Source organism: uncultured Microscilla sp., assembly GCF_947493425.1.
Classification (GTDB): Bacteria; Bacteroidota; Bacteroidia; order Cytophagales; family Microscillaceae; genus Microscilla.
The window spans coordinates 1-57671 of sequence record NZ_CANLRP010000022.1 but is presented as its reverse complement, the minus strand read 5'-3'; the positions used below and the strand labels follow the sequence as shown (position 1 = coordinate 57671).

Sequence of the window (57671 nt, the reverse complement as noted above, 5' to 3'; positions counted from 1 at the left end):
GCTTGCCTATACTGACAGGTACACAATGAAACTTATTACCACTTAGATTGAGTGATTTTAGAGTGGCCAGTTGGGTAATTGCCAAAGGAAACTCTGTCAGTTGGTTATTGTTTAGGTTGAGCTCCTGTAGGTGGGTTAATTGGTTTATTTCAGTAGGTATTTCAGTCAAACGGTTGCTTTGCAAGTACAAAGCTTTGATTTTAGGGATTTGAAATACCAGTGCAGGTAGCTTTTCCAATCCAAACTCTAATAAGTTGAGCGTAAAAGAGGACAAGACTGGATGCTTAAGGTTTTGTACATCAATGAGATTATGCTCCAACCCAAACCTATAGCCTCGGTTAATGTGTGCTATGGCAATAGACACAATCTCTTTGGCATTTACTAAAGGCGATTTACAAAACTGAGCTAAAAAGTCAGATACAGCACGTTCACCCGAATAATGTTGGTAATGCAATGTTTTAGTAAAGCGCATAAACCCTAAAGAAGCATGTTGAGCAAACACTATTTTCATTATTTCCTTTACTGTTTCGTTTCGATGAAATAGCGATAAAGCATAGATATAGCCCAACATAGACAAAGGTACCCCACTGCCAGCCATAATTTGAACTGCCAGTTCTATGTTTGTCAGATCATTACTATTAATCAATTGCTTGAGCTTTTTTGTATATATGCTTTTGTCCAAAGTTCCATCCATTATAGTATTATTTAAAAGTATGCTTGCTCAATAAGTGCAGTAATTCTGTTGTATCTTTAAATTATATAATAAAATGGCTAAAAATAAAGCGAAACAGGCAGGTTATCGATTCGGGATAAACCATCATTGATCCTAAGGGTAATTTTTTTACTTTTTGGCAAAACAAATTCACAATTTAATTGTTGTTTTTGTTACCGCACTTCATTTTCATAATAATTATTCCACTTTTTACTTACATAAAACCCTGAAAAGATATGAATTTTACTATTTTTGTAAAACTCAATACTTACTATTTAAAATTATCTTCATTGATAAGAGAGTTTTAAAGATTCAACGCATTATATGGCAAAAAAACACAAACATGTTCTACACAAAGAAAACTATCTAGGAAATTTACAATTTGATTTACCTGCTGGCTTAGTAGTTTTTCTGGTAGCTATTCCTCTTTGTTTGGGCATAGCATTAGGTTCGCAACCCAAAGATGCAGGCTTAAGTTTCCCTATTTTCGCTGGTATTATTTCAGGTATTATTGGTGGCATCATTGTTCCCATTCTTAGTCAATCACAACTGAGTGTAAGTGGACCAGCTGCTGGGCTTACTGCGGTTGTGGCTGCTGGTGTATTTACTATTGGCTCATTTAATGGCTTTTTAGTAGCAGTATTTCTTGCCGGGCTTATTCAAATATTACTAGGTGTTTTACGTGCAGGTTTCATTGCTTATTATATTCCCTCCTCTGTCATTAAAGGAATGTTAGCAGCTATTGGCATCACACTTATTCTCAAAGAACTCCCCCACGCCATAGGTTACGACCCCAAACAATTTTCTCTTGCCTTTTATGACAACAGCCACGAAAACACATTTACTGCCATTTTACACGCTACTGAGCATGTAGAATGGGGAGCATTGATTATTACAGTTATTTCGCTCATTATTATGATTACCTGGGACTACAGTCGCTTAAAAGACTTTAGATGGTTGCCTAGTGCGCTTATTGTAGTAGTATTAGGAATCGTATTAAACGAAGTAGTATTAAATAGTGCCTTACCTGCATTGAAACTTAACAATACACATAGAGTAAGTTTGCCTACCGAAGGCATTCTGAGTGGCTTATCGTTTCCTAATTGGGATTATTTATTTAAAAAAGAAGTATGGATTATAGCAGTAACCATTGGGCTTATTGCCAGTGTTGAAACCCTTCTTACTGTAGAGGCGGTAGATAAATTAGACCCTTACAAAAGAAAATCGCCCTTAGATAGAGAGCTGATTGCACAGGGGTTGGGTAATACAATTGCTGGGTTGATTGGTGGTTTGCCTATTACATCTGTAATTGTACGGAGTTCAGCAAGCATCAATGCTGGAGGGCGTACCAAAATGGCTGCTTTTTTCCATGGTGTACTTTTGCTTATATCAGTGTTGTTTATCGCCCGTTACCTAAACCTGGTTCCATTGGCAAGTTTGGCAGCTATTTTATTAGTAGTAGGCTACAAGTTGGCAAAACCTTCGGTGTTTAAACTTATTTATAAAAAAGGGTGGGAACAATTTATCCCTTTCCTTATTACGATTGTGTCTATACTTCTGACCGATCTACTGGTAGGAGTCACCATTGGTATTGTGGTAGGACTGTTTTTTGTAATCCGCTCTAATTTTCACTCTTCTATTTCGGTTACCAAAGACGGCGATCATGTGTTGGTGCGTTTCAACAAAGATGCTTCTTTCCTGAACAAACCTTTGTTGTTAGATGCCCTCGAAAGTATAGAAGAAAATAGTCATGTAGTGATAGATGGTACCCGTGCCCAATATATGGATAGCGATATATCTGAACTACTGGATGAGTTTCAGCAAGAAGCCAAACTTAAAAACATTAAGGTTGAACTACGTAACGTCAACAAATTGATCCCTGTGTAGTCTTCATCAGTAAAACGTAAAAACCAAGCGACAGTCTTTGGGCAACCTGCCTGATATTGTCGCTTTTTTTATAGCATTTCTTTTAGTTTTTCTGTAAAAATATAGTCAAGAATTTGTTGAGTTTGGTTGGGGTAATCTTTATGTACTATAGGGGTGTGGGCTAACCAATCTTTGAGTGTTTCGCTAAAGTCCTTGTTTATTTTTCGTACTACTTTTATTCCTAAACGTCGCATTGCTTCAGCATTACACCATTGTTCATACTGCCCCAAAATAGGCAAAACCAATAGTTTTTTACCTAAGGTAATGGCCTCAGCGGGACCCTCAAAACCAGCTCCAGTAATCATTCCTGATCCACTGGCAAGGCTCTGCATGAATGCCTGCCCATCTATAGGCTGCAAAGTTACATTTTTGTGTATTTCTTTGTGAGTACAATGTTTAGAGAATAAGTCAAAGCGTGTATCGGTAACTTTGAGTAGGTGAGGGACTACTTGCTGGTGGTGGTAGTGCGACAAATAAATAGTATAATGGTTTTGTTGGTCAAAAGGAAGCGCGTATAATTCTTTACGCAAGATAGGCAGGAAAATATTCTGGTCGTACTTATCAAAGTGCAAGCCTACATAATGGCTTGCTGGGGCATAACGTTTCAATACTGCTTCACCTATCAGGTCAAAATGTTTAGGGCGTGGTACAGCCTTAGATTGAAACGATGCTTGATGCCCAAAACCCAGACAAGGCTTTTTTTTGAGACGGCAAGCCCAGGCAGTAATAGGTTCAAAGTCATTGAGTACTACATCATACTGTTCTATTGGAAACTGTCTCATTTCTTTGTATGCCCTGCTAAACTGTAACTCACGCAAGGTAGTCCAATAAGCAAGCCCTCCTTTTTTGGTATAGCTAAAAGTAATGCCTTTGCTTTTATACTTAATGTCATAAGGTATTTTTACCTGTGACTTGTTGCCGCTCAAAAACACATCAACTTCCCCATACTGTTGTAATAAAGGGATAAGTTCTATGGCTCGGCTTACATGCCCATTGCCTGTGCCCTGTACTGCGTACAAAATTTTCATTGGTTTTTGGCTTGCTTAATAACCATCAAACCTACAAAGCGTTTGCCTGAAACCCAAATATCACTTCTTTAAACCAGGTCTTATACAGTGTTATTACAGCAATTCCTTGGTTTGTACACAGTTAAAACTATTTAAACAAACACCGTTTCGTGAATTACTTTTTCTATGTGAAAATTTTCTTCTTTAGATTTTTTCTTTGTTTGCTTCTTATCCTTTTTGATTTGTGTTTCATCGTATTGATACAACTTCCAGGCACCATTGTTATATTCCAACGACGTCAGGTTTTCTATCCAGTCTCCACTATTCAAATACAATACCTCCCCTTGTTTTTGGGTGTTTTGCATTACTTTTATCTGTGGTTGATGAATGTGCCCACATATCAAATAGTCAAAGTTATTCTCAATGGCAAGGTCAGAAGCCACCTGCTCAAAGTCTTGAATATATTTGATGGCACTTTTTACGCTATTTTTGATCCGTTTGGAAAGCGACATCTTCTCTCTGCCCATTTTGGCAAGCACAAAATTAACTAAGCTATTGAGCATAATAAGTAAGTCGTAGCCAATGCCCCCTAAACGGGCTAACCATTTGGCATTTTTCATTGTCGCATCAAACACATCTCCGTGAAAAATCCAAGCTTTTTTATCATCTATAGTCAGCGACATTTTGTCTAACAAATGAAAGTTGCCAATGCTGGCATTAGAAAAACGGCGTAGCATTTCGTCGTGGTTTCCTGTGAGGTAATATACTTCGGTGCCATCCAACAACATATTGATGACTTGTTTGATTACGGCAAAGTGTGTTTTAGGCCAAAACCGTTTGTTAAACTGCCAAATGTCTATAATATCACCGTTGAGAATAAGCTTTTTAGGCTTGATGCTTTTTAGGTAGCGGGTAAGTTCTTTTGATTGGCAGCCATAGGTGCCTAGGTGTACATCAGAAATCACTACAATTTCTACATCTCTTTTGTTCATAATGTATGGAGTATGGAGTGTAGGTCAAATGTAGGATTTTTTTAAGACGAATTGGTTAGCGCAAGGTCAAGCTTATTTTATCGAAAAAGCAAGGATAGGAGCAAATACAATCTCACGGCAACTTTGCCTTAGCACTGACTTAATACTGGGGTAACTTTTTTAAAACTTCACCTTCCTATAAATGTCTTTGACTGTCAGATGGAGGTTTAATTGTGCAAGTGCAATAACATCTTCAGGTTGTTGATAGGTAGTATATTTCCAGAAGCCTTCTTGTCGCTCGTATGCCTCTACAAAGTACTTGTACTGGTCAATAAGTACATAATAACGCAAAGAAGGTATACGCATATAAGTGTTTTGTTTTTGGTCTTTGTCATACTGTCGGGTAGACTTAGACAAAACTTCTACCACCAAAGAAGGAGACGTAATCTTGTGATCTTGCCCATCGTCTAAGTCTTCTGAGGCACAAGTATATACCACATCTGGATATACATAGTGTGCATTAGGTAATATTTCTACTTTTATATCACCTATGAATGCCCTACAATCATCAGGCATGACATCATCTATTGCTCTTTGAGTATTAATAGAAATTTGATTATGATTGATTGTACCACCTGACATGGCAAATACTTCTCCATGATAATACTCATAACGTATACCATCGGTTTGTTCCAAATCAAGGTATTCTGAATAAGAATAATGTGTTTGTTGAGGTTTTGCTTGTCCCATAATATTTGCTTTTGTCAAATATACATAAAATTCTTCATAACATTTTACCCCCACGGCTAGTTTAGCAGACATTGTAAAATTGTATTTTTACCTAAAATTTATTCATTATTATGTTAGGAATATTTAAGAAAAAAACTGCCAAACAAAAACTGGAAGCCAAGTACCAAAAGTTGCTCAAAGAAGCTTATGACCTATCAACGACCAATCGTATGGCAAGCGATCAAAAACAGGCTGAAGCAGCAGAAGTACTTAAGCAGATAGAGGCAATGGAGTAGTAGGTGAGTGCAAGCTTTTTTGAAGAAAAAATAAAAATTGCTGTAACCTTCTGTATTTGCTGAAGTTACCCCTATCAAACGACTTAATAAAACAGGAGGTGCACTTGGATGCTATTTCAGACAATGGATTGATGCTTAAAGTAAAGGAGGGCGATGTAGACAAGTTAGGGTTGCTTTTTGAACGCTACAACAAAGCTTTATTTGGGTTTTTTTATAGAATGACCCAAAATACCAAAACCAGCGAAGACTTGGTACAAAATGTATTTTTACGCATACTCAAATATAAACACACTTTTACGGGTGAGGGCAAGTTTATTACTTGGATGTATCATTTGGCGCGTAATATCAATATAGATCATCATAAAAAACAAAGTCGTATGGGCTACAAAGATGATCTCAGCCAATGGGAAAACCAGCTACCTGAAGAAGTGAGCACTGAAGATAAATTGCACCAACAAGAAGATATTCGCATGCTAAATACTGCATTAGGGCGGCTTTCGCCTGAAAAACGTGAAATATTGATTTTGAGCCGTTACCAAGGACTTAAATACAAAGACATAGGTGTATTGATGGATTGCAGTGAAGGGGCAGTAAAAGTGCGGATTCATCGGGCTTTGAGCGACTTAAAGGACATTTATAAAAAGCTTGAAAAGAACCAACAACTATGAACAAAGAACACTATAAAATATTAATGACTGAGTACCTCAATGGTGATATTCAACCTGAGCAAGAAGCAGCACTTAAGGCATACCTGGAGCAAAATGAAACGGGTAAAAGCGAACTGTTTGAGCTAAAAGTACTCAATGATCAACTTGGGCAAGTACAAGTGCCTGAACCTAGTGAGCAAATGTCGGCAAACTTCTATACTATGCTAGAGACTCATAAACAGGAAGAAAAAAACAAGCATAGCTTGGGGGCAATGCTCAAAAACTGGTGGACAAATCTAAACTATCATCGTTTTGCTTATAACCTAAGTTATGGTATTGTAGGCATACTTGTAGGGGCATTGGGTATGTATTATTTCAGTCAGTCACCTAACAACTCTCAGAGCAAGGCCAATAAAAATATAGGGTCGCTTGCTGTGATTCAAAAGAAATTGAACAAGATGGAAGAAGATCAAAAAAGGTTGATTTCGTCTTTACTGGAAAAGAAATCTGCCAGCGAAAGGTTAAGAGCAGTAAACCTTACCAGTAACATTTCTGTGGTAGACAGTAAAATTACCAAGGCATTGCTCAAAACCCTCAATAGCGACCCTAATGTAAATGTGCGCTTGACTACTGTAGAGGTTTTGGGTCAATTTGCTGCTCGTCCAGAAGTACGCACTGGTTTGATCAAGTCTATTGCTAAGCAAGAGTCTCCTCTGGTACAAATAGCGTTAATTGATGTAATGGTTGAACTACAGGAAAAAAACTCTGTAAAGGCACTCAAAGACCTTCTTAAAAAACAAGACCTCAACGAGGCTGTGAAAGGCAAAGCAGAACAAGGCATTCAGATATTGCTCTAAACAAGATTTAGTCACTCAGGTAGTAAGTTTATCAGAGTGACTCACACCCCCTCAGTTTTTCTTCGATTCAGCTCTTTCTTTATCAATTCAAGCTCCCGATTGCTCTGTCCAGTAATGGCTGTATTCTCTTGTGCCCGCCTAAATAAATAGGGCATCACTTCTTTTACGTTACCGTAAGGCACATATTTAACTGCATTGAAACCTGCTTTTGCCAAATTGTAAGTAATGTGATCACTCATTCCATAAAGTTGCCCAAAAAAAACTCTAGGGTTACTAGGGGCTATGTTCATTTGCCGACAAAGCCGAACGATATGGTAACCACTGGATTCGTTATGAGTACCAGCAAACAGCGCAAGGTGCTCTATGTTTTCGAGACAAAAAGTGGCTGCATCATCAAACATTTGATCAGTAGTTGCTTTATCTGGGTTCAACAAGTTGGTATGCCCAGGTTTTTCTGCTTGTTGTTGTTCTTTTACTACATAAGCTCCCCGCACCAGTTTTACTCCTAACAAATAGTTGCCTTGTTTTGCCAATGCCAAAGAGTTTTTTAAAAAAGTAAACCCTCGCTGAAGGTACATTTGGTAAGTGTTATAAACCACCACCCTTCCTTGGTTGTATTGTGCCATCATTGCTTGAGCAAGCTCATCAATAGGGTCTTGTATCCAAGACTCTTCAGCATCAATGAGTATTTTTATATCATATTCGTACCCAGCAGCACAAATTGAGTCTACCCTGTCTTTGACCTTATGCCAGGCATATTGGTCAGTATCTGAAAGTTTTTCACCGTTATGAATTTTTGCTAGTAAATGAACTGAAGCAAGAGCACTTAGTTTAAATGCCGCAAAAGGCAGCGCATCTTGTGGAGCAGCAAATTTGATGTATCGAATTATTTCAGTAGTGGTTTTGTCATATTCATTGTCGTTGGCTTTACTTTCTACCGAATAGCCCAGCATAGTGTGTACCTTAGAGGCATAGAGTTTTTCGATAAATCTTTGACAATCCTGCAAAGTTTCTCCTCCACAAAAAACTTTATAAAGGCTACGTTTCACCATACCTCTCACTAACTTCAGGTGGAGGGTACGGTTAATAAAACGAGTGCCATTACGTACTAACCAAGGAGATTGCATGAGGACAAAGGCACGTTTCATTAGTTGGAGTTCTTGGGTGCTTTTAGAGGCAAAGGCAATGGCTGTATTATCAAATGAAAGGTGGTTAGTATACGCCTCATTTGTATTAGGATAAGTTGTCATAAGCTCGTGTGCTAGGTTTACAACAAAAATAATATTTTGAATGGGATTACCTATTTTAAAGAATGAAATCATTGTCTGGCAGCAACTTAAAAAATGCTTGAGTGTATATATAAGTTTATTGTCACAAGAGCAAAAAAGGAAATTTATGGACTATTATAAAGCATTGAGTATTAGCCCCAATGCTACACTAAAAGAAGTTGAGCAACAATACGATCGTTTGCTTGCAAGGCATGCAAACGAAGCCGAACGATTACAAGAAGTGAAAAAAGCCTATCAACTATGGCAAAAAGCTCAAGGTAAACCACCACAAAAACCAAAAAAAGACTACACAGCTTTCAAAGCCATATCATTTGCCTTGGGGGTGTTCGTTGCATTGGTTATACCAGTAGTATTAATGATGTATTTCGAGGATAGCAAATTTGCGGGAATGTATATAGGATATGCCATTATGATGGTGATGGGGGCAATATTGCAAGTAATAGTAGGTGCAATCAAATTTGGGTTAGAGCGTGACCCTAGCTCTAAACAAGCTGCTAGTCTACAAGATAAACTTAACCACCGTCGTAATATTTTGAGTGGTGTACTGACCCTGTTGTTGTTTGTGATTATATTTTTGTTAGCCCACTTTTTTGATGAAGACAAAGTAGCATTGGGTATTTTGATTGCTTCGGTTGTGCTACCGTTTATTCGTGCAATTTACCACATGTATAAAAATATCAAAGTATAGTTGTCAGGTAACAAAACTTGCTTTTGAGCAAACCCTGTAAAAAATAAACTATTTATAATCTACTGATTTTCAGTATAATGCTAGTATTTTGTGTTTAGCCAATAGCTGCCAACTATTGGCTAAACACTGTAGACTGTTGATAAGAGTAAACCCTCAATAAACTTGCTTTATTTCATTCAAATATCAAATGGTTATACAAATCCCAAAGGTTTGCTAACTTTGCAGCCAACATTACGCAAAACATAATCAGGTGGCTGACATCAAGGTATCACCCTTAACTAACACATAGAATACCAATGGCGAAGAAGTTTCCTTCCTACATACAATTAGACATGATGGATTGTGGTCCTTCATGTGTAAAAATCATTTCAGAACATTACGGCAAACGTTATTCGCTGCAATACCTCCGCGAACAAAGCTATATTACCCGTGAGGGAGTTTCTCTTTTGGGGATAAGCGATGCTGCTGAAGCAGTAGGCTTTCGTACTATTGGGGTAAAAACTACTTTTGAACAATTGGCTAATGAGGCTCCATTACCTTTTATTGCCCACTGGAACCAGCAACACTTTATAGTAGTACATAAAATTACCAAAAAAAAGGTACACGTGTCTGACCCCGCAGTAGGTTTGGTTACTTACGACCGTGAGCAGTTTATGAAACACTGGGCGAGTACCCGTGAGCAAGGCGAAGACAAAGGAGTAGCATTGTTGATGGAGCCAACCCCTGAGTTTTTTCAGCGGGAAAGTGACGAAAAGCTGAAAAAAACAAGTTGGAAGTTTTTGCTGGGCTATGTATTGCGTTATAAAAAATTTTTAGTACAACTATTTTTGGGGTTGTTGCTAGGGAGTTTACTTAGTATGATTTTCCCCTTCCTTACCCAATCGGTAGTAGATATTGGAATCAACACTCGTGACCTCAACTTTATTTATATTGTATTGCTGGGGCAGTTTATGCTCTTTTTCAGCCAAACTGCTGTAGACTTTATAAGGCGGTGGATTTTACTCCACCTCAGTACGCGTATCAACATCTCGCTCATTTCTGATTTTCTGATCAAACTCATGAAATTGCCCATTGGTTTTTTTGATACCAAAATGATTGGCGACCTTTTGCAGCGGATAAATGACCACCACCGGATTGAACGATTTTTAAGTACCTCTACCCTTACTATATTATTTTCTTTTTTTAACCTGATCGTTTTCGGGTTTGTGCTTGCATACTACAATCTTTATATTTTTCTAATCTTTTTAATAGGTAGTATTTTATATATTGGTTGGGTGTTGGCATTTTTGAATATACGTAAAAAGCTTGACTATAAGCGTTTTCAGGAAATGTCACGCAACCAAAGTAGTTTGATCCACCTTATCAATGGTATGCAAGAGATTAAACTAAACAATTGCGAAAAGCAAAAGAGGTGGGAATGGGAACGTATCCAGGCAAAAATGTTTAAGATCAATGTAAAGAGTGTAACTCTGGAGCAAACCCAGCAAGCAGGTAGCTTATTTATTAACCAAAGTAAAAACATCTTGATTACTTTTTTTGCAGCTTATGCGGTGGTCAATGGAACAATGACCCTGGGAATGATGCTTGCTGTGCAGTCAATTATTGGTCAACTAGATGGCCCCATTACCCAAATGATAAGCTTTGTGTATGAGATGCAAGATGCCAAAATAAGCTTGGAACGCTTGGGAGAAATACATGAAAAAGAAGAGGAAGAAAGCAGCGAGGGAGATCAGGTAACTATATTGCCTGAGGGTAAAAATCTTCATTTAGATAATATTACTTTTCAGTATGAAGGTCCCCACTCACCTAAAGTAATAGATGGTGTAACTTTGACTATTCCTGAGGGTAAAATTACGGCAATTGTAGGTACCAGTGGCAGTGGTAAAACTACCTTGCTTAAGTTATTGCTTAAGTTTTATCCTGTGACTGAAGGTGAAATAAAACTGGAAGGCATTCAACTCAATAACCTGAGCGGGCGTTTATGGCGCGAACGCTGTGGAACAGTTATGCAGGATGGGTTTATTTTTTCTGATACTATTGCCCGCAATATTGCGGTAAGCGACGAAATCATAGATCAACAAAGGTTGCGGCACGCGGTGCAAGTAGCCAATATCCAAGAGTTTGTAGAAGATTTGCCACTGGGGTATAATACCAAGATAGGGCAAGATGGCATAGGGGTAAGCGGAGGACAAAAACAACGGGTTTTGATTGCCCGTGCGGTTTACAAAAACCCTGAGTTTTTATTCTTTGACGAAGCTACCTCAGCATTGGATGCCAACAATGAACGCATTATTATGGAAAACCTGGACGAGTTTTTTAAAGGTAAAACTGCCGTAGTGATTGCCCACCGTTTGAGCACTGTAAAAAATGCAGACCAAATCATTGTACTCGAAAAAGGAAAACTGGTAGAGCAAGGCACGCACAAAGAGCTGACCGCTAAAAAAGGTATCTACTATAACCTGGTGAAGAACCAGTTGGAACTGGGTGGGTAATCTTTATAACATCTTATAAACAAAACTAAAAACCCCTCTCGGTTGAGCAATGAATAGAGAAGGGTTTTTAGCGAATTAAGTACAACAGTGAGTTGCTTGATGTAGCCTTAAAACTTATCAAACAACTTTGCAAACTGATTAAAAATGCGTTCAATCAGACGGAGGTCTTTGGTGATAATATCGGCTTGTCCTTGCATTTCTGCCTTGAACTCCAGGTCTTTTTTATAACTCGTTTTCAATCCGTTGGGCAGGCTTACATTGATAGTATACATAGACCCTTTTTGTGGATCAGCGCTTGCTTGCGCTATCAACGATATACGTTCTATCTTACCCTCTACCATACCAAACTCATCGGCAGGGTAGTTGGCAAAGCGAATGTTTACCACTTGTCCTACTTTCACTTTACCCGACCCGTTTACTGGCATATTAATCTTGCCAATCAAGTTCTTATTTTGTGGAATTACTGCCATCACCGTTTGTTCAGGCTTTACAAACTGATTATCGCTCCAGTAAGACAAAAAGGAGACTTTGCCTTCTACAGGAGTAGTAAGCATGTAACGTTGTAGCCAAATATTTACTTGGCTACGTAAGGTTTGAAAAGCGTTGTTAGTAGCCAATAAATAAGTCCTTTCCTGCTCGCGAAAAGTAAGCGTAAGCTCTCCAATGTTGTTTTGTAATTCATTAATCCTAATTCGATTATTAATGATACTGGCTTCACCATTTTTCAAGGCTCTACGTTGTTGCAACAAGCTGGCTTTAGTTTTGTCAAACTCAAGCCTTGCCATTAATTTTTCTTCGGCAAGGGTGGAGTCTGCCTTGTATTGGTTATTGAATATTTTGAATTCTTTGCCTAAAATCCTTTGTTGAGAAAGCAGGTTTTGGTTGAGTTTCTTATATTGTACAATTTGTGATTGTAGGTTTTGGATTTGGTTTTCAGGTTTCGACAACTCATAAAAAAGTAATAACTCTCTAAAAGTTTTAGCAAACGATTCATAGGCTCCTTGCAACTCTCCCAATTTAAGGTTTTGTTGGCTTATTACCTTGTCAAAAGCCAGTAAGTCTTGGGTGCTTCTTTGGCGGTTGTTTAATATTTTTTGAAACCTGGTAATTTGTTTTTTCAATACTTGATAGTCTTCAAAAACTGTGGGGTTTTGAATATACCCCAATACCTCTTGAGGCTTTACATTTTGCCCATCTTTTACCATCAACTTTAATGCGCCTGAACTACGCGCCAGAATGCGTTGGGGAGGGGTTTTGGTAGTAACCATAATGCTGGACTGGATAATATCGGGATATTTCATAAACCACGATACTGCCAGCAATACCATAAAAGTGAAAAATACTATAGTAATGCCCCAGCGAATGATCCAATGAGGAATATAGCTAAGGATCTCTTGTACTTCATCGCTCCTTAACTCTAAGTCGGGAATCTCTTCTTCTTTTTGGGTAGGTGTATGAGTAGAAACTATAGTGCCTTTAGGTGTACTATGAGTATTGTTTGATGTCTCTTGTGCTTCTGGCATTGTGAGTAGTTAATGTTTTGACGAGCAAAAATACAAAAAAATGGGAGGATTATTTGGTTATTATCAGCTGTTATTTTGTGGGTTTGCCCAAACCAAAGATCATTGCCGTGTTGAAACACTCAAATCCTGTTTTAAATTACTAACTTGCACGTTTGATAATTGCTTGATTAAAAACAGATAAAATAATGCTGAGAAAACCTGCGCCTACAACGTCTACTGCAAGAGTAGCCTTACGCTTTGGCGTAATTACAGGGCTACTCCTGAATTTGTATAACACACTCTTACTTTTTTTGTGGTTCAACGCTCCCTGGGACGTAAAAATGATGGGATACGTTATTTTAGCTGGGGGTATTGTATATGCTATGCGTGAGTTTAGGGCTTACAACAAAAAGGGCATGAACCTGATTCAAGGCTTAGGACTGGGTACTATGCTATCGGCTGTAGCAAGCTTGGTGTATGGGTTGGTCAATATGGTCATTATAGCGTTGTTTGCTCCAGCAAGCGCCCAATCAGGGGCAGTGTCTATCTTATTTATAAACACCATTGTTGTTACAGTAATTATAGGAGTGATTATATCATTGGTGGCGTCACTTTTTTATAAGACAGATAATACTGTCAGCTAATACCACAGCGCATGTTTATAGTCAAAAGTAAGCCTGAGCAATATTAAAGCGAATACTTATTCTGAAAACGTTGCTTAAATTTATAACTTTGTTTGTCAAACAAAACAAAAGCCAATAGTAGTGTCTAAAACAAACCTGGATATTTCGGTAGTAGTACCTCTGTTAGATGAAGAAGAATCTTTACCAGAGTTGTGTGCCTGGATTGAGCGAGTGATGCACGCTAACAAGTTTAGTTATGAAGTGATCATGGTAGACGATGGTAGTCGTGATAAGTCGTGGCAGATTATAGAAAAACTTGCTGCCCAAAACCATTGTCTGAAGGGCATTCGTTTAAACCGCAATTATGGTAAATCGGCAGCTTTGAATACTGGCTTCAAAGAGGTACAAGGGCAAGTCGTAATTACTATGGATGCCGATTTGCAGGATAGTCCCGATGAGATTCCTGGGTTGTACAAGATGATTGTTGAAGATAAATATGATATGGTGTCAGGTTGGAAGAAAAAACGTTATGATCCCATGACCAAAACAATTCCTACCAAGGTGTACAATGCGTTTACCCGTTGGTTTTCGGGCATTAAGCTGCATGACTTTAACTGTGGCTTGAAAGCTTATGACTATCAGGTAGTAAAAAGCATAGAAGTATACGGTGAAATGCATCGTTACATTCCTGTAATAGCTAAATCGGCAGGGTTCAAAGAGATTGGGGAAAAAGTAGTACAGCATCAGGCACGTAAATATGGTAATACTAAATTTGGAGGCATCAAGCGTTTTATTCGTGGACCACTCGACTTACTGTCTATTACTTTTGTTACTCGTTTTCGAAAGCGCCCTATGCACTTTTTTGGAGCCTTTGGCATTATCTTTTTTTTAGTAGGTTTTGCCAGTGCTGCCTGGCTTATTTTAGACCAATTTATTGCCACCTACTTTGGCACCAAAATGGGCTCACTGGTTACCAACCGCCCATTGTTTTACTTATCATTAGTAACCATTATTATTGGAGTACAATTGTTTTTGGCGGGTTTTCTGGGCGAAATGATGGTAGTTAACTCTCCTCAAACCCACGAATATATAGTAGCCGAAAAGTTGGGGATTAATCATAGCAAAACGATAGCCTCTGATATAACAAAAACCGACTCCAACACTTAAGAACCTATGAAATATTCAATCATTGTTCCGGTATACAATCGCCCTGATGAGGTACAAGAGTTGCTGAATAGTCTCACTCACCAAACCTACAAAAACTTTGAAGTGATTATTGTAGAAGATGGTTCTACCAATAAATGTGATGAAGCGGTAGCACAGTTTGTTGGCATTCTGGATATACATTATCATTTCAAACAAAATGAAGGGCAAGGCTTTGCCCGTAATTATGGTTATGAGTACGCCACGGGCGATTACTTTATTGTGTTTGATTCTGATTGTCTGATCCCAGAGAAATACCTGGAAATAGTCCATCACCGTCTTTCTGAAAGTTTTCTCGATGCCTTTGGAGGCCCTGATAAAGCAGCCGACTCGTTCACCAATGTGCAAAAAGCTATTAGTTACTCTATGACCTCGCCCATGAGCACAGGAGGTATACGTGGCAGTAAAAAACGCTTAGGGGGAACCTTTCATCCACGAAGTTTTAATATGGGCATATCGCGCGAGGTATACGAAAAAACCAAAGGCTACATTTTACCCCGGATGGGTGAAGACATAGAGTTTAGCATTCGTATCATTAAAAATGGGTTTACTACAGGGCTTATTCCTGAAGCCCATGTATACCACAAAAGACGCACTAACTTTAAACAGTTTTATAAACAGCTTCATTTTTTTGGGCGTGCCCGTATCAATATTAACCGCTATCATAAAGGGCAAATCAAACTGGTACACCTATTTCCAGCAATGTTTACATTGGCAGCACTGTTATTACCGGTTATGCCATTTATTAACTCCAACTTATCGCTTCTTCAGGCGTCAGGGTTTGCATTGTATTCACTTATTGTGTTTTCAGATGCAGCTACCAAAGAACAAAATACAGTAGTAGCTGCCTTGAGCGTAGTGGCAGTATGGACTCAACTGTTGGCGTATGGTATAGGCTTTATTACAGAAGCTTTTATGGTTCGCCCCAAAATAAAGCCTAAGCAATAACCCAAAGGTGTAAGTTGATGGGCTGATTGAGTGATGAATCCTTACAATTTAAGAGAGAGTTTCATACATCTTCCCAAAATTCTGCTATTTTTGTAAACAGTCAGCATAAAACTGAACACCAAAAACACCACCATGATACGTAGCTTTACATCTATTATCTTTTTTTTGCTTGGTGCCGTGGCAGGCATCATTTTCTGGGGATTTTATACTACCGGAACATTTGCCTTTTTGCCCGCCGATAAACCTGTAACTACCCACAATACAGTACTCGAAAAAATAGAAGCTTTGGGTAACCTGGAGTTGATTCGTTATAAATACAAAGACATGGTAGAGCACGAAGTAATAAAGGCTTATTTGCCCGATCCTAAAGTAGTGCTTATGGTGACAGGAGAAGTGGTAGGCTGTATCAACCTAAAAAAGGTGAAAACCGATGATGTCATAGAAAAAAGAGATACTTTATACATTCGCTTGCCTCGCCCCGAAATTTGTTACTCTAAGGTAAATCACAATGAATCTAAGGTATTTGACACCCGTAATACTACCTTGTTTGCCGACCGTAGCAAGTTAATTGACCAAGCATATAAAATAGCTGAAAATCATTTGCCACAAGCTGCCAAGCAAGCCAATATCATAGAAAGAACCAGGGTTAGTGGAGAAAACCTTTTACGTCCTTTGTTTGAAAATTTGTCTAAGAAGAAAGTAGTGTTTACGTATGATGTAGGAGGAGAGAAAAAAATCAAACTAAAATAATATTGAAGCAACCAAGTGTTTCATAAAAAAAGAGCCTTTTGCCAAACAATGCTTGTTTGCCAAAAGGCTTTATTAGTTGTATTAGGTTCATTTTTGTTAAACAGGAAATTCAATTTTGTGAATTAAAATGATTCAAAATACTCAAATGCCTGGTAATCAAAGCTAAACCCTAAATATTAACCAATCTCTACCATTTCAATATCGAATATCAGGTCTTTGCCAGCCAATGGGTGGTTGGCATCTACCAAGATAGTAGTATCTTTGATCTCTTTTACGACTACCATGATTTGATTACCATTGGCAAGTTGAGCAGGCAATTCTGTACCTACTTTTACGTCCATTTGCTTTAATTGATCTTCATAAGGCATTTCTACCAACAGTTGATCATTCACAGGACCATAAGCTTGGTCGCTAGGAATGTTGATGGTTTTATTTTCGCCTAGTCCCATTCCAATTACACCTTGCTCGAATCCGGCAATCATTTGTTTTGCGCCTATGGTAAATTCGAGTGGTTCACGATCACGAGATGAGTCAAAGACAGTTCCATCAGTTAATTTGCCAGTATAGTGTACCTTAACTTTGTTTCCGTTTTGTGCAGTCATTGCAGAGGAGTTTTATAAAAAAAATAAAATAAGCGACAAATGTAGTGATAAAAGCTTGAAGCTACTATTCTGAACTATTTTTTAAGCCTTAGAGGAGTAATTCTCGATAAAAAATTAGGGTTGTACGAAGTTTTTAAAATCCTTGATATACAGGTGTTTACATATAAATCAAGGCGTTAATTGTAGGGGCTACCCTTGTGGTCGCCCTAGCAAAGAGCAAAAATGAGCGTATACGCCACCTTTTAAAAGTGAAAACAACCTTGTTTTGTTCGCTTTAACCTTGCAAAACACTTATTATCAATTGATTACAAGACTTCGTACACTCCTAATAAAAAATTGCAAAACGGTTTCTTTACCAATGCATTGTAAACATCTCTAAATTCCTGTAGGTTCGGTTTGAGTAACCTGCAAATTGTTTGGACAAAGACCAATAGAAGAACTAGAAAAAAAGTAGCTTGATAACTAACTCTCCTCAGGAAACTCAAGGTATTTTACAGGCACTTGATCGGTAAGCCATACACCGTTTTCAGACTGAAAAAAATTGTATCCATCTTGTTGCATGTCCAAGGCATTTACAGTTAAAATTACAGGTTGCCCATGCCGCCCTCCTACTTTTGTAGCTGTGTTTATATCTGCTGAAAGATGAACGTGGTGACGATTTCTTTTCTTAATCCCTTGCGCACGAATACTATGGACAAAACGAGTAGCAGTGCCGTGGTAGAGTTGAGCAGGTGGTTTGATAGCCTCATATCCTAAGTCAATCTGAATAGAGTGTCCCTGACTAGCTCTTATATACACCCCATCATCACTAAAAGCAAAACGTTTTTTGTCGTTTTGTGCCACTACCTTTTGCAGGTCTGCTAAAGTAATAGGGAAATAATTGTTAGAAAACCTATCTAACAACAAGTTTACCTCTACCCAACCTTCTTCATCCATGATCAACTCTATCTCTTCGGGACGGTGGCGTAATACATAACTTAATCGTTTGCTTATTTTTACTATTTGGTTCTTCTGCATGCTTTTGTTAATTTGGTTATGAACTAATCAGTGAATTACGAGGCAACATTGTTTGAAGTTGTATAAATTGCCGTGAAACCACTGGTTACGTAAGCCAACTATCAATATCTATCTTATGAAAATATATTCAACAGTTAAAAAAGGAGAGCTACACCCTGTATATTGTGAAGATTTTCTTATCAGTACATTTATGGGGGAAAGTTATTATTTGGGAGCGGTGCTCGATGGTTGTTCATCAGGCGAGGATTCTCACTTTGCTTCAGCATTGATGGGCAAGTTGCTCAAAAAAATAAGCAAGGGCATTTCTCAGGAAGAACGTTTATTGTTTGAGTCTCCACCACCTAGTGCCGAGAAAATAGCCACACAGGTGTTGCAAAAGCTGTTTTGGGAGTTACGCGATGCCCGCAAACAATTGGGGCTTGCCAATACCGAAATTTTATCGACTTTGATTTTACTGGTGTATGATGAAAACCTCAAGCAAGCTTATATTATGTCTATTGGTGATGGTATCATAGCCATTGATGGCAAAATTACAGAGATAGACCAAGAAAATATGCCTGATTATATGGCGTATCACCTCAACCACAGTTTTGATCAATGGCAGCAAAAGCAAGAACATATTTTTAAGGTAGATCAACCTACAGATATTAGTATTTCTACTGATGGCATTGATACTTTTCGCACTCATAAAACAGATAACCCCACTGATTTTAGCCCAATAGAGTTTTTGTTGCTGGACAATGCGCTCGAAAGTACTCAAAACATGCTGAGTCGTAAAGTCAACATCTTGCAAAAACAGTATGGCTATTTGCCAGCTGATGATTTGAGTATTCTCAGAATTAAGTTTTAACTTGGTTGACCCCATAGCACAATGAAAGCAATTACTGAAAATGGTCGTACCATTACAATTGATGATAAATATGAAATAAGGCGGGGAGGCGAAGGTAAAATTCTGACCATTCCTGAGCGCCCCGATCAGGTGGCCAAAATATACCTTGACCCAAACGTAACACACTTGGGTCAAGCTCAAAAAGATGCCTTAAGTGTACTGGATTCGACTTATTTTGTGCGCCCGATTGATTTGATTTATCAAAAAAAAGGCAAAAAAATCAATACTCAGAAAGGAGCTATAGGTTTTACGATGGAGTATTTGCCTCCCGACTTTGTACCATTAGCGGCTTTGTTCAAAAAAAACTATTGTACAAGTAACCAAATAGACGCTGGCTTTAAAAATAATTTGATTAAACAGTTGCCCTCAATCGTATCCCATGCACATAGTCAGGACATTGTCATTGGCGACCTGAGTGGTTACAATATTATGGTAAACCCACAAGGTACCCTCAAGTTTATAGATGTAGACGCTTACGAAACCCCCATTCATACTCATTCGGGGGTATTGTTCGATGAAATCAGGGATTATCTATACAAAGGTATTGTGTCAAAAAACAGTGATTATTTTGCTTTGTCAATAGTAGTTTTTAACCTCCTTACTTATATGCACCCTTTCAAGGGGGTTCACAAACTATACAAGGCAATGGCAGAGCGTATGGTGCGTAAGATTCCAGTATTTGCCAACGATGCTAACCTTATCATACCTAAATGTTACCTTCCGGTAAAAGATGTGACTTTACAGCAACAGTTTGAATTGTTGTATGCTGAGGGTGAACGGTTTATGCTTACGATAGGGCAACCCGTAGCACCTAGTGTAACAACCCCAGTAGTAGCCCCTGCCACGGTTACAGCGGGCAATTTAACTGTTAAAGAAGTATACCAACCCAAGCTTGACGAGTATATCATTAGGGTGGTATTTCAGCAAAACCAAGGTTTGATCATTACCAATTATCAAACCTTGGTATATGATGCCAGCAATCAAGGATATGTGACGCTTAAGCAAAGCATTACTTCAGCACAATTGCCTGCTTATTTGCCACAAGAAGAGTTGGAATGGTTTGCAGGAGAAAAAAATATTTTGGTTTTGCACCAAGGTAAACTATATCATTTGCTCAACGGTGGAGGTTTTCAACTCATTAGTAACTTTAGCCTTTCGGCGAAAGCCAGGTACAAGCTCATTGACAATATACTGGTAGTACTGGATGGCGAACATAAACGTTGGGTGCATTTAGATGATATAACCAAAGACTTTATTCGCATTGAGCAAACTCCCGTGTTTGTGCCTGGTTTTGATGTATTCAATGGCTTGATCCAAAACACGGGTGGGGTACAATATGTATTTTATCATTCAGGGCATAGTATTTCTACCGTCAAATCTGCTTTGCCACTAATTGCCTCTGTTCACATTCAAGGCAATGTAGGCTGGGTAAGTTACGATGAACAAGTAGCAGGTGAAGTGACCCGAAAATATGAATACTTTAGCATTGATGGGTTACAAATGAAAATGAGCGGAGAGCTATTACCAGGGCAGAGGCTCTTTGCTTACAAGACCACTTCGCCTCAGGCAGGAATTGTGTTTGAACCTAACGATGACCAAATGCTGGTAAGGCGTAGCCAGGACTTTAAGGTATTGCAAGAGTTTGATTGTAGTATTCTTACTACCGAAAGTAGCTTGGTGAGCACTCAGGCGGGAATTATTGCCTATGAAAAAGATTTTTGTTATTTGTTGAACAGTAAGTGAAGCAACAAGGCATGAGCGTCAAGTTTCAAGTGAAGAGAACTTTTAGGGCAAGTTAACTATTCCCAAATGTTGTAATAACATCATAGTATGGGCAAAAAGCCCTAAAAGCGTGCTTGCCACTTGTTGCTTGTACCTTATTGCTCATTACTTTCCTACTTTCACTACTTGTTTTTTCAAAGTGTTGAGGTCTATTTTAACGATTTGGTGATTGTTGGTGTCAGACACCCACATAACATTGCCTACAAACATTACATCATTGGGTTCATTTAGTCCAGCTACGAAAGTTTTCAAACGTTGGGTCTTCAGGTCAAACGTTTTTATTTTGCCATTATAGGTGTCGGCAATGTAGAGTTTGTTTGCACGAAAAGTAACCCCCACAGCATGTTGCAAACGCGCTTTGTTTGCTTTACCATCTACATCGCCAAACTCAAACAAACCTTTACCCAAAGGTGTATTTACTTTGCCTTTTACCAAATCAATGGCACGAATGGCGCTTGCCTCGCTATCTGCCACATACAACATATTGCCATTCTTTACCAAACCGCTGGGTTGATTAAAAGCCGACTTACGAAGACTACCATCAGTCAGGGCTTCGCGCCCACTGCCAGCAAAACGTTTGACCAGGTTGGTTTTTAAATTCATCGTCAAAATCTGATGATTACCCGCATTGGCAATGTACATCACCTCTCCATCAATCCACAAGTCCCAAGGGCTGTTAGGGTTCACGGCAACCCCCCAGCGTTCTTTGCCAAAGTAGTAGTCTAACCGACCATTGCCTGCTATAGTTTTCACTTTTTTGCGTAGAAGGTCTACCCTTCTTATTACATTATTTTTAGTGTCAGCCACATACAAAAAATTGCCTTTAAGTGCCAAACCGTGAGGCTCATAAAAAGTAGCCTTGTCAAAGTCTCCATCTTCTAAGCCTTGAGTTCCACTGCCGATTTGCAAAAGCACCTTGCCATTTTTATCTATTTTAAGAATACGGTTGTTGCCACTGTCCGAAATATACAATTCACCCTTGTCACCTTGAATCATTTTAGAGGGAAACCGCAAAAAACTATCCTTAACTTTGCCGCCTTGTTGGTGCTTTTCTAGCATAAAATTGAGCGGTTTGCGGTTGAGCTTATCGCCTCGCTCTTTGACCATTTTCTGGATATACAAACGCACAGCCTTGTAAAACCCCTCCCCGGCAGCATTGCCCACTACCCTACCTTCAGGGTCGATAAGCACTACAGTAGGCCAGGCATTTACCCCATAACTTTGCCATACCTTAAACTTGGCATCATTTACTACAGGGTGCTCTATACCAAATTTAAGAATTGCTTTTCGGATGTTTTTGTTGGCTCGTTCTGAATAAAACTTTGCCGAATGCACCCCAATCACTACTAACTCGTTAGGAAATTCTTTTTCCAGCTTACGCAAATCAGGAATTACATGCTGACAATTAATGCAGCCAAACGTCCAGAAGTCGAGCAATACCACCTTGCCTCTAAAATCTTTGATTTGCCACGATTTGTCGGTATTGAGCCAGCCATAAGGCGTGTTTATTTCGGGGGCAGGGTATTTACCTTTGGTTTTGTAATCAGCCGTAGTTTTATCGGATTGGTTTTGTGCCTGACAACTTAGAAAAGAAAAGGTTACCAAACTTATCAAAAACAAGAATTTATTCATACAGATGTTGATTTCGAACAAAATGGAGAGATTACACTCTTTTTATCATACAGATATGTTTGCAAATCATGCAAGCAATATAACAAACCTACGAAGGTATGCTTTGATTGGATGATCAAACAAAGAAAGGCAATTGGGCAGGAACAAAATGTCAGTCAGTTGACAATTAGTCAAACTTTACTCGCTTATAAATATCACTGACTTTAAGGCTTAAGTTCAATTTGGGTAAGGCTATTATTTGATTGGGGTCATTGTAAAAGGCATAAGACCATAAATCTTTTTGGCGGCTGTAAAGCTCTATTTCACAAGTGTTTTGTTCTACCAATATATAATACTCAAGTGAAGGCAAGCGCATATACGCCTTTTGTTTTTCGTTTTTGTCATAGCCTTGGGTAGACTTAGAGAGAACTTCTACCACCAAAGAAGGGTGTTTCACAGACACCTCTTGGTCGTTTGCTACATCATCGGCATTACAAGTAACCACTACATCAGGATATACATAATGCTTGTGTTGATCGATTTCTACTTTTACATCGCCAGAGTAGACTCGACAATTATCAGGTAATGCTGTGGTAAACCCAAAATATATATTCCCAGCAATTTGATTATGCCTTTTGGTACTCCCTGCCATGGCAAATACTTCGCCCTGATAGTATTCATAACGAATGCCTTCGGTTTGTTCCAGTTCGAGGTATTCTTCATAAGTATAATGAGTTTTAAGAGGTTCTGCTTGTCCCATAATCAAATCGTGTTTTAATCAAATTTTACTCGCTTATAAATATCACTGACTTTAAGGCTTAAGTCCAATTTGGGTAAGGCTATTATTTGATTGGGTTCATTGTAAAAGGCATAAGACCATAAACCCTTTTGGCGACTGTAAAGCTCTATTTCACAAGTGTTTTGTTCTATCAACATGTAATACTCAAGTGACAACAAGCGCATATACGCCTTTTGTTTTTCGTTTTTGTCATAGCCTTGGGTAGACTTAGAGAGAACTTCTATCACCAAAGAAGGGTGTTTCACAGACACCTCTTGATCGTTTTCTACATCATCGGCATTACAAGTAACCACTACATCAGGATATACATAATGCTTGTGTTGATCGATTTCTACTTTTACATCGCCAATAAAAACTTCGCAATGAGCGTTGAGTGATTGTTCGAATAAGAATAACGTATTTCTCGATATACGATTATGCCTTTTGGTACTCCCTGCCATAGCAAATACTTCGCCCTGATAGTATTCATAACGAATACCTTCGGTTTGTTCCAATTCGAGGTACTCTTCATAAGTATAATGAGTTTTAAGAGGTTCTGCTTGTCCCATAGTCAAATCGTGTTTTAATCAAACTTTACTCGCTTATAAATATCACTGACCTTAAGGCTTAAGTTCAATTTGGGCAAGGCTATTATTTGATTGGGGTCATTGTAAAAGGCATAAGACCATAAATCCTTTTGGCGACTGTAAAGCTCTATTTCACAAGTGTTTTGTTCTATCAACATGTAATACTCAAGTGAAGGCAAGCGCATATAGGCCTTTTGTTTTTCGTTTTTGTCGTAGCCTTGGGTAGACTTAGAGAGAACTTCTACCACCAAAGAAGGGTGTTTCACAGACACCTCTTGATCGTTTTCTACATCATCGGCATTACAAGTAACCACTACATCAGGGTATACATAATGCTTGTGTTGATCGATTTCTACTTTTACATCGCCAGAGTAGACTCGACAATCATCAGACATTTCATTATCTATCAGTTTTTGAGTATTAAACGAAATCTGACCATGCCTTTTGGTACTACCTGCCATGGCAAATACTTCGCCTTGATAGTATTCATAACGAATGCCTTCAGTTTGTTCCAGTTCGAGGTATTCTTCGTAAGTATAATGAGTTTTAAGAGGTTCTGCTTGTCCCATAGTCAAATATACAAAAAGCCCTTGAGAAATCATTTTCTCAAGGGCTTTCTATTGCCTTTTATGACAGGCAATTTGTTAATTTTTATGTACACCATTTACATTTTCAGTAGAGGCACTACTTACTTTCACCATAGGTTTTTCGTCGCTGTAATAACATTTGCGGCACAAAGGTTCATAAATGTCTTGTTCACCCAATACCACCTTCTCATCTGACGATACCAAACGATGCGAATAATGGGCAATGTCACCGCAGGTCACACAAATGGCATGTACCTTGGTCACATACTCAGCTACAGCCATGAGGTGAGGCATGGGGCCAAAGGGCTTGCCTTGAAAATCCATATCCAACCCGGCAGCGATTACTCTTATGCCTCGATTTGCCAATTCAATGCTTACATCTATAATTCCTTCGTCAAAAAACTGGGCTTCGTCTATACCCACTACATCACACTTGTCTATATTCTTCAGTATCTCTTGTGACGATGGCACTGGGGTTGACATTACCGCGTTGGCATTATGTGATACCACATGCCGGGCGTGAAAACGTGTATCTATGGCAGGTTTAAAAATAGCAACTTGTTGTTTGGCTATTTTGGCTCGTTTCACCCTGCGAATCAATTCTTCAGTTTTACCCGAAAACATAGATCCACATACTACTTCAATCCATCCTGTACTGTTATGGGGAGTATTTCTAATATTAGGCTCAATAAACATCTTGTATTGGTTAAAAAAAAACAGGTACCTCAGTAACAAAATTTTATGTGTGTTTTGACTGTTTGGGACAGCCATATAGTCTTAAATTATGCAAAAACTAAGGAAACATGAAGGTGAAAATTGCCACAAATTTACTTTATTTTTTTCAATAAAAAGAATGAAGCAATGAGAGGTTTTGGCAGTATATTATAAACCGTTGATTATTAAAAAATTACCCTGATCGAGAGTTTTGTGTGGCTGGGCTGTCTTTGCTTTGTTTTTAGCATTATTTGACTTTTGGAGCAAACTCTTTTGTGGCTCACCTGTAACCATTTTCTGAAGCGTGGGTTTCCCTCTTTGAAAATTAAAACAAACCATCATCATGAAAAGATTATTAAAACTTGGGGCACTTGTTATTATCATAAGCTGGCAACCTGCTGTTTTGTATGCACAAAAGGTTACAAAGAAAATACAAAAAAGTTTAGCTAAAACCAAAGTCCTGGTAGTAGACAATATAAATGGGTCAGTTACCATTCAAGGGAGCAACAATAGTAGCATTGAAATAACTGCCGAAAAGACCATTACCGGAGATAGTGAAAAAGAAGTAGTTCAAGGCAATAAAGAAACTTCTTTGGCAATGTTTACCCGAAATGATAGTGCCATTGTACATGTTAAAAATCCTTATATACTTTATCGGCATGGCTCTAGTAAAAAACGAAACTTTGGAGGTTATCGATGGGACAATGCAGACCAAAAAGATACAGGGTATAATTTCAAATTCAACATTACTGTCAAGGTTCCACAAAATATTCACTTGGTAGTCCATACTATCAACAATGGAGATATTAGTGTTGCCAATACACAAGGAGAGATAGTTGTGAATAACATCAATGGTTCAATTACATTAGATAACGTGGTGGGTAAAACTAAGGCTCGAACCATTAACGGACAGCTTAAGGCTAAGTACCGTCAAATACCTAATGCAAATTCTTCTTACTATACCCTCAATGGCGATATAAGAGTAAGTTATCCCCAAAGTTTATCGGCGCAACTTCGTTTTAAGTCGTTTAACGGAGAGTTTTATACTGACTATCCTATTAAATACCAGCCTACTCAGGTAACTCAAACTGCCTCAGGAAACGGTAAAAAAAAGATTTATAAAATCAATAAATATACTGCTGTAAAAGTCGGTGAAGGAGGAAAAGTATTTAAGTTTGAAACGTTTAACGGTAATATCTATATCAACAAACAGAGGTAGCTTTATAATACGGTCAATTATTCCTACAAAAATCAACAATATTCTTATTAACTTATTTTATAAAACACACTGAAAAAACATGAAACGCTTATATACAAATAATTTAAACCGAGCAATAAAACTAGGTATGATGGTCTTGTTAGTAACAGGAACATATATAACAGCCCAGGCTCAAAAGGTAGTGAACGTACCCTTAAGCAATCCCGGTAAACCAGGTAAACTCAAAATGACTACTACATTTGGTGCTATTAAAATAGTGGGTTACAACGGTAAAGAAGTCAAGGTATCTTCCTCTTCTGTACTTCCAAAAAAATCTCATTCTGATAAATCAGGAGGGTTGAAACGCATTGCCAATAGCTTTATGAAACTGACCATTACCGAAGAAAACAACTATGTAAAGATTTCTACCAGTAGTCACCAACGTATTACTTATTTAATACAAGTACCTCGTAAATTTGACCTAAAACTAGGCATGGTAAATGGAGGTGACATGGAAATAGAAAATATAGAGGGTGAAATAGAAGCCAGTAATGTAAACGGGAGCATTACTGCAAAGAATATATCGGGAGCGATGCTTGCCAATACAGTGAATGGTAAAATTGTTGTAGATTTTGATAAGATAAAACCTAACACTCCCATGTCTTTTCGGGGTTTAAGCGGCAAGATTGATCTTACCTTGCCCAAGACTACCAAAGCTACCTTTAAAATGCGAGCAGACCGAGGAGATGTTTTTAGTGATTTTGAGATGGATATAGTAGACGAACCAACCGTAGTAAAAAAGGGTGACAACAAAAAACATATCATTGTGAGCAAGTGGGTAAAAGGTAAACTCAATGGAGGAGGGGCTAATTTCACACTTAAAAACATGCATGGCAATATTTACATACGGCAAAAAAAATAAACTCCTCTATGTTTAATATACAAAACCCCTTGTAAGTACTTTACAAGGGGTTAATTTTTTATAAAAAGGTAGTGTATTTATACTGTTATTGCTTCTTCTTCCAATAACCAACGACGTGCATTGGTTTCTCCTTGAAAATAACGAGTGATTTTACTGGTAGGCAAGTCTTCCTCTATGGTTTGTTCCACTGACAAATGGCTTAGAGCATCAAGACTAGTGACTATTGCTACTTTTTCAATTTTGAGTGTTTCCATAAATGGAAATATATTTTCAACCAACCAATCTTGTACTTCTGGGCTGATAGTAAACTGAAAGCCACGAAGGTTGAGTAAAACAAAACGAGGTTGGTGTGAGCGCAAATCTTTTAAAAAACCATAAGAGCCATTGATAAAGTCTTCGTCTACTAAGCGTAGGGTAGCAGGGTACGCTGCCACATACAGCAACGATAAACGGTTATTGATGGTACGGGTTGACCATTCATTATTGTGAATTTTCATACAGTTGTGTGGTAGTATTAAGGCATGACAAAAACACATAGTTTTAAGCAACTATTTCTCTGACAGGTTTGACTAAAAAAGAGGGTATAACCAAAGCTGTGGTAGTTCTTCACAGCATAAGTTTTAACAAAGCATGTCGGAAAAAGAAGTTGTTAAAAATGCGTATTTATTTTTGACACATCCCCAAGGTTGAAAAAAAGTGGTAAAGTAAATATTAACAGGTCGAGCAGTTGTCAACCCACCGGTGTCATTGTGTAATAAGTTATTAGATAAAAAACATTGATTTTATTAAAAAAAATCACAATATGACAAAATGTACTATTTTCATATTGATAGATATGCCTTCGAAACGTGAATACGCCTTTAAAAGTTCTCCTAACTATGCTTAAATGAGGAGTAAAGGGGAACTTTAACATAAAAAAACGCCTAATTGATTTATGTACTTACTTTAGAAGGAAATAGAGGTGTATGTCATGTAATAAATAAATCAAAAGTATAGCATTTAAAGCTTAATTATTAAATTCATCTTCTAAAATAGCATACTCCCAAGTGTCAGCCCACCCTGTTTTCAAGGGCAATGCTTTACGCTTACGCCCCTCTGAAGTCATGCCTATTTTTTCTAATACTTTGATTGATCTTTGGTTTTCAATGGCACACCCTGCTTCTATACGGTGCAACACCAGGTCATGAAAAGCAAAACGAAGCATTTCAGACACTGCTTCGGTGGCTATGCCAAGCCCCCAGTAGTTTGAGTGTATCTTATACCATATTTCTCCATTACGCATTTTGGATGTTCCCAGGTGTAACCCCACTAAGCCCACAAAGCGTTGCTCAAACTCTACTGCTAATGTATAGTTCTTGCGAGTCTTTGACCGCTGAAAAGCAACCCATTGTTGCAAAATGTTCAAGGTTTCTTGTTTGTTTCGGGGTATACCAAGTGTATTGAACTCGTCTGTTTCTGGCAAAGAGTGTAGTTCATGCACACTGTCAAGGTCGTGTAAACTCAACTCGCGAAGTATTAAGCGAGGGGTTTCAAATTTAGAAGTAATCACAATTGGCAAAAGTTAATAAATAATGAAATATACAGGTTGATAGGTAATTGGTAAAGATACTACGAAAAATCATAGTCTACTAATAGGTAAAATCACTCGCTAAATCTTAGCTTTATGAACCAGTCGTTGAAGACTACTTGATATAAAACATTGAAAAACAACCTTATAAAACAAACCCAAGTACCATACCATTAAAAAACTGCCTGACAGACAATATTTGTCGTTGCCTAAAGGTTTCGGGTTTCCTAACTTCTGGCTACCTTTGTTGAGTATTAAACTAGTAATTATACAAAGATGCATATTGCAATTGCAGGAAACATTGGGGCGGGTAAAACCACTCTCGCCAGTAAACTGGCAGAACATTACAACTGGATACCTTGCTTTGAATCGGTAGAGGATAATCCTTATTTGGAGGATTTTTATGGTGACATGCAAAAATGGGCTTTTCATTTACAAATACATTTTTTAAATCATCGCTTTAATCAAGTAGTACAAGTACAGCAAAATCCTTTGCCTACCATTCAGGATAGAACTATTTATGAAGATGCGCACATTTTTGCCAAAGGTTTGCATACATCAGGCATTATGAGCCCACGTGATTTTACAAACTATTGGAAGGTATACAACACCATGCTCTCGTTTGTGGCGTCACCCGATGTGCTTATTTACCTCAAAGGAGACCTGCCTAAATTGATGGAACAAATAAAAAGGCGTGGGCGGGAGTATGAGCAGGATCTGGAAGACTACGTGGCAGACCTTAATGTACACTATAACCATTGGATTAAAGGATACAAAGAGAGCCCTTTGATAATATATGATATCAATAAGTCTGATTTTTTGCGTAGCAAAAGCGATTGGGAGCATTTATTACACCAGATTGATCAAGTGCTTATCGATAAAAAAGGGATCATTTCTCATTAAAAAACTTTGATGACCAACACCATTAAAATAGCACACAAAGCAATGAAAAGTAATATCATAAAAATAACTTGCCTATGTATTCTGGTTACAGGACTGGCTGTTGTAACCACTAATAAAACTCAGGCACAACAAAAAGAAGTGAGAGAAGCTCAAAGTTTATACCGACAGGTAAAACGTGCCCGTGAAAATGGAAGATTGTTTGAAAGTATTTCAGAACTGAACAAAACAGGGTTGCGTATGCCTCTTATTGGAACTTATAATCGTATTGAACGGTACTTTTATAAGTTGACCGTTGAAAAAAAAACGATTTTACGGACAATCCTTGTTAAAATAGAACGCAATAATATACGTTATAACCAAGAATTCCTCTTTAATCTGGCAGGTGAACCTGTGTATATTTTTGAAAGCCAAAACGATTTTAAAAAGTATAAATACCGTACACTTAAGATTTATTATAATAAGGACAAGCCTGTGCAATGGGTAAAAGGCAGGGCTGTAATAGATGGTCGTTTCTTAAAAAAGGAGCACTTGGTAAGAGTAGAGGAGTTGCTAAATAAAGCCAAGAAGTATTACCAAAAATATAAAATACAGGTAAAGGGTATAGAGCAACTAAAGTAATATTATTGTACACAACTACAGTTATACAGGCTAAAATAACATATAGCTGCGTAGTTTATGATCAAGTGAAAAGAATTGTCTATAATTACGAACAACCACAACGCCACCCACACTGGTTTTTTGTCTGAAAAACCGTAATTGGTGCTTTCTTTGCGCCAATTAATTAACTTGATCCAATATAGGGCTAATTGAAATTTGTCAATCAGAAAATGAGTAATCAATATGATTACGCAAGTGGTTGCTGTAAAGAAAAACATGAAGGGTAAGGTGTATAATATACTATGTATACTACACGCCAGCCATCCTTCTAAGTCAAAGCGGGTTTTACGCGCTGCCATCCAATCGTTTTGTAAAAGGTAGTCCCCGATTAAATGCAATAATATTTGTAACATAATTGCAATTTGCCTATATTTTGATCAGTACTCAGAAGCAAAGGTAAGCTTTTTAGATGAATATATTTCTACATTAAATTCAGTAAAATAGATGGCAAAGTCGCTCATAAACAGATTAGTCGAGGGATTTCTGAATGCATTTGTGCAATTGCACATTCAAATACCTGTATACAAAATCGAACACCTGGCTACACTGGTGCATCACTCTATGGACGGCGAAAAACGTAATTTTCATACTTCACGTCACGCATTATCTGTTTCTGAAGCACAAGATGGTATACCCACCCTTGCAGGGTTATTTCACGACATTATTTATTTTCAGATAGACAATGGGTTTCCAATGTATACCCACGAAATACTGATGCCTTTTGTAGAAATAGATGGTGATGAAGTATTCATCAAACCAGAGTTTGAGATAGAAGACATATTATTTACCTTTTGCCTCGAAATTTTTGAGTTTCAACCTGGGCAAAAACTTTCACCCTTTAGTGGACTAAACGAATTTTTGAGTGCTTTTGTCGCAGCCAAGTCTCTCGAAGAGTTTCTTACTCGTAAGCAGCTCCTGATGATTATTGCTTGTATAGAGGCCACTATTCCTTTCCGTATGCCCGATAAACGGGGCATTTCGGCGTATGACCGCCTTGAAATGCGTTTGCGACGTATCAGTATACAATACGATGTAGATTTTTCGGAGCACGAGATTAGTCAAACAGTGCGTTGGGGGGTAACCCTTGCCAATAAAGATGTAGAAAACTTTGCTTACCAAGATGTAGGAGAGTTTTTAGATCATACCTGGGCTTTATTGCCTGAAACTAATGGGACATTATGGGCTACTGAGGTCTATTCTATCCGTAATTACCGTCAGGCATTGTTAAAAATGGAAAACTTTCTGAGTTTTTTGAATCCTGACAGTGTTTTTCAACAATACAAGGACACGCCTGATAACAAGTATTACCACGAACTCAACCAACAGGCACATTATAACATTGGCATTGCCCGCGATTATCTGGGAATCAAGTTGTTAAATATTGCCATTATAGAGGCTTTGGCATTAACTACCGGAGGTGATGTACCCATTTCTATGTTTTTGGGAGACATTAAACACCCAGGACAGAAAGTAGAACGTGCAGAAGATTACCTACCCAAAACCGGATTAAACGATGACCTAGAGTACAACGAAGTGCTGTATGCCTTGCTTGAGTTTGGGCGTGCTCACGAGTCAAGTTTTGACATGAAAAACTCTCCATTGGCTTCTTTTGTGTATAAATCGTTGGGGACAAAAAAAACCAATGACTACCTCAATTCGGCAAAAGATATGTTTGCTCACCGCATTTCACCCGAAGACTTCTTGCGTAAAATGGAACCTCACGTAGTTTGCTCTATAGCCAAGGCCTGCGCCATGCTTGCTTTTACCCGTCGCGAAGCTTTGCTTGATCAATATGGTCAAATTGAAGGCTTGATGGAGCGATAAGACTATATATTTAACTTTGTTCTAAAATAGCCATAAGTTTGTGATTTAGATATAATTTTTCTTTCCCAAATTTAATTGACTTCAAAAATCCCTGCTTTTCAAGTTCTTTTAAATAATTACCTACCGTTTTAGGGTTTCCCAGGTTAGCGTTTATTAAAAACTGTCTTTTGGTATAAGGAAGCTTGAATAAGACTTCTATTAAGTCCTTGGAATATATTTTAGGAAGTTTTTCTTGTATTTCCTGTGCCATACTTTGTATTAGTTGCATTATCTCGCTTAGTCTCTGAAGACCTTTTTGAGACGCAAACTCTATCATATCCATCATATATATTATCCAACCTTCCCAATCAGCTTCTTCTGTTACTAACCTTAACTTCGGATAATATGCTGTTTTATTTTGGATAATATATTCACTAAGATAAATAGCTGGAATATCCAAAAGCTTTTCCATTTTCAAATAGAGCAATAGTAAAATTCGTCCTGTTCTCCCATTACCATCCAAAAAAGGATGAATTGCTTCAAATTGGTAATGCATTAATGCCATTTTGATTAAAGGGTCAAGTGCCTGATCTTCATTAATGAATTTTTCTAGGTTTGATAGTTTATCACGGATTATCTCTTCACCTGAAGGAGGGGTATAAATAGTTTCACCTTTTGCATTTGACAAGGTTGTTCCAGATGTTTTGCGTATGCCTGAAGTATTATTTTTTATGCATTGAACAATTTGTATACAAAGGTTAGTCGTTATAAATGATTTAGAATCCAACGTTTCTAAACCTAACCATAGTGCTTTTTTATAGTGCAAAACCTCCTTGTTTGCTGAGTTATCAATTTTTTTATCTGCCACAACAGCCTTGTATAATTCATCATTTGTTGTAATTATGTTTTCTATTTCAGAACTGCCTTTTGCTTCTTGAAAATAAATTGTATCCAACAATAATGTAGGATTAGGCAGGTTAGTAATTGCTCCATTGAGTTGGGCTAATGCTCTACTTGCTGTAATAGCCTTACGTAAAATGTTTGTTGTTTCTAAATTTACTTTGGGAGGCAATAACGGTAGGCCATTATATGGTTGATTCTTGTCGAAGTTAATCATAATAGAATGAGGGTAAGGTTTACACTTGTTATTACAATGAGGGTAAAATTAATAAAAATTTACACTTGTTGGTAAAAGCAAAGACTTTAATCTGTTTAATGTAAGAGAAACATTATGACTTTTTCATAGAAGCCAACGATTCAGGCTTCTTAACAAAAAAATACTTACCTTCGGTACTTCTTACCACTCCCCAGAATTTTATGTTTTACATTATTTTAGTTGTTGCAAGCATTCTGACAGGTTTTATCAATACACTCGCTGGAAGCGGTAGCCTAATTATGTTGCCACTTCTCATGGCAGCAGGTTTGCCTGCCAATATAGCCAATGGTACTAACCGGGTAGCTACTTTAGTACAAAGCATTGTGGGAGTTGGTACGTTTGTAAGAAATAAAAAAATGGACATCAAAGATAGCCAGTTGCCAATAGGTGTGTGTGTGGTAGGGGCATTTTTTGGAGCTTTTATTGCTACACGCACCGATCCAGCTTTTTTGAAGCAGTTTATCAAATACTTAATGATTGTCATGTTTTTTGTGATTTTGGTCAAACCAAAACGCTGGTTCAAGGAAGCAGATATAGCCAGTAATAAACACAAACATCCACTTACCCTTATACTGTTATTTTTTGCTGGAGTATATGCAGGGTTTATTCAGGCTGGCATTGGTATTATTTTGTTGGCTATTTTAGTATTGAGGGCTGATTTTAGTTTGCCTTACGCTAACTTTGTCAAGCTAGTCATAGTGTTGGTATATGCGCTTCCGGTGCTTATTATTTTTGTTGCTGATAATGAAGTAAATTGGAAATTAGGGGGGATTACAGCTTGTGGGCAGGGCTTAGGAGCTTTTTTGGGTGCCCGATTTGCTACTCGTTACAAAAATGTACAAATATGGATTTATCGCTTGTTGGTCTTTGTGGTATTTTCGGCGATCATCTATTTATTTAAAGATGATTTGGGGCGTTTGCTGGGCATTGACCTAAGCATACAACCTGCCTAAGCCTGAAGTTTATTTTCAAACCCACGAAAAACTAAAAAAAACTTACCTTTGCAGCGACACCACTTTTGATAAAAGTATGAAGTATTATGTAATTGCAGGAGAGCGTTCGGGGGATTTGCACGCGTCGAACTTGATGAAAGCCATTCAAAAACATGATGATGAAGCAGCATTCAGGTTTTGGGGAGGAGATGAAATGCAAAAAGTAGGGGGGAGTATGGTGAAACATTACCGTGAAACTGCTTTTATGGGTTTTGTCTCAGTGGTTAAAAACCTAGGTAGAATCCGGGGGTTTATGAAGTTGTGTAAGCAGGATATTTTGAACTACCAGCCTGATGTAGTGGTGTTGGTAGATTATGCCGGGTTCAACTTACGTATTGCTAAGTTTGCAAAAAAACATGGTTTCAATACGTTTTTTTATATTTCGCCTAAAGTGTGGGCCTGGAACACCAAGCGAGCTTATAAGATCAAGGCAAACATAGACCGCATGTTTGTTATTTTCCCTTTCGAACAAGCGTTTTATCAACAGTTTGACTATGAGGTAGATTATGTTGGCAATCCCTTGTTGGACGCTATAGCTAACTTTACTCCCAATCCTGAGTTTAGAGCCCAACATGGACTCGATGACCGTCCAATCATTGCGTTGTTGCCGGGTAGTCGTAAGCAAGAAGTAGAACGCTTGTTGCCTATAATGTTAGGCAATGCAGGAGCTTTTCCTTCCCATCAATTGATAGTAGCAGGAGTAAACAACTTACCCGAAAAACTATATGAAGAAGTGGTTCATTACCCTGAAGTAAAAATTATTTATGAAGATGCTTATAATTTACTTACTCAGGCAGAAGCAGCTGTAGTGACTTCTGGCACAGCCACATTAGAAACGGGGCTTTTTGAGGTGCCACAAGTGGTTGTTTATAAAACCAATGCTTTTTCTTTTTCCATAGCCAAACGCTTGATTAAAGTAGCTTATATTTCTTTGGTAAATCTGGTATTGGGCAAGGAGGCAGTGAAGGAATTAATTCAACAACAATGTACTGCCGATAATATAACACAAGAACTTACACAACTGGTAAAAGGAGGTGCCAAGCGAGCTAAGGTAATGCAACATTACACAACACTAAAAGACCTGATGGGTGAGACAGGTGCCTCTGCTCGTGCTGGTACCCTGATGGTAAAGCACCTTAAAGAGATTAAAGGGTTGCCTAAAGATTAATCGGGATAATACTTAATCATAATTTTAAACTATAGGGCTAAATTTCTATTTTTGCCCCTGATAAAATTTCCAGACTGTATTTATACTTAAACAAAAATGGTTTTGAGGATGGATTTTGACTAATTGTCTGAATACCAACATTAATCAACCGAAGCTACAGCTTTGCTGTGCTGAGCTCTGCTTCAGCTAATCCCGTAAATCCTAAAACCGAGTCTATTTATAAATCCCGACTCATCGGGGCAGCTTGCTGTGACGAGCTCACCGCAGGTAATCACTTTAATCCTAGTATAAGTTGAATTTAATGTCGATAATTTTATCCTTTCTACACGTTTTTTTTATATACAATGAAATGGTTTAGACAACTATACAGAATATGGCTTTTACTTTGTTTTGCCATTCCTTTCCTGTTATTACTTCCTCTGTTTATCATCATTATTTTCTATCAACCGGGGCGGCGTTTTATCAAGCAATTGAACAACTTGTGGGCAAGGTGCTTTTTTGTGGGTGGCTTTATCCCTTACAAGGTCACTTATGAGACCAAACCCTTGAGTAAAAAATCTTATGTATATTGTGCCAACCATACCTCTGTGCTTGATATTATAGCTATGGGGCTAGTTGTACGAGGTCCTTACTCGTTTATGGGTAAAGCAGAATTAGGGAAAATTCCGTTGTTTGGTTTTATGTTTTCACGCTTACATATTCCGGTAAATCGGGTAAGTAAAACTCAGTCTTACCAAGCGCTTCAGAAGGCGCTAGATACAGTGGATAAGGGCTTTAGTATACTAATGTATCCTGAAGGGACACGTTCAAAAAAGGCCCCAAAACTACAAAGATTCAAGGATGGAGCTTTTAAGATTGCCATAGAAAAACAAGTACCTATAGTACCTGTAACAATGCCTTATAACTGGAAAATACTGGGCAACGATTCGCTACCTAACTGGCACAAGGGCAAGGCTATCGTGCATAAACCAATAGAAACCCAAGGGTTGACTATGGATGATTTGGCCATGTTGAAACAACAAACTTTTACTGTGATAGATAATGAACTCAAAAAATACCATGAACCCCAACTCGCAACCGAACGTCGATCGTCAAACGCTTCATAAAATAGCTCAATTGGCAAGGCTTGATATAGCAGCAACAGAAGAAGAAGCTGTTTTGAGTGATTTGAATCAAATTTTGGACTGGGTAGAAAAACTCAAAGAGCTAGATACAGAGGGGGTAGAACCATTGCGTTTTATGTCGGGTGAAATGAATAACCTTCGTGAAGATATTCCCAATAATGCCTTAAACAAGTCAGCGGCATTGAAACTAGCACCTAAAGCAGATCAAGACCACATATTGGTGCCCAAAGTATTGAATAATGATTAGGGGGATGATTGCCTGAGTGTTTTGCTTGGTGCTTACCAATGCTTATGCAAGTATTTAATAATCAGCAACTTAAATTTTACTCTGGATTGACATCCTCCATTAATCGTGATAAAATACTCTACTGAACTATGTGGTTTGAGTATAGGCAGACGAAATCTTTAAAAGAAAGAAGCATAATTGTCACAATAAGAAACACATGAAGACTTTGATTTTTTGGCGAGAATGGAATAAAACCCCTCGTGTACTATATACATTACTATTGGTGGTATTTTTGGGAGCACTGAGCTGGTGCATGTATCATTATACAAAAGGAACAGACAATGTTTTTGGCTGGACAACCAATCAAAAACTTGACGTAATTCCAGTAAAGTTAAACACCTATACCAAGGGTATATTTAATATTCCAATAGAAGGAGTGTCTTATGTGGTGAAAGAAAGTTTTCAAACGTTTACCAAAACCTTAGATACACCCACACGCTTTGTTTATGGGAGCTTTATTTTATTGGCAATGTGTGTGTTACTTACAGTGATCAGTAGTTTGCAACGCCTGTGGTATTTCGCCGGGATGGCTATTTTTATGTTCTTTTTGTCAAAATTTGGATTTGGTTACCTAGGTGACTCATTTGGCGATAGCCTTTTCCTTATTATCTGTATTGCCTTGTATGGGCTTACCAGTTATTACTTCCAGTCTTTTGGCAAGTATTTAGGGTTATTGCCCCGTTTGCTTAGCTTTATTGCCATTACCATAGGGTTGGGTATATGGATAAGTGTCGCCAGTACAGTTAATTTTCCAGTGATGTATTTAAGTACGTTTAGCTGGATCATACCTTTAGCACTCACTTTTGTATTCATTACCATTGTAGGGCATGACATTATATATGGTTTTTTCCATTTAATTGCTAAATATAACCCTGGTAACAAAACCAATAGTATTCACTTTGGTATTATCTCTTTTATTTATTTGGGTAACCTGGTGCTTATTTTCTTAAAAGACCGGGGTAACATAGACTTTGACATTCTCTATATCGACCTTTATTGGTTGTTGGTTGTGTCGGCTGTTCTGGGTATTTGGGGGTATCGCCGCCGAGGAGTTACTATCAGTAAATTCATCTCTTTCAACCCACAAGGGGGCTTGCTTTACCTTGCTTTAGGCATCATTGCTTTTGCAACTATTGGGTATTACCAGGCTATTGGAAACGACGCGATTAATTCGGTAATACGCGATGTTATTCTGTTTAGTCATATAGGCTATGGAGTGGGTTATGTAGTGTATGTTTATGTAAACCTGGGGGCTTATATGGGGCAACAAGTAGACCTTACCAAAGTAGCGTATCAGGGACAGTTTATGCCTCATCCCATGTTACGTTTGGTGGGTTTGGTGTTTATTTTTGGCTTTTACTCTGCTTCTAAGCAAATTCAAAGAGAACAAATGTTGGCGGGGTATCATTCGTTGGCGGCTTCTACTTATTGGGCACACAGCAACAAACGCCTCACTATGGAGCATTACAAACTTGCTACCCAATACTTTTTTTATACGCATCAGCCACACTATGCATTGGCAAACCTAAAAATAGATGGCTCGACAGAACTGGTAGAAGCCATTACTCATTTGCAACACGCCATTACCAGTAAGCCTACTGAGTATGCCTATAGCCGACTCGCCGAAATATACACCAAAGAAGAACAATACATTGATGCTGTATTTACTTTACGCGAAGGAGTAAAGGAGTTTCCAGGTAGCATGGAGCTCAATAATAACCTTGGGTTGGCATATAGTCAAACAGAAGTGGGTGACTCAGCTATTTATTACTTTGAGAAAGCCGACTCATTGGCTAATGGTTCATTGATTCCTAAAAACAATCTGATGGCTTACCTTGCCTTTAAAAAAGCCGAGCAGTTTGATCCTAAAAAACTACAAAATGGGGAAGGTAAGCAAGATTTGGCCACCAAAAGTAATCATATTGCTTTGTATAACCTTTATCAAACTTCTTATCAACAACCATTAGATGAGCAATTGAAAACAAATCCCCAGCTAAACGGGGAAAAATTTGCCTATTTGTACAATTATCTGCTTAACCGTGCCGGAAAACGAGACAATAAGGCCATAGATAGTGTTTTGGCAAAGGAAACGCGAAAAATAGAATCGAATAAAGACAATCGAGACTATGCCTACTATCTACAGTATGTGCGGGCTTGTTTTCAATACTATGGTGGCAACATTTCTCAAGGGATCAACTCTCTGGCAAGCATACCTGCTACCAAAAGTAACGGCTATTATAATGCAGTACTGGGACTTTGGTTGCTAGAGCAAGGGGCTTATGAGCCTGCTATTTCTTACTTAAAAACGGCTAAAAAACTACAAAACACCCAGGCTACTATTTATTTAGGCATAGCTTTGAGCGAAAAGGGAGATATAAAGGGAGCCATAGAAAATTGGAAAGAAGCATTGGCAAGGCAAGCTGAGAAAAAGGGAACGCATAGAAAAAACGACAGTGTAGCACTAAGTTTGGCACAAAAAGTAATGGGGGCTTTTACAGATACTGTAGCGTTAAATACCGATGAAGAGAAATTTATATTATTACACTATCGTCATAAGTACCTGAATGAACAAAACCTAAAAGATACTTATAGTGCTATACAAGCTCCCAACTATAAGACTTGGGCAGCTGCCGACTTAATGAATTATTACCTTGATCAGGAAAAAGTGACTAAAGCGGAGGAGATATACAAAACCCTTAAAGTTAGGAAACTAGATAATTACATTAAAGCAGAGATAAACCACGCTTATCTTCGGTTGTTGAAGGCACAAGAAAAAAATGATCTGTTGTTGCAGTTTGTAGATCAACTGGAGTTGGGCACATTGCATCGTAACAAAAAGCCGTATTTTATGGGAGTAGCCTGGTACAACATTGGCGACCATAAAAAAGCAGAGGAATATTTTAAGCAAGCCGTGAATGCTGCACCTTTCTCTGAGGAGGTAATTTTGACAGTAACAGACTTTTATCTAAACGCTAAAAAAGACATAGACAAGGCCTATAAAATTGTAACCAATGCTGTAAGAAGAAACCCATTTTCGGCGCCATTGTACAAGTCGTATGCCTTGCGTGCTCTAGAGATGGGATTAGATAGCTATGGGGATACTGCCTTGGAAAGCATTCAAGACTTGACTGATAAAGCTGATTTTGAACGTTTTAAGAAAAAGTATCTGGCGTACAAAACAGCATTAGAAGAAAAAAGAGTTTCGGTAAAATAATCATTATTTCCGACTGATTGTATAAGCAATTGGTCGGAGTTTCTTCAGTCTGTTTTTTGACTTAGCTCAGTTTCTTCATAATAAAGGTAGTTGAGGTGAAAGTTTTGAGGGGGCACCTCAGGGTTTTGCGAGGATGTAGGAGGAGAAAAGTAAATGTAAGAAGAAGAGGTGTTTACATTGTTGGGGAGGGGTAATTCTTCAGCTACCAGATCATCTTCTATTTCTGTTTCGTCTTCGCTAGGCTTACTAAAAGCAAAGGCAAAAATAAATCCAGCTATTCCTCCCGACAAATGCCCCTCCCAAGACACATTGCCTCCTTGTGGCAACATTCCCCAAATAAACCCTCCATATAAAAAGATCACCAAAAACGATAAAGCCAACGAAGGGCGGTCACGCCGTATAAAACCACTAAACAATACAAAACTAATCAGGCCATATACCAGCCCACTGGCACCAATATGAAAACTAGGGCGAGCAAAACTCCAGGTCCATAAACCACTGGCAAAAATTAGCCAACCTGGTAGTTTTTTGGCAGATTCCTGGTAGTTGATGTGTATAAAAGTGAGCAATACAACAAGCGGAATAGTGTTGGCAATAAGGTGCGCATAATCGGCGTGTAAAAACGGCATCGTGAGTATACCCTTGATACCAAATATTTCTTTGGGGTATAAACCATATTTGCTCCAACTGTTACCCGAAAGGGTTTCCAGAAGCTTTATTAGCCACATTACTCCCGCCAACACTAACCCAGGTAGCATACTTCGAAACAAGTGTTTTTTTTCTTCCTGCATGTTTTTATGTAACTTTAATGTGAACCTTACTAAGTTTGTTTTTAAAATATATTAAAATTTCATTATTTTAAATCCTGTGGTTCGTTCACAGGGTTTAGTACAGGTCTTTAACGTATTGTTTTTAGGCTGATGTCAACACATACAAGTTGCTTTTTGAGTTCAGGTGATGGCTTTTGAACAAGTGCATACCAAGGATACTCCTGTTTATGAGGCGAACATGTTGCTAAACAAAAAACAAACTGTAGAATTTCATTTGTTTAAACTAAGTAAAACTATAAAAATAACCTAACCGTAGACCTTCAGTTCAAGTTCTGCGTAGCTAATCTATTGAACTTCGTATCTGATTGCTGTACTTCTTCAAAAAAAACAGATACTGCTTTCTTTAGGATTACTTTATTTTTCACTAAACATTGATCACCAACTTTAAAAATACAGATTTATGAATTATGAAAAAAACTTCCAATACTTAGTTTTTGTATTAGGAGTGCTGTTTTTGGGCATTGCCGATACTATGGCTCAAGTAACTCCCTCTACGTATGCGGCCTATAGGGGCGATCGCGACGGAGATGGTGTACCCGAATCAGGGGGAAAGGATAAATGCCCAGATACACACACACGTGTGCAAGGGAGAGAAGCATACATTACGGTCAACGGAAAGAAAATGTGGGTACCTTTGCCTAAAAACCTGCAGGGGAAATTTAAGCATGAGTTAGGATCTGTATTAAGAGAGCGGGCGGGCTTATTAAACACTAAAAGGAAAAAAAAGCGTGAACTATACAAACTAGACAAAAAAAAGGTAAAAGGACGCGATGCCAGAAAAAAGAAAAAGGCAGACATTGCTGCCAAAGAAGCTGAAATATTAAAAATTGACTCGTTGGTAGGAGTAATAGACGAAAAGAAAAAAAATCTCGATCCTCGCCCTTACTTTGAATTTTTTGTTACGCTTGAAAACAATACCAGGGTGCCAGTAAAACTACGCCTGGATGTAGATGCATTTGGTTGTTTGCCTGATGCCGACCAAGATGGGGTACCTGATTTGGTAGACCGTTGCCCTAATAAGGCTGGTGGAGACGGTGCAGATGGTTGCCCTGACCGTGACAAAGATGGAATTCCAGATAAAGCAGACCTTTGCCCAGATGTAAAAGGTGGTAAAAAAACCAAAGGTTGTCCAGATAAAGACAACGATGGGGTGGCTGATAAAGACGATGATTGCCCAAATACTAAGGGGGAAATTAACCTGAAAGGTTGCCCAGACTCTGACAAAGATGGAGTGCCTGACAAAGACGATGATTGCCCAGATGTAAAAGGTTTGGTTACACTCAAAGGTTGTCCAGACTCTGATGGTGATGGCATTCCTGATAAAAAAGATGATTGTCCAGATGTAAAAGGCTCTACCAAGTACAATGGTTGCCCAGATACAGACGGGGATGGAATCATTGACAAAAAAGATGACTGTCCGAAGAAAGCTGGGCTTGCCAAGTTTAACGGTTGCCCTGATCGCGATAAAGACGGCGTACCTGATAAGGTAGATAACTGCCCTGATGTACCTGGTGTAAAAGATAACCGAGGCTGCCCAGAAGTACTTGAACGTGCCAGTAAGGTGTTATTTGCTCCTGGAAAAGCAATTATTAACCCAGTGTCTTTCCCTGTATTAAATGAATTGACTGAGTTATTGAAAAAGTATGCCTCCACCAAGATTTACTTAGAAGGTCATACTGACAACCAGGGCGATGATGACGCTAATTTGACGCTTTCAAAAGATCGGGCAAAAGCAGTAGCAGATTATTTGATCAAGAAAGGCATTGCCAAGTCGAGAATAGAAAGCACTGGCTTTGGCGAAACCAAGCCTATAGCTGATAACAAAACAGCGGTTGGGCGTAAGAAAAACCGTAGGGTAGACATGAAACTAACCAATCAGTAAGATTGTCGGACAAATATTGAATAACAAAAGCCTTGTAACAATTAAGTTACAAGGCTTTTGTTATTTGTAAGCGCTTGTTTACAAGAAACTGTAGGTTAGATGCATTAAGCCGAGCTTTAACGAGTGTATGAATTTGCTGCTTTCACCTTTGAAAATTTAAAGCAGTATGGCGTGCATAAGTGAAGTATTGACCAAATGATGAAAATAGCGGTTACCTGAATTGGGTACAAAAAAAATAACCTGCCAAATTTTTTGGCAGGCTATCATCATCTTAATAAACTTTAAACCCTCTTTATTCTGTATCTGAAAATTAATCATGTTGTCTATGTCTAGTACCCCTTATTGACAGCAGTTGTTACCCTGTTTATACTAAGTATTTGTTTTTTTATACTAAAGTGTGTTTTTGATAAAACAGGCACAAAAAACCATAGAAACAGTTCATTTGAAAAGACACTTAAGAGTTATTTTAGGATAAATTTATTTTTTCATTCAGGTTTCGTAAATTGCTCTATGTCAGAAAAGCAACAGGAAAACACCCCTCAAAAAAACACTAAGTTGAGCTTTCCGCCTGACTTGATTGATACGCCACAGATAGAGTGGGTAATGCAAAAAAGCATTGATTACATCAAGTCTGGGGTTTTTGTACACTTGAAAGGAGGAGCTAATACAGGAAAAACAACCTACGCCCGCTATCTGGCCTGCTTACTACAACAACCCATAGTATCAGTATCAAGCCAAATTGTTGATAACACTACCCTTGCCTTGATATATCAAGCAATGGCAGAAGGGCACACACTTATCTTTGACGATTGTCAGCGAGCAAGTACAAATGACTGGCAGCACTTGTTACCTATACTGGAAGATAGTTTGTTACATTTTCCCCTGCAAGCGCCAAACGGTATTACTATACATCAACTGCACCCAAGGTTTACAGCTATTTTTACGAGCAATACTGAAGAGCTTGAACAATGGAATATCTCCCCTCAACAGTTGGAAGGTTGCCTGGCAAATATTGCTTTACCTACTTTTAATGCTACTACGCTTGCGGCTATCATTCAGGCAAAATCAAAAGTAAACGCCCAAACAGCCCAAGCAATTGTTCACCTACTTGAGCAGGTGAAAAAACATCTTCAGCATCAAAGTAAAACCTCTGTAAAAACAGGGATTGTTCTAGGCAAGGTACTGGCAATGAGCAATATTACTGTAGCACAACACCCCTCAGAGTTTAGTAAGGCTTGTTTGGATATTTTATGTTTTGACCTGAACCAGGGTGTTACCCAAGCAGTGACAGAGTGTATTGAACTGACGCTTCAACAGTTTGCCCAACTAGCCCAAGAAGAGCCACTCCAAGAAGTAAAACAACCTGTTGATCCTATAGAAAGCTCCCCCATAACGATGATGTTACAAAGTGAAGTAGAGTTGGAAATGCGTTTTTACGATGATGTAATTTCTTTTATGCAAGAGGTTAGCAATGACGAAGCAGAGATTAGTTTTAACCACCCACCAGACTCTGTGCAACCTGATATTTTGATTACTATTGCTCAGCGATTTATACCCCAAATTAAGGATTTTATAGCACAACAAATCAACGGAGAAGTACAAATAATAAATAATGAAACCGTAGAGCCAAGAGAATGTGATTTATTTATAAAAATATCAAAAAAAGTTCCTGACGAATCACAAATACGCATTGAAAAGCTTAAAAAACTCATAGCCAATTACGAAAAACATCATTCAGGCAAGCAACCCAAGTAATAAATTTGGCAAAGGGCATTTTTTGATACTTAGGGTTCTTTTTGTTTTTTTGTAAGCACATTGCGCTACAATTCCAATCTTTATTAATAACATGGCTGAAAGTTTATATCAAAAGTATGCATCTTTGTTTGCCTTATTTGGCATCAAACAAGTAGATGTAATTGCCGAGCATTGGCAGTCTCCCCATCGCTTTTATCATAATGAAACACACCTACAGTTTTTGATAGATGAAATAGAAAAATTATATGCACTTGACGGCATCAATGACCACGCACGTCATATTTTATTATTAACTGCTTTTTTTCATGATATAGTGTATGAACCTCTTGCCAATGATAATGAGGAAAAGTCTGCCCAATTGCTTGATAAAATGGTTACAGCACGTTATCCTGATGCACAAATTGTTCGGGAAATGATACTGGATACCAAAACCCATGAACCCAAAAGTCAACTTTCGGAAGTGTTTTGCTCCTTGGATATGCACATTGTAGAGAGCGGTTCTTTTGCTGAGTTACAAAAATGGGAGTTTCAGATTTTTAAGGAATACCAAATGGTTGACTATAAGTTTTATAAACAAGGAAGACTTAAGTTGCTCAGAAAGTTTGCCCAACGTTATCCTAAAAATGCACATAACCTACAAAACCTGATAGAGTATGTAGAGCAGCATAAGCCTAAGATTGGCATTTATGCTGGGTCGTTTAACCCATTTCACAATGGCCATCTTAATATTTTGCAGAAAGCTGAAAGAGTCTTTGACAAGGTAATTATTGCTAAAGGGATCAATCCTGAAAAACACAATAATGATAAAATGGGAGAAGATTCCAGCGTACTCAAGTACCGTCAGTATGAGACCTTTACAGGCTTACTTACTGACTATGCCAGTAGCAAAGAAACAGACACTGATATGACAATCATCAGGGGTTTACGCAATGGTGATGACCTGGACTATGAAGTAAACCAGTTGAGGTTTATGGAAGATATGAAGCCCGATATTAAACTTATATTTATCAACTGTGATCAACAATTTGAACACATCAGTTCATCATCTATCCGCAACCTGGAAAGAATTAGAGAAGGATTGGGAAGAAAATATTTGCCAAAATAGGTTGTTTAGGGCAATTGGGCAGCTTTGAGACGTTTTTGGGCTATCTTGGCATATTCGGGGTTGAGCTCAAACCCAGTAAAGTTTCTTTGTAAGCTTAAGGCTGCTACCCCTGTACTGCCACTCCCTGCAAATGGGTCGAGCACGGTTTGTTGCTCAAAAGTAAGTAGCTTAACTAAGTGCTGCATCAATGATACAGGCTTGAGCGTAGGGTGTATATTGTAGTCATCGGCATGTTGGCGTACCTTAGGCACAGTAAAAAACTTATCATACCCATCATCCATTGTTTCGGTACGTATAATATTAGCTGCTACCCTGCCCTTGGGGTGCGGATTGTGCCCAACTTCACCTTCACCATCTTCAAACGGTATGCGGGTTTCTTCCAGGTTTAAGGCGCCTGTTCCGTGCTTAATTACGTTTTCAGCCACATTCATTCCTTTTTCTAATGGTTTTTGGATAAGTATAATGGGCTCATAGGCTGGTTTGATTCCTAACCCTGCCCCATCGTATTTTTTTCCCAAAGATGACGAAGGCTTGTACTTGTTTTTTTGTTGTGGGTTGGTGTACGAGTCTGCCCCACCTTTTTTATATCCTTGCATATAAGTGTACTTACCTACTATTTTACTGTCTACCCCTAGTTTTTTATCAATATTGAGCCCCACATTACGGCTTTTGGGCATACCATTCAAGTATACCCAAAACAATACATCTTTGATTATGAATCCATTATCTTCCAAGTCTACCATGAGCCTGTGCATGAGCCTTACCGCCGAAAATACCAACCCAAAAGCGCCTGGTTTCATCACTCGCAGGCAATCCGACCATATTTGTTTATTGGGCAAACTTTTGTCCCATTCGTGCGCCTGAAAACCAATACCATAAGGTGGGTCAGTCACCAATGCGTCGATGCTTTGGGGAGCAACTCCTGATAAGCTTAAGCAGTCTTTATTAAAAATCTTATAAGTATTAGTGGGCATTATAGATAGAGCATAATTATGTTAAGTATAATGTTTTATAAAAAATGGACAAAATAAAACTCCAGATAAGTTATAAAACACCAGACCAAACCACAAATTTATATATTGTAAATTATTGTAGCGTATTAATTCATAGAATATTCCTTTTTAGCATGCGTTGTGATAACATAAATTTGCTTAACTTTTGTAAATAATGATGGTTTACTTTTATGAAAAATAAATATCCCTACCTGGTATACTTTACCTTAGTTTTATCTGTATTATATCTAAATGTAAATGCTCAAAAACTACCCAAACTCATTCCTTACCGTAAAGGTGATCAGTGGGGTTTTTGCAATAAAAACAAAAAAGTAATCATTCCCTGTGTTTATACCAGCGCCAGCCCCTTTGCCGAAGGGTTGGCCAGAGTAAGTAATAAAGAGAGGAATTTTGGGTTTATCAACTCAAAAGGGAAGGTAGTGATTCCATTTGTATACGATTGGGCGCATAATGTACACGATGGCTGGATTTATGCTGAAATACAAAGCCCTAAGTGGGGCAATGTAGGTGGGTTTATTGATAAACAAGGAAAAATAGTAGTGCCTTTTCGTTTAGAAACGCCTCCCGTGCCATTGCCCGAAAGCGAGCGGTATTTTTTTAGTGAGGGGCTTATGGCAATTCCTTGGAAAGTTGAACCATTTAATAACACCAAATATGGTTACATAAACAAAAGCGGTAAATTTGTAATTCAACCATCATTAGGTTATGCTACTCAGTTTAAAAATGGACTGGCAGCTACTGAGCTTAAGAACTATAGCACACACGCATACATTAACAAAAAAGGTAAGGTAGTTTTTAAAGATAATTATTATACTGCATCAGCTTTTGTAGAAGGTAGAGCCAAGGTGAGAAAAAATGATTTGATGGGGTTTATCAATACTTCTGGTAAAGTTATAATTCCTATTAAATATTATACTTTTCAAGACTTTAGCGAGGGATTGGTGAGTATTTCTAACGGAAAAAAAACCGGCTTTATGGATAAACAAGGTCAAGTAGTGGTTCCGTTTATTTATGAAGCTGCCTATAACTTTAATAATGGCTTGGCTTTGGTAGTTAAAAACAAAAAAGTGGGCTTCATTAACCGTAAAGGCAAATTAGTGATTCCATTTCAGTATGACTTTAACCAAGATTTTTACAATATAACACATGTACCAGGTTTTACTGGTTTTCATAACAATTACTGTGTGGTTTGGAAACAAAACAAAATGGGCTTTATCAATCGTAAAGGACAAACGGTGATTGATTTTAAATACGATGGTTTTGGTGCCGTGATTTTTCCATACCATCACTACAGTCAAGGTTTGGCTTTAGTCAAACAGGGCGAAAAACAGTTTTATATAGACATGCAAGGCAATGAATATTATGAAGATTAATGCGAAAAATTATTTACCCCTCATTTTCAGTCTTTTTTTGACATCCTACACCACCTTTGCCCAAAAGCTTCCCCAACTTATTCCTTATCGTAAAGGCAATCAATGGGGGTTTTGCGATAAAAACCGAAAAATTATTATCCCTTGTATCTATGCCAATGCCAGCCCTTTTTATGAAGGACTTGCCAGGGTAAGTAATAAAGACGAGAAGTATGGATTTGTTGACATGAAGGGAAAGGTAGTAATACCCATAAAATATGATTGGGCGCACAGTGTACACAAGGGCTGGATATATGTAGAACAAAACCGAGAAGGTTGGGGCAATGTAGGGGGCTTTATAGACAAAACTGGCAAGACAATCATCCCTTTTCAAATCAAAACTCCTCCTATACCGCTTCCCGAAGCGTCACGTCACGTTTTTAGTCAAGGCCTTATGGCGCTACCCTGGATAGGTAAACCTGGTGCAATTGCCAAATATGGTTATATTGACAAACAAGGTAAGTTTACCATCAAACCTTCTTTTAATTATGCTACCCGTTTTAATAACGGCGTTGCGTTGGTTCGCCTCAATAAAGACCAAGGCTATGGTTATATCAATCTGGAGGGTAAAATTTTGTTCAAGAAAGAGAAATACTATTCTTCGGCTGCTTTCTCAGAAGGACTTGCCAGAGTAAGGCTCAATAGCAAGGTTCCAGCAGAAGCAATGAAGCAAGGTTTTATAGGTATTGATGGTCAAGTAGTGATTCCGTTGGGATACTATACTTTCAATGATTTCAAGGAAGGCTTAGTAGCAGTGCAAAAGTATGACACTAAAAACCAGGAAGGGCAAAAGTGGGGTTTTTTAGACAAGAGTGGGGGCTTGGCCATTCCTTTTCAATATGATCAAGTGTTTAATTTCAATGAAGGAGCCGCTTTGGCAGTTAAACTCAATAAAGTAGGGTTTATCAATAAAAAAGGCAGAACAGTCATTCCATTTAAATATGAGTACCATACCCATGCACATTTTTATGACATGCTCAATATCTCTGACCGGGCAGGGTTTCAGGCAGGGTTTGCACCAGTATGGCAAAAAGGAAAAATGGGATTTATTAATCGTGAGGGTAAGGTCATGGTTGAGTTTAAATACGATGGTTTTGGCGAAATATTTTATGAGTACCATGATTATAGCCAAGGCTTGGCACTGGTACGATTCAAAGATAAAGAGTTTTATATAGATATGCAGGGGCATGAGTATTATCAGGATAGGTAATGCAGAAATTTTGCATCATGAAAAAAATACTGGAAACCAAGCGTTGTTATATACGAGAGTTTGTCGAGGGTGATGTTGAGCTTATATATCAAATGAATAGCGACCCTGAAGTAATGAAATACATTACTGATGGTAAACCCCAAACCTATGAGTACTCAAAAAAACGTACCTTATACTTTATCAACGAATATTATTCAAAATACCCTGGCTTAGGCATGTGGGCTGTAGTACGCAAGGCAGGTGACCAATTGATGGGTTGGGTTTGCCTCAAACACTTAGATAATCAGGACTTGATCGAAATTGGTTATCGTTTAATCAAAGAACATTGGGGGCAGGGGTACGCTACTGAGGTAAGTCAAGCACTGGTGCATTATGGGTTTACTGAGGTATCTCTGGATAAAATTGTAGGTATTGCGTCCGAAGACAATGTCAAATCACAATATATTTTACAAAAAATAGGGCTTACTTTCCTAAAGAAAGCCTATTACTATGAAACCAATGTGGTTTTCTATCAATTACTAAAAAAAGATTATTTAATATGAAAACGTCTAAACTCTACGTCTTTATACTGCTGAGTCTACTTTCTGTCAGTACCTCTTGCCGCTCTATACGTCAAGGAAAAGTTTTGTCCAAATGCGAGTTTAGACTCGAATCGTTGCAAGATATAAGCCTTGCCAATGTACGCATAGACAAGGTGAAAAGCCTGACCGACCTTAACTTGTTAGATGCGGGAAGAATTACGCTGGCATTTGCCCGTAACTCGTCTTTACCTATGGACCTAACCGCCAATATAGAGGTGAAAAATCCTAATAAAAAAACGGCAGGGTTAAATGAGCTTAGGTGGATTTTGTATATAGATGATGTGAAAATGGCAGAAGGGGAGAGCAAGCAAAGGTTTGAAGTTCCTGCCCAAGGTACTAATATATTGCCGCTCAAAGTAAACCTCGACCTGAAAAAAGCGATGCGTGGCAAGTCGCGTAGTGCATTGCTTAAGTTTGCCTTTAATATGGCAGGTTTTGGTTCGTCAGCTTCCAGAGTTAAGATCAGAGCCAAGCCTTCTTTTAAGGTTTTAGGAGGTACCATTCGTTACCCTGGTTATATTAAAATTACCAAAGAATATACCTCAGAATAATAAGTAGTTGTGTTGGTGGATACAGCACAACTCGTTGCTGTTGTAAAAGTATGCTCCAGCACCTAAGATTTTACCTGTATTTTATCAATTAAAATTAACGGTTACAAACAGGTACATTGGCTTCAAGACAATAATAAAAACACCCGTTTGTTTTGAGAGTTTATGATATTTCACTACTTTGTAATTCATTAAATAATACTGTTTTTCCTTTTTAATAACAGAGTATTACCCGCCTAATCAATGGTGTTCTTAGAGAACTCAAACCATTGATACTGACACACATATAAATAAGCCATTAAATTTTTTAATCGTAGAAAATAGCGTTGATATTACAACCTTTTATTAAAATATACAAAGAGTTGAAGGGAGTGGTATGTCCAAACCATAAACTACTTTACTTATTCGGTTTTTCATTTTCTACAGTCTTTTGAAAATAAGTACACTATAACCTGAGCAATGGTTAGTTCAGTATTACTTTACTTATTAGTAATTTTAAAAACTTTATGGTTTTCTACAAGGTAAATTTGTAAGAGAAGTTAAAGGGCAAAAGGTGCAAAATAAGACTTTACTTATGTAGTGTCCAGAGTATATATATGTACCAAGACAAAATTAAATATACCTAATATGCAAGTATAACTATCATATTATGAGAGAGTTATCTTTGCTTGTAGCTAATTGCACCGATATTCATCGGTATCTAAGGACTTGCTGCTACTTAGTGTAATAAATAACTTAATAATACTTTACCTAATCAGTCAAAATAAAATGTTAAAAATCTTCGACAATAAGTTTTTTCAACAAGTTGTATTAGGAAATACACTTGAGCAATGGATACTCACTTCTTTGTTTATTGTAGCGACTATTTTAGGAGCTTTTATTATTACTTGGCTATTAAAAAAATGGCTGTCCAGACTTATTAAACATCTAGAGCCTGAAGGTCAATCAAAGATCATTCATAGTGTTTCCAAACCCTTGGTGATGGTCATGATGCTCATGGGGTTTCGTGCAAGCCTAAATGCTTTAAACTTATCTTCTTTTGTTTCCAGTAGTGTTAACAGTTTGTATCATGTCAGTATTACTTTGACTATTGCCTGGATGATAGTACGTGTGTACAACGCTGTACATGAGGGATACTTGGTGAGGTTGTTTAAACGAAAAGAAGGGCTTGATACACAATTGTTACCGATTCTTAAAGTAGTGGTAAAATTATTTGCCTGGGTATTTGCCGTGATTATAGGATTGAGCAACGCAGGGTATAATATAGGAGCCATTTTGGCAAGTTTAGGTATTGGCGGAATTGCCTTTGCTCTGGCAGCCAAAGATGCTATTGCTAATATATTTGGCGGAATCACTATTTTTATACAGCGCCCTTTTCAGGTAGGCGAACGCATCGTAGTAGGCAAAGTAGATGGTTGGGTAGATGAAATAGGACTACGCTCTTCTGTCATTACCAATTTTTGGGGAGAGCGTATTACCATACCCAATAAAACGTTTACTGATGGCATAGTTAAAAACATGGACGCCAGAGGACGCTACTTTATTAATTGTACCATTCGTCTCAGGTATGATACTACCCACCAGCAACTCGAAACAGCGATGAAGATACTGAAAGAAATACCAGCTGAGTTTGATGTAACCGAAAAGAATACCTGGACAACCTATAGTATAGGGGATTATTCACACGACATAGACTACTGGTATGCTGTGAAAGTATGGAAACCCGAAGATGCTGCCACGGTAGGGAAAGAATTTGATAAATACAGCCTAGGTAAAACTCAAGTAAATATGGAGATATTGAAGCGGTTTGAAGCGCATAATATCAAGATGGCCATGCCAGTAGAACTTAAAATAGAAAAAGAAGTACAAGACCCCAACCTTTTCTTGTAAAACTCACTTTATCCAAAATCATTCCCACAGAACACTGACGCGAACTTAATTTTTTGACCTTCTGGTCTCTTGCAGAGGTTTACGTAAAAGCTTTGTTAAGAGACAAGGAGGCTCTTCAACATAAATATTTAGATAATTTTATGAAACCTAAAGCTAACTTTACAATCACACATCAATTTGAAGGGGTTCACCTTTCTACAGACGAACTACAGCAAATTTTGTCTTTTATTGGCTGGAATGAGTGCCCACCATTTGAACAGCCTGGGCGAGTAGCCTGGCATATATTAACGCAAGAGGCAAGTACAGAGGCAATGCCTGAGCAGCGACTGAAAGCGGCTAAAATCAAAGGGGTAGGGTTTTGGAATCCTCGCCCCGAAGGCAAAATTCATTCGGGGGTGCTGGCAAACTTGCACAGTGAAGCTCCCACCCCACCTACTACCGATACGCTTGAAAGTATGCTTACTTTTCCGCACATGGGAATCAATCAGCAAGGCGAGTATGCCATTGCTTATAGTTCTGCTACACCTATTGGAGGAATTCTTCATGAGCGGGCTTTATTAGAATTTAACAGTGCTCGTATACTGCTAGAGCATGGAGTGCCATCTACTATACCGTTAATGGTAGTGCAATACGAAGACAAATACCAGTTTAAAGGAAAGCCTATGGGAGTGGTGGTAAACTTATCGCCTGAACCTACCAGTATGCGTTTGTCTTGTATTCAATATGGTGCAGCAGTACACAGAGGAAAAGATGCTAAGGCTGATGCTTACTATGATAAATTACGTGCGTCGTTGGGGGTAAATGGACAACCAGAGCTGGAAACTACTAGATTACAAACCATTAACTTGTTGGCGAGAAAAATAGGTAAACTGGTGCATGATTTCTCAGCGGCGGGTTTGTATAGGTACTCTTCTGAATGGAGTAATTTCGAATATGACTTTGCTCGTAAAGAGGTTTTCTTAACTGATTTGGACTCTACCCTGGAACTAAAAAATGTGCCTACGCCTTTGCAAGCGCTCCAGGTTTTGAGAGACTTGGGAACAGCAGTCTATCGTTTGATGGCTAAATTTGGCTATCCTGACATACTCAACGATTATACACTAAACAATGTGCTCAAATTTGATCCTCTGGCAGAGCTTTTGGTAGGCTACTTTCCTGAAGCACCCTATGACGAGGTAGAAACCGTCAGCCAACGCTTATGGCAATGTTTTGTGCCTCACTGGACCTTGTTGAAAAAACATCAGGCATCTATTACCAACGAATGGTCTCGTCCACGTCGTCAAACCTATAAGATGGATCACGACTTATTTTATGTTTTAACTATGACCTTGGTATTTCCATTGTTCGAGGAGTCAGATTTGTTCAAACAATACAAGTGTGGCTTAACAATGGACAGCATGCTCCAAAAAGCCCAAAACTTCTTGGGAGAACGCTATGAATATTTCTCTTACTTACTAAATGGTGGCAAAGTGCCTTTAAATACACTCGAAGAAGATGGATATGAACTGAAGATAATGGAGAATAAAGGGGAAGGAATGATTGTTACCAAACCTTTTGCAGCCGAAGATGTGGTAATGAAAGGACGAATAGCCAAGTTATTGGGAGGCAACCACTCACACGCATCTCAAATGGGAGAACATACCTGGGCAATCCATGAGGGTATTATCCATAAAGTAAACCACTCTTGTGCCCCCAATTGTGGTATTCGTTTAAACGAAACAGGTGCGCATGATATTGTGGCTATCAAGCCTATTGCTCAAGGCGAAGAGTTAACGCTTGACTACGCCATGCGTAACTATCAAATCGATTATTTTCCATCACAATGTCAATGTGGGGCTCCTGAGTGTCGTACTCGTATTACTGGATGGAAAGACTTACCCCAACATACCAAAGATGCTTACGCTATTTGGGCAGCTCCTTATTTGTTAGAGCTTGACAAAAAACAGGTACAAGAAGTAGCCGAACTGGAAGTATAAAAACATAAATAATACATAATATATGCCTCATCTTATATTAGATATAGGATGAGGCGTTTTTATGGTTTCTAGGATTACATACAATGAAACATCACCAAGCCCAAACCTATCTTTTTTTCTTGGGGAGTCTCATCAGTTTTGGTCTTAGTCATCTTGCTGGGTTTTGATTGTCTTTTCTGGGAAGGTTCTATCTTGTTGTTACCTTGGTTTTTTGAATGAGCGCAGGCTTGTAAAAACATCAATGACATATATTTATCTATTTATAAGGTTCAAATAACTATTTTAGTTAAATATACTGCCCAAACCCTCCTCACGCCGATAATTATCCAATTGCTGGGACGAATGGCCTGTTTTTGGGGCAAATCGCCCTAATTGCTATACAAGCCTTGCCTTAAACTTCTCCAATACTTCTTTCTCTTTAGAGCGAGCCAGTGGTATGGTTTCCTTGAGCTTATGTAGTGTAAAGTAGTAATGTTTAGACTTACCAGCCAGTTGCCACTCATGATGAAGGTTAATGATAAAAGAGCGGTGGGTACGTATAAATGTATCTTGATCTAACTGTGTTTCCAGGTCTTTCAATGGTAAACGGAGCAACTTCTGTTTGACAGTTCCTTTTGCCCCAAAATATACCAAATGACAATAGTTGTCTTCTGCTTCGGCGTACAATATTTGTGTCAAATCTACCTGAAAACCTTCTTGTGTATTGGTTTGTATTTCGGTGGTATTTGATCTTAAATTTTTGGCAATCAGTTTTTTAAATCGAGGATCATCTTTGATAGGTTGCCACAGTGGGTCAACAGGAGTAAATAACGCAACGGGTACCTTGTTGTTAAGCGTATGTTCGAGCGCTTGCCAAAGTTTAGTCTCATCTTTAAGCAACATGTATACAATGGCGGCATTATACTCACCAAAATAAACCTCTTTACGATGTATTTTTTCCAATGCTTTATCCAACCAAAACTTAGCTTGAGCTGCATTGCCTGCTTTTGCATACAAATAGCCTTTGGCAGTATCATGAGCTATTATTTGGTGCGGATGTTCTTCTGTAGTATTGAGTATTTCTAATGCTTCGTCATATTGCCCCAAAAAAATTTTACACCAGGCTATTTTAAATTGGGTATCGTTACGTCCTGCCATGCCTTGTTCTTGGGTAAACTCTGCTATAGCCTCGTTATATTGCTCCATACAATAGTAAGCCACCCCTGCCCTGTGCCTTACGTGGGGCGAAAAAGGGTCAAGCTGAATGGCAAGTTTCATAGATGCTAAAGCCTCCTCAAACCGTTCGTTCACCAACAACAACATAGCATGACCAGCGTGTATTTCGGCAGAGCCTGGTATTTGCTGAATAGTTTTGTTGATGTGCAACAAAGCAGTGTCGATGTCCCAGTTTTGCCAAAAGGTACATCCCAAATAACTAATGTGTCCATCTATAAGGTTACTGTCAAGCTCTAATGCTTTCAATGCATACGCTTTGGCTTTGGTAAAAGCTTCTTTGGGTGGGAAAGCCTGGATAGCAGCATAGTATAGAAAACACTTGGCGAGCCCACTATAGGCAGGGGCATAGTCAGGTTCTATAATGGTGATTTTTTGGTAAAGTTTTTCAGCTTTAGGGAAGTCCTGCGGAGTACAATTGTATAAAATATGATTTGCCTGAAGATACCAGTCATAAGCTTGGGCATTTTTTGGGTAACTGGTAGTAAAAGGCATTTTTAGTGGCAAATTAATCAATTCATCTTTAAGTTTATTGGCAATAAGCAGGGCTATTTCATCTTGCACCGCCAACACATCTTGCAAGTCGCGGTCATACACCTCCGAAAATTCGTGAAATCCTTGTTGAGTATTGACCAACTGTGCCGTAATGCGTACTTTATTACCTGCCTTGCGTACACTGCCTTCTAGTATATAAGCCACATTGAGTTTTTTACCAATTTGGCGTACATCCAGGTTTTTGTCCTTAAACGAAAACGAAGAGGTGCGAGCAGTTACATAAATGCCCCGAACTTGTGCCAACCTGTTGATGATTTCTTCGGTGATGCCATCACTAAAGTATGCATTGTCAATACTATCGTTTATATTGGCAAAAGGCAATACTGCTACACTGTTAGGGCTTGTCATGGGCACGACGTATTTGGTTTGGTGGGGAGCTAATATAATAAATTATACTAAGATGAAAGTGATTTTAGGATTTACAGGATTAATTAATGTTGGTATTCAGGCAATTAGTCAAAATCCATCATCAAAACCGTTTTTGTTTAAGTATAACTGTAAAAGAGGGTAACATAGAAACAGACAAAATAAAAATTGACAACTCTTTATAAGTTGCCAATTGTATGGTTTTACTTCACTTCTTTGAGCTATCATGGAGCTACCAATAGCTTATAAACCTTTGCCTTGTTGCCTACCAAGCTTATTTCTTGGTGCAATACCTGAAGTTGTTCTTCAAGAGCTTGTATCATATCGTAGGGGTATAAGGTGTGGGTATGAGGGCATACATCTAACAAATCATCAAGGTCAAACACTAGTTTTTCGAGATGTGTTCGAATATTTTGCTGAAACAAAACCAAAGCTTCAGAAGGTAATTGAGGGCTTGAGGACAAGGCGCAATATTGCTGTCTATCCAAATTTTCATTAACTTGCATGTTGTAAATATTAAACTGTTTACAAAAGCCCTTGAAGTAAAGTTTCGATGCAGAACTTCAGGGGCATCTTTTTACCTAAAAAGATACGCAAATATAATGATTTTTGTCGTGATAATAAAGTTTTACCACGATTGTTTTTTTACATGATAAATCATTTTTATCTCTCCATATTGGTCTAAAATAGCCTGCATTTTTTTCTTGGAAATATTTCCCCTTTTCTGAAATTCATACTTAGCATCTTTTATTTTTCTTTTTTCTTCACTAGTCAATGTAGGGTATACATTTTCTATAAACCAGCCAAATATTTGTTCTATGTTGTTGAATTCGTTCATGGGTTTTTGATTTGTTTTTTTGTTAAAAAGGTTGTGGAGAATCTTGTTCGCCATTTTTATGCTTTGCCTTGATATAAGCTAATAGATCTTGCCCTATTTGGGTAGCAAAGTGCTCTGCTTCGAGCTCTGTAATGGGTTGGTGATAGAATTTAGAAACACGAGTATGATAGTGGTCCAATTGATCACCTTTACAGGAGACTTCATACTGATATCCTCCGAAAAAAAGACCTTCTGTACAATATTAAGTGATGGTACTCCAGTATATCTCCCATTTCTGGTTTATCTCAAGTGATTTAAGGATAGC

53 protein-coding genes (1 of these 53 running past the window's edge) are annotated in these 57671 nt (G+C 38.2%); 31 read left to right on the top strand and 22 right to left on the bottom strand.

All coding sequences use genetic code 11. From position 1 onward, the window contains the following. On the bottom strand, nucleotides 1-694 hold the 5' portion of the coding sequence (locus Q0954_RS08640; RefSeq protein WP_299455913.1) for a leucine-rich repeat domain-containing protein. 998 nt of this gene lie to the left of the window's left edge; 694 of the gene's 1692 nt are visible here — the first part of the coding sequence; its start codon is at nucleotides 692-694; its stop codon lies off the left edge, out of view. A 342-nt stretch (nucleotides 695-1036) separates the two neighbouring features. Between Q0954_RS08640 and Q0954_RS08635 the strand changes: the two genes are divergently transcribed. After that, nucleotides 1037-2599 carry a SulP family inorganic anion transporter gene (locus tag Q0954_RS08635; protein WP_299455912.1) on the top strand — a complete coding sequence of 521 codons (1563 nt, stop codon included), beginning with the start codon at nucleotides 1037-1039 and terminating at the stop codon, nucleotides 2597-2599. Between the two features lie 68 nt (nucleotides 2600-2667). Here Q0954_RS08635 and Q0954_RS08630 read toward each other — a convergent pair whose 3' ends face one another. From Q0954_RS08630 to Q0954_RS08620, 3 genes are all read right to left on the bottom strand, one after another. Continuing rightward, entirely contained in the window at nucleotides 2668-3666 is a 999-nt protein-coding gene (locus tag Q0954_RS08630; protein ID WP_299455911.1) for a glycosyltransferase family protein, read from the bottom strand. 131 nt (nucleotides 3667-3797) lie between these two features. Continuing rightward, the gene (locus Q0954_RS08625) at nucleotides 3798-4637 is read right to left on the bottom strand and encodes a UDP-2,3-diacylglucosamine diphosphatase (protein WP_299455910.1); all 840 of its coding nucleotides are present in this window, start codon (nucleotides 4635-4637) and stop codon (nucleotides 3798-3800) included. A 159-nt stretch (nucleotides 4638-4796) separates the two neighbouring features. Further along, a complete protein-coding gene (locus Q0954_RS08620) occupies nucleotides 4797-5438 on the bottom strand; it encodes a Uma2 family endonuclease (protein ID WP_299455908.1) in 642 nt (213 codons plus the stop codon). Between the two features lie 38 nt (nucleotides 5439-5476). On the opposite strand from Q0954_RS08620, the gene Q0954_RS08615 reads away from it, so the two are divergent. The 3 genes from Q0954_RS08615 (at nucleotide 5477) to Q0954_RS08605 (ending at nucleotide 7145) form a co-directional block, all read left to right on the top strand. Beyond that, nucleotides 5477-5641, top strand: coding sequence for a Lacal_2735 family protein (locus Q0954_RS08615; RefSeq protein WP_002694999.1), 165 nt, complete (start codon nucleotides 5477-5479; stop codon nucleotides 5639-5641). Nucleotides 5642-5739: 98 nt separating this feature from the next. Further along, nucleotides 5740-6309 carry an RNA polymerase sigma factor gene (locus Q0954_RS08610; protein WP_299455927.1) on the top strand — a complete coding sequence of 190 codons (570 nt, stop codon included), beginning with the start codon at nucleotides 5740-5742 and terminating at the stop codon, nucleotides 6307-6309. Then, the gene (locus Q0954_RS08605) at nucleotides 6306-7145 is read left to right on the top strand and encodes a HEAT repeat domain-containing protein (protein ID WP_299455905.1); all 840 of its coding nucleotides are present in this window, start codon (nucleotides 6306-6308) and stop codon (nucleotides 7143-7145) included. The genes Q0954_RS08610 and Q0954_RS08605 overlap by 4 nt, the downstream gene beginning before the upstream one ends. Before the next feature lie 41 nt (nucleotides 7146-7186). On the opposite strand, the gene Q0954_RS08600 is transcribed toward Q0954_RS08605, so the two are convergent. Then, on the bottom strand, nucleotides 7187-8395 hold the full coding sequence (locus Q0954_RS08600; RefSeq protein ID WP_299455903.1) for a proline dehydrogenase family protein: 1209 nt from the start codon (nucleotides 8393-8395) through the stop codon (nucleotides 7187-7189). Nucleotides 8396-8540: 145 nt separating this feature from the next. On the opposite strand from Q0954_RS08600, the gene Q0954_RS08595 reads away from it, so the two are divergent. Together Q0954_RS08595 and Q0954_RS08590 are read left to right on the top strand one after the other, a co-directional pair. Next, the gene (locus Q0954_RS08595) at nucleotides 8541-9122 is read left to right on the top strand and encodes a hypothetical protein (protein WP_299455901.1); all 582 of its coding nucleotides are present in this window, start codon (nucleotides 8541-8543) and stop codon (nucleotides 9120-9122) included. Nucleotides 9123-9418: 296 nt separating this feature from the next. Continuing rightward, on the top strand, nucleotides 9419-11614 hold the full coding sequence (locus Q0954_RS08590; RefSeq protein ID WP_299455899.1) for a peptidase domain-containing ABC transporter: 2196 nt from the start codon (nucleotides 9419-9421) through the stop codon (nucleotides 11612-11614). 107 nt (nucleotides 11615-11721) lie between these two features. On the opposite strand, the gene Q0954_RS08585 is transcribed toward Q0954_RS08590, so the two are convergent. Further along, nucleotides 11722-13137, bottom strand: coding sequence for an HlyD family efflux transporter periplasmic adaptor subunit (locus Q0954_RS08585; protein WP_299455897.1), 1416 nt, complete (start codon nucleotides 13135-13137; stop codon nucleotides 11722-11724). Nucleotides 13138-13322: 185 nt separating this feature from the next. Between Q0954_RS08585 and Q0954_RS08580 the strand changes: the two genes are divergently transcribed. The 4 genes from Q0954_RS08580 to Q0954_RS08565 all read left to right on the top strand — a co-directional run bounded on the left by Q0954_RS08580 (nucleotide 13323) and on the right by Q0954_RS08565 (nucleotide 16640). Beyond that, the gene (locus Q0954_RS08580; RefSeq protein ID WP_299455895.1) at nucleotides 13323-13760 is read left to right on the top strand and encodes a DUF4199 domain-containing protein; all 438 of its coding nucleotides are present in this window, start codon (nucleotides 13323-13325) and stop codon (nucleotides 13758-13760) included. Nucleotides 13761-13880: 120 nt separating this feature from the next. Then, on the top strand, nucleotides 13881-14906 hold the full coding sequence (locus Q0954_RS08575; protein ID WP_299455893.1) for a glycosyltransferase family 2 protein: 1026 nt from the start codon (nucleotides 13881-13883) through the stop codon (nucleotides 14904-14906). Nucleotides 14907-14912: 6 nt separating this feature from the next. Then, nucleotides 14913-15890, top strand: a complete 978-nt coding sequence (locus Q0954_RS08570) for a glycosyltransferase (protein WP_299455891.1) — start codon at nucleotides 14913-14915, stop codon at nucleotides 15888-15890. 132 nt (nucleotides 15891-16022) lie between these two features. Further along, a complete protein-coding gene (locus tag Q0954_RS08565) occupies nucleotides 16023-16640 on the top strand; it encodes a DUF4230 domain-containing protein (RefSeq protein WP_299455889.1) in 618 nt (205 codons plus the stop codon). A gap of 176 nt (nucleotides 16641-16816) precedes the next feature. Here the strand turns inward: Q0954_RS08565 and Q0954_RS08560 are convergent, their stop codons facing one another. Further along, nucleotides 16817-17242: a peptidylprolyl isomerase gene (locus tag Q0954_RS08560; protein ID WP_002695019.1), complete on the bottom strand. Its 426-nt coding sequence runs from the start codon at nucleotides 17240-17242 to the stop codon at nucleotides 16817-16819. 462 nt (nucleotides 17243-17704) lie between these two features. Next, a complete protein-coding gene (locus Q0954_RS08555; protein WP_299455881.1) occupies nucleotides 17705-18259 on the bottom strand; it encodes an RNA 2'-phosphotransferase in 555 nt (184 codons plus the stop codon). A gap of 115 nt (nucleotides 18260-18374) precedes the next feature. Between Q0954_RS08555 and Q0954_RS08550 the strand changes: the two genes are divergently transcribed. Both Q0954_RS08550 and Q0954_RS08545 read left to right on the top strand, forming a co-directional pair. Then, nucleotides 18375-19109 (top strand): protein phosphatase 2C domain-containing protein, encoded by a 735-nt coding sequence (locus Q0954_RS08550; RefSeq protein ID WP_299455879.1) that lies wholly within the window; start codon nucleotides 18375-18377, stop codon nucleotides 19107-19109. 21 nt (nucleotides 19110-19130) lie between these two features. Then, nucleotides 19131-20891, top strand: coding sequence for a hypothetical protein (locus Q0954_RS08545; protein WP_299455877.1), 1761 nt, complete (start codon nucleotides 19131-19133; stop codon nucleotides 20889-20891). A 144-nt stretch (nucleotides 20892-21035) separates the two neighbouring features. Here the strand turns inward: Q0954_RS08545 and Q0954_RS08540 are convergent, their stop codons facing one another. The 5 genes from Q0954_RS08540 to Q0954_RS08520 all read right to left on the bottom strand — a co-directional run bounded on the left by Q0954_RS08540 (nucleotide 21036) and on the right by Q0954_RS08520 (nucleotide 25189). After that, nucleotides 21036-22562, bottom strand: coding sequence for a thioredoxin-like domain-containing protein (locus tag Q0954_RS08540; protein ID WP_299455875.1), 1527 nt, complete (start codon nucleotides 22560-22562; stop codon nucleotides 21036-21038). Nucleotides 22563-22728: 166 nt separating this feature from the next. Then, complete coding sequence (locus Q0954_RS08535; protein ID WP_299455873.1) at nucleotides 22729-23301, bottom strand: Uma2 family endonuclease; 573 nt, start codon at nucleotides 23299-23301, stop codon at nucleotides 22729-22731. A 14-nt stretch (nucleotides 23302-23315) separates the two neighbouring features. Beyond that, nucleotides 23316-23888 carry a Uma2 family endonuclease gene (locus Q0954_RS08530; RefSeq protein WP_299455871.1) on the bottom strand — a complete coding sequence of 191 codons (573 nt, stop codon included), beginning with the start codon at nucleotides 23886-23888 and terminating at the stop codon, nucleotides 23316-23318. 14 nt (nucleotides 23889-23902) lie between these two features. Beyond that, nucleotides 23903-24475, bottom strand: coding sequence for a Uma2 family endonuclease (locus Q0954_RS08525; RefSeq protein WP_299455869.1), 573 nt, complete (start codon nucleotides 24473-24475; stop codon nucleotides 23903-23905). Nucleotides 24476-24550: 75 nt separating this feature from the next. Continuing rightward, the gene (locus Q0954_RS08520; RefSeq protein ID WP_299455867.1) at nucleotides 24551-25189 is read right to left on the bottom strand and encodes a thymidine kinase; all 639 of its coding nucleotides are present in this window, start codon (nucleotides 25187-25189) and stop codon (nucleotides 24551-24553) included. A 361-nt stretch (nucleotides 25190-25550) separates the two neighbouring features. On the opposite strand from Q0954_RS08520, the gene Q0954_RS08515 reads away from it, so the two are divergent. Together Q0954_RS08515 and Q0954_RS08510 are read left to right on the top strand one after the other, a co-directional pair. Next, nucleotides 25551-26426: a DUF4097 family beta strand repeat-containing protein gene (locus Q0954_RS08515; protein WP_299455865.1), complete on the top strand. Its 876-nt coding sequence runs from the start codon at nucleotides 25551-25553 to the stop codon at nucleotides 26424-26426. Nucleotides 26427-26553: 127 nt separating this feature from the next. Next, nucleotides 26554-27327: a DUF4097 family beta strand repeat-containing protein gene (locus Q0954_RS08510; protein WP_299455863.1), complete on the top strand. Its 774-nt coding sequence runs from the start codon at nucleotides 26554-26556 to the stop codon at nucleotides 27325-27327. Between the two features lie 77 nt (nucleotides 27328-27404). Here Q0954_RS08510 and Q0954_RS08505 read toward each other — a convergent pair whose 3' ends face one another. Both Q0954_RS08505 and Q0954_RS08500 read right to left on the bottom strand, forming a co-directional pair. After that, entirely contained in the window at nucleotides 27405-27824 is a 420-nt protein-coding gene (locus Q0954_RS08505) for a hypothetical protein (RefSeq protein ID WP_299455861.1), read from the bottom strand. A gap of 509 nt (nucleotides 27825-28333) precedes the next feature. Next, nucleotides 28334-28876: a GNAT family N-acetyltransferase gene (locus Q0954_RS08500; RefSeq protein ID WP_299455859.1), complete on the bottom strand. Its 543-nt coding sequence runs from the start codon at nucleotides 28874-28876 to the stop codon at nucleotides 28334-28336. Between the two features lie 294 nt (nucleotides 28877-29170). On the opposite strand from Q0954_RS08500, the gene Q0954_RS08495 reads away from it, so the two are divergent. Both Q0954_RS08495 and Q0954_RS08490 read left to right on the top strand, forming a co-directional pair. Then, nucleotides 29171-29797, top strand: a complete 627-nt coding sequence (locus Q0954_RS08495; protein ID WP_299455857.1) for a deoxynucleoside kinase — start codon at nucleotides 29171-29173, stop codon at nucleotides 29795-29797. Between the two features lie 9 nt (nucleotides 29798-29806). After that, nucleotides 29807-30415, top strand: a complete 609-nt coding sequence (locus Q0954_RS08490) for a hypothetical protein (RefSeq protein ID WP_299455855.1) — start codon at nucleotides 29807-29809, stop codon at nucleotides 30413-30415. Between the two features lie 2 nt (nucleotides 30416-30417). On the opposite strand, the gene Q0954_RS35055 is transcribed toward Q0954_RS08490, so the two are convergent. Then, entirely contained in the window at nucleotides 30418-30807 is a 390-nt protein-coding gene (locus Q0954_RS35055; RefSeq protein ID WP_366916725.1) for a DUF3307 domain-containing protein, read from the bottom strand. Nucleotides 30808-30898: 91 nt separating this feature from the next. On the opposite strand from Q0954_RS35055, the gene Q0954_RS08485 reads away from it, so the two are divergent. Beyond that, entirely contained in the window at nucleotides 30899-32278 is a 1380-nt protein-coding gene (locus Q0954_RS08485) for a hypothetical protein (RefSeq protein ID WP_299455853.1), read from the top strand. A gap of 10 nt (nucleotides 32279-32288) precedes the next feature. Here the strand turns inward: Q0954_RS08485 and Q0954_RS08480 are convergent, their stop codons facing one another. Next, entirely contained in the window at nucleotides 32289-33374 is a 1086-nt protein-coding gene (locus Q0954_RS08480; protein WP_299455851.1) for a Fic/DOC family N-terminal domain-containing protein, read from the bottom strand. A gap of 200 nt (nucleotides 33375-33574) precedes the next feature. On the opposite strand from Q0954_RS08480, the gene Q0954_RS08475 reads away from it, so the two are divergent. The 5 genes from Q0954_RS08475 to Q0954_RS08455 all read left to right on the top strand — a co-directional run bounded on the left by Q0954_RS08475 (nucleotide 33575) and on the right by Q0954_RS08455 (nucleotide 40197). Then, nucleotides 33575-34366 carry a TSUP family transporter gene (locus Q0954_RS08475; protein ID WP_299455849.1) on the top strand — a complete coding sequence of 264 codons (792 nt, stop codon included), beginning with the start codon at nucleotides 33575-33577 and terminating at the stop codon, nucleotides 34364-34366. 76 nt (nucleotides 34367-34442) lie between these two features. Next, nucleotides 34443-35573: a lipid-A-disaccharide synthase gene (lpxB, locus tag Q0954_RS08470; RefSeq protein ID WP_299455846.1), complete on the top strand. Its 1131-nt coding sequence runs from the start codon at nucleotides 34443-34445 to the stop codon at nucleotides 35571-35573. A 344-nt stretch (nucleotides 35574-35917) separates the two neighbouring features. Continuing rightward, a complete protein-coding gene (locus tag Q0954_RS08465; RefSeq protein ID WP_299455844.1) occupies nucleotides 35918-36679 on the top strand; it encodes a 1-acyl-sn-glycerol-3-phosphate acyltransferase in 762 nt (253 codons plus the stop codon). Further along, nucleotides 36633-36944 (top strand): Asp-tRNA(Asn)/Glu-tRNA(Gln) amidotransferase subunit GatC, encoded by a 312-nt coding sequence (gene gatC / locus Q0954_RS08460; RefSeq protein ID WP_299455842.1) that lies wholly within the window; start codon nucleotides 36633-36635, stop codon nucleotides 36942-36944. The genes Q0954_RS08465 and gatC overlap by 47 nt, the downstream gene beginning before the upstream one ends. Before the next feature lie 196 nt (nucleotides 36945-37140). Then, on the top strand, nucleotides 37141-40197 hold the full coding sequence (locus Q0954_RS08455) for a hypothetical protein (protein WP_299455840.1): 3057 nt from the start codon (nucleotides 37141-37143) through the stop codon (nucleotides 40195-40197). A 44-nt stretch (nucleotides 40198-40241) separates the two neighbouring features. Here Q0954_RS08455 and Q0954_RS08450 read toward each other — a convergent pair whose 3' ends face one another. Continuing rightward, nucleotides 40242-40988, bottom strand: a complete 747-nt coding sequence (locus Q0954_RS08450; RefSeq protein ID WP_299455824.1) for a rhomboid family intramembrane serine protease — start codon at nucleotides 40986-40988, stop codon at nucleotides 40242-40244. 439 nt (nucleotides 40989-41427) lie between these two features. Between Q0954_RS08450 and Q0954_RS08445 the strand changes: the two genes are divergently transcribed. The 3 genes from Q0954_RS08445 (at nucleotide 41428) to Q0954_RS08435 (ending at nucleotide 45769) form a co-directional block, all read left to right on the top strand. After that, nucleotides 41428-42909 (top strand): OmpA family protein, encoded by a 1482-nt coding sequence (locus tag Q0954_RS08445; RefSeq protein ID WP_299455823.1) that lies wholly within the window; start codon nucleotides 41428-41430, stop codon nucleotides 42907-42909. A 510-nt stretch (nucleotides 42910-43419) separates the two neighbouring features. Continuing rightward, complete coding sequence (locus Q0954_RS08440; protein WP_299455822.1) at nucleotides 43420-44664, top strand: hypothetical protein; 1245 nt, start codon at nucleotides 43420-43422, stop codon at nucleotides 44662-44664. Nucleotides 44665-44755: 91 nt separating this feature from the next. Further along, on the top strand, nucleotides 44756-45769 hold the full coding sequence (locus Q0954_RS08435; protein ID WP_299455821.1) for an adenylyltransferase/cytidyltransferase family protein: 1014 nt from the start codon (nucleotides 44756-44758) through the stop codon (nucleotides 45767-45769). Between the two features lie 5 nt (nucleotides 45770-45774). Here Q0954_RS08435 and Q0954_RS08430 read toward each other — a convergent pair whose 3' ends face one another. Beyond that, nucleotides 45775-46743, bottom strand: a complete 969-nt coding sequence (locus Q0954_RS08430; RefSeq protein ID WP_299455820.1) for a site-specific DNA-methyltransferase — start codon at nucleotides 46741-46743, stop codon at nucleotides 45775-45777. Nucleotides 46744-46952: 209 nt separating this feature from the next. Here Q0954_RS08430 and Q0954_RS08425 point away from each other — a divergent pair, with 209 nt between their 5' ends. The 6 genes from Q0954_RS08425 to Q0954_RS08400 all read left to right on the top strand — a co-directional run bounded on the left by Q0954_RS08425 (nucleotide 46953) and on the right by Q0954_RS08400 (nucleotide 54396). After that, on the top strand, nucleotides 46953-48155 hold the full coding sequence (locus tag Q0954_RS08425) for a WG repeat-containing protein (RefSeq protein ID WP_299455819.1): 1203 nt from the start codon (nucleotides 46953-46955) through the stop codon (nucleotides 48153-48155). Beyond that, nucleotides 48136-49401, top strand: a complete 1266-nt coding sequence (locus tag Q0954_RS08420; RefSeq protein WP_299455818.1) for a WG repeat-containing protein — start codon at nucleotides 48136-48138, stop codon at nucleotides 49399-49401. Before Q0954_RS08425 ends, Q0954_RS08420 begins: the two co-directional genes overlap by 20 nt. A 17-nt stretch (nucleotides 49402-49418) precedes the next feature. After that, the gene (locus Q0954_RS08415) at nucleotides 49419-49943 is read left to right on the top strand and encodes a GNAT family N-acetyltransferase (protein ID WP_299455817.1); all 525 of its coding nucleotides are present in this window, start codon (nucleotides 49419-49421) and stop codon (nucleotides 49941-49943) included. Beyond that, entirely contained in the window at nucleotides 49940-50533 is a 594-nt protein-coding gene (locus Q0954_RS08410) for an LEA type 2 family protein (protein WP_299455816.1), read from the top strand. The genes Q0954_RS08415 and Q0954_RS08410 overlap by 4 nt, the downstream gene beginning before the upstream one ends. Nucleotides 50534-51298: 765 nt before the next feature. Continuing rightward, on the top strand, nucleotides 51299-52420 hold the full coding sequence (locus tag Q0954_RS08405; protein ID WP_299455815.1) for a mechanosensitive ion channel domain-containing protein: 1122 nt from the start codon (nucleotides 51299-51301) through the stop codon (nucleotides 52418-52420). Between the two features lie 140 nt (nucleotides 52421-52560). Then, nucleotides 52561-54396 carry an SET domain-containing protein-lysine N-methyltransferase gene (locus Q0954_RS08400; RefSeq protein ID WP_299455814.1) on the top strand — a complete coding sequence of 612 codons (1836 nt, stop codon included), beginning with the start codon at nucleotides 52561-52563 and terminating at the stop codon, nucleotides 54394-54396. A gap of 375 nt (nucleotides 54397-54771) precedes the next feature. Here the strand turns inward: Q0954_RS08400 and Q0954_RS08395 are convergent, their stop codons facing one another. The 3 genes from Q0954_RS08395 to Q0954_RS08385 form a co-directional block, all read right to left on the bottom strand. Further along, entirely contained in the window at nucleotides 54772-56511 is a 1740-nt protein-coding gene (locus Q0954_RS08395) for a LytTR family transcriptional regulator DNA-binding domain-containing protein (protein WP_299455812.1), read from the bottom strand. A 242-nt stretch (nucleotides 56512-56753) separates the two neighbouring features. Beyond that, the gene (locus tag Q0954_RS08390; protein ID WP_299455810.1) at nucleotides 56754-57035 is read right to left on the bottom strand and encodes a hypothetical protein; all 282 of its coding nucleotides are present in this window, start codon (nucleotides 57033-57035) and stop codon (nucleotides 56754-56756) included. Between the two features lie 122 nt (nucleotides 57036-57157). Next, a complete protein-coding gene (locus tag Q0954_RS08385; RefSeq protein ID WP_299455809.1) occupies nucleotides 57158-57367 on the bottom strand; it encodes a hypothetical protein in 210 nt (69 codons plus the stop codon). Between the last annotated feature and the right edge of the window lie 304 nt (nucleotides 57368-57671).

Bases quoted from the DNA above. Each gene is read 5' to 3' on its own strand.
- Q0954_RS08630 (WP_299455911.1), bottom strand. From the start codon at position 3,666: ATGAAAATTTTGTACGCAGTACAGGGCACAGGCAATGGGCATGTAAGC.
- Q0954_RS08410 (WP_299455816.1), top strand. From the start codon at position 49,940: ATGAAAACGTCTAAACTCTACGTCTTTATACTGCTGAGTCTACTTTCT.
- Q0954_RS08535 (WP_299455873.1), bottom strand. From the start codon at position 23,301: ATGGGACAAGCAGAACCTCTTAAAACTCATTATACTTATGAAGAATAC.
- Q0954_RS08490 (WP_299455855.1), top strand. From the start codon at position 29,807: ATGACCAACACCATTAAAATAGCACACAAAGCAATGAAAAGTAATATC.
- Q0954_RS08520 (WP_299455867.1), bottom strand. From the start codon at position 25,189: ATGTTTATTGAGCCTAATATTAGAAATACTCCCCATAACAGTACAGGA.
- Q0954_RS08475 (WP_299455849.1), top strand. From the start codon at position 33,575: ATGTTTTACATTATTTTAGTTGTTGCAAGCATTCTGACAGGTTTTATC.
- Q0954_RS35055 (WP_366916725.1), bottom strand. From the start codon at position 30,807: ATGTTACAAATATTATTGCATTTAATCGGGGACTACCTTTTACAAAAC.
- Q0954_RS08495 (WP_299455857.1), top strand. From the start codon at position 29,171: ATGCATATTGCAATTGCAGGAAACATTGGGGCGGGTAAAACCACTCTC.
- lpxB (WP_299455846.1), top strand. From the start codon at position 34,443: ATGAAGTATTATGTAATTGCAGGAGAGCGTTCGGGGGATTTGCACGCG.
- Q0954_RS08625 (WP_299455910.1), bottom strand. From the start codon at position 4,637: ATGAACAAAAGAGATGTAGAAATTGTAGTGATTTCTGATGTACACCTA.
- Q0954_RS08635 (WP_299455912.1), top strand. From the start codon at position 1,037: ATGGCAAAAAAACACAAACATGTTCTACACAAAGAAAACTATCTAGGA.
- gatC (WP_299455842.1), top strand. From the start codon at position 36,633: ATGAACCCCAACTCGCAACCGAACGTCGATCGTCAAACGCTTCATAAA.
- Q0954_RS08435 (WP_299455821.1), top strand. From the start codon at position 44,756: ATGGCTGAAAGTTTATATCAAAAGTATGCATCTTTGTTTGCCTTATTT.
- Q0954_RS08400 (WP_299455814.1), top strand. From the start codon at position 52,561: ATGAAACCTAAAGCTAACTTTACAATCACACATCAATTTGAAGGGGTT.
- Q0954_RS08580 (WP_299455895.1), top strand. From the start codon at position 13,323: ATGCTGAGAAAACCTGCGCCTACAACGTCTACTGCAAGAGTAGCCTTA.
- Q0954_RS08530 (WP_299455871.1), bottom strand. From the start codon at position 23,888: ATGGGACAAGCAGAACCTCTTAAAACTCATTATACTTATGAAGAGTAC.
- Q0954_RS08525 (WP_299455869.1), bottom strand. From the start codon at position 24,475: ATGGGACAAGCAGAACCTCTTAAAACTCATTATACTTACGAAGAATAC.
- Q0954_RS08390 (WP_299455810.1), bottom strand. From the start codon at position 57,035: ATGCAAGTTAATGAAAATTTGGATAGACAGCAATATTGCGCCTTGTCC.
- Q0954_RS08430 (WP_299455820.1), bottom strand. From the start codon at position 46,743: ATGCCCACTAATACTTATAAGATTTTTAATAAAGACTGCTTAAGCTTA.
- Q0954_RS08555 (WP_299455881.1), bottom strand. From the start codon at position 18,259: ATGCAGAAGAACCAAATAGTAAAAATAAGCAAACGATTAAGTTATGTA.
- Q0954_RS08505 (WP_299455861.1), bottom strand. From the start codon at position 27,824: ATGAAAATTCACAATAATGAATGGTCAACCCGTACCATCAATAACCGT.
- Q0954_RS08590 (WP_299455899.1), top strand. From the start codon at position 9,419: ATGGCGAAGAAGTTTCCTTCCTACATACAATTAGACATGATGGATTGT.
- Q0954_RS08465 (WP_299455844.1), top strand. From the start codon at position 35,918: ATGAAATGGTTTAGACAACTATACAGAATATGGCTTTTACTTTGTTTT.
- Q0954_RS08600 (WP_299455903.1), bottom strand. From the start codon at position 8,395: ATGACAACTTATCCTAATACAAATGAGGCGTATACTAACCACCTTTCA.
- Q0954_RS08615 (WP_002694999.1), top strand. From the start codon at position 5,477: ATGTTAGGAATATTTAAGAAAAAAACTGCCAAACAAAAACTGGAAGCC.
- Q0954_RS08445 (WP_299455823.1), top strand. From the start codon at position 41,428: ATGAATTATGAAAAAAACTTCCAATACTTAGTTTTTGTATTAGGAGTG.
- Q0954_RS08385 (WP_299455809.1), bottom strand. From the start codon at position 57,367: ATGAACGAATTCAACAACATAGAACAAATATTTGGCTGGTTTATAGAA.
- Q0954_RS08515 (WP_299455865.1), top strand. From the start codon at position 25,551: ATGAAAAGATTATTAAAACTTGGGGCACTTGTTATTATCATAAGCTGG.
- Q0954_RS08565 (WP_299455889.1), top strand. From the start codon at position 16,023: ATGATACGTAGCTTTACATCTATTATCTTTTTTTTGCTTGGTGCCGTG.
- Q0954_RS08620 (WP_299455908.1), bottom strand. From the start codon at position 5,438: ATGTCTGCTAAACTAGCCGTGGGGGTAAAATGTTATGAAGAATTTTAT.
- Q0954_RS08510 (WP_299455863.1), top strand. From the start codon at position 26,554: ATGATGGTCTTGTTAGTAACAGGAACATATATAACAGCCCAGGCTCAA.
- Q0954_RS08595 (WP_299455901.1), top strand. From the start codon at position 8,541: ATGGACTATTATAAAGCATTGAGTATTAGCCCCAATGCTACACTAAAA.
- Q0954_RS08480 (WP_299455851.1), bottom strand. From the start codon at position 33,374: ATGATTAACTTCGACAAGAATCAACCATATAATGGCCTACCGTTATTG.
- Q0954_RS08440 (WP_299455822.1), top strand. From the start codon at position 43,420: ATGTCAGAAAAGCAACAGGAAAACACCCCTCAAAAAAACACTAAGTTG.
- Q0954_RS08450 (WP_299455824.1), bottom strand. From the start codon at position 40,988: ATGCAGGAAGAAAAAAAACACTTGTTTCGAAGTATGCTACCTGGGTTA.
- Q0954_RS08545 (WP_299455877.1), top strand. From the start codon at position 19,131: ATGAAAGCAATTACTGAAAATGGTCGTACCATTACAATTGATGATAAA.
- Q0954_RS08395 (WP_299455812.1), bottom strand. From the start codon at position 56,511: ATGACAAGCCCTAACAGTGTAGCAGTATTGCCTTTTGCCAATATAAAC.
- Q0954_RS08550 (WP_299455879.1), top strand. From the start codon at position 18,375: ATGAAAATATATTCAACAGTTAAAAAAGGAGAGCTACACCCTGTATAT.
- Q0954_RS08560 (WP_002695019.1), bottom strand. From the start codon at position 17,242: ATGACTGCACAAAACGGAAACAAAGTTAAGGTACACTATACTGGCAAA.
- Q0954_RS08415 (WP_299455817.1), top strand. From the start codon at position 49,419: ATGAAAAAAATACTGGAAACCAAGCGTTGTTATATACGAGAGTTTGTC.
- Q0954_RS08605 (WP_299455905.1), top strand. From the start codon at position 6,306: ATGAACAAAGAACACTATAAAATATTAATGACTGAGTACCTCAATGGT.
- Q0954_RS08585 (WP_299455897.1), bottom strand. From the start codon at position 13,137: ATGCCAGAAGCACAAGAGACATCAAACAATACTCATAGTACACCTAAA.
- Q0954_RS08420 (WP_299455818.1), top strand. From the start codon at position 48,136: ATGAATATTATGAAGATTAATGCGAAAAATTATTTACCCCTCATTTTC.
- Q0954_RS08570 (WP_299455891.1), top strand. From the start codon at position 14,913: ATGAAATATTCAATCATTGTTCCGGTATACAATCGCCCTGATGAGGTA.
- Q0954_RS08455 (WP_299455840.1), top strand. From the start codon at position 37,141: ATGAAGACTTTGATTTTTTGGCGAGAATGGAATAAAACCCCTCGTGTA.
- Q0954_RS08540 (WP_299455875.1), bottom strand. From the start codon at position 22,562: ATGAATAAATTCTTGTTTTTGATAAGTTTGGTAACCTTTTCTTTTCTA.
- Q0954_RS08485 (WP_299455853.1), top strand. From the start codon at position 30,899: ATGGCAAAGTCGCTCATAAACAGATTAGTCGAGGGATTTCTGAATGCA.
- Q0954_RS08425 (WP_299455819.1), top strand. From the start codon at position 46,953: ATGAAAAATAAATATCCCTACCTGGTATACTTTACCTTAGTTTTATCT.
- Q0954_RS08405 (WP_299455815.1), top strand. From the start codon at position 51,299: ATGTTAAAAATCTTCGACAATAAGTTTTTTCAACAAGTTGTATTAGGA.